Here is a 55,908-nt window from a genome sequence, read left to right on the forward strand (position 1 = left end):
ACTACGGGCTCGAGGCCGACCTGTTCACCGCGGTGCCCGAGCTGGTCGAAAAGCTCTGAGCGGCTCCCGGGGCAGGCCGCGCGCTTCGCTCAGCGCAGGCGGGCGCGCAGGTGCTCGAGCCACTCGCGCCCCTCTTCGCCGAGGTGGGTCTCGAGGTCGTCGCGCGTGATGCGAAACGGCCCGCGCTGGCCGTGGTAGTCGATCACGTCGCCGACCTGCGTGAAGCGGATGCCGCAGGTCGCGAGCAGCCGTGCCAGCCGGGGCTCGGTCATCATGAACGCCTGCTCGAGGCCTTCTTCGATTGCCAGCGCGGTCGCGGTGAGGAACAGCCCCATCGCGACCAGCGGGTAGCGCGCGCCGGCCAGCACCGCGCCCTCGGGCAGGCGCGACTCGTGGCCGCGGCGGCGGAAGTCGTGGTGCACGGCCAGCCGCGAGATCTCGCCGGCGCGCGCGCGGTCGAGGCGTTCGAGGTCGAGCAGCGTGGGGTCGAGCCGGCCGGCGCACACCGACTCGAACGGGAAGCGCGCGCCGGGCCGGCCGCGCGCGAGGATCAGGCGCACGCAGGCGGCGACGCGCCCGGTGGGCAGGTGGCGCATCAGCGCGAACACGGCGTGCTCGTCGTGCGCGTCGCGCTCGAGACGCTCGGGGAACGCGCGCGGGTCCTCGTAGCCGAGCTCGTCGCAATACACCGCGTAGCGCAGCGCGAACACCTCGCGACGCGAGGCTTCGTCGTCGGCGCGCCGCACGTCGAAGTAGCGTTCGAAGTGCGCGGCCAGCGGCAGGGGGGTCATGGCGGCGGGCGGTGCTGGGCAGGCGCGCAGTATGCGCCCGCGCGCGCCGGACGGTGGCGCGGGCGTGGACAATCGCCGGCATGCCCGCCGCCGCCGCCCCCCTGCTCGCCGTCGAACGGCTCGGCGTGCGCTTCGGTGACGCGACGGTCGTCGACGACGTGTCGTTCACGATCGGCGCCGGCGAGAAGTTCGCGCTGGTCGGCGAGTCCGGCTCGGGCAAGTCGATCACCGCGCTGTCGATCCTGCGCCTGGTCGACGTGGCGACCACCACCGGCAGCATCCGCTTCGACGGCCAGGAGCTGACGGCCAAGACCGAGCGCGAGATGCGCGGCCTGCGCGGCGCCGAGGTCTCGATGATCTTCCAGGAGCCGATGACCGCGCTGAACCCGCTGTACACGGTGGGCAACCAGATCGGCGAGGTGCTCGAGCTGCACGAAGGGCTGCGCGCGAACGCGGCGCGCGCGCGCGCCGTCGAGCTGCTGGCGCGCACCGGCATCCCCGAGCCCGGGCGGCGCGTCGACGCCTACCCGCACGAGCTGTCGGGCGGCCAGCGACAGCGTGCGATGATCGCGATGGCGCTGGCGTGCCGCCCGAAGCTGCTGATCGCCGATGAGCCGACCACCGCCCTGGACGTGACGATCCAGGCGCAGATCCTCGCGCTGCTCGACGAACTGCAGCGCGAGCTGGGCATGGCGCTGCTGTTCATCACGCACGACCTGAACCTGGTGCGCCGCTTCAGCCACCGCGTCGGCGTGATGGAGCGCGGCCGGCTCGTCGAGAGCGGCCCGACCGCCGAGGTGTTCGCCGCGCCGCGCCACGCGTACACGCAGCGGCTGCTCGCCAGCCGGCCGCGGCGCGTCGTGCAGCCGGTGGCCGACGACGCGCCGACGCTGCTCGAGGCGCGCGGCGTCGAGGTGACCTTCCCGGTGCCGCTGGGGTGGTTTCGCCGGCGCGACTTCGTCGCGGTGCGACGCGCGACGCTGGCGCTGCGGCGCGGCGAGACGCTGGGCATCGTCGGCGAGTCGGGGTCGGGCAAGACCACGCTGGGCATGGCGCTGCTCGCGCTGCAGCCGGTGGCCGCCGGCGAGGTGCGGCTCGGCGGCGAGCGCATCGACGACGCGCCGCGCGCCGCGCTGCGGCGCATGCGCCGGCGCATGCAGGTGGTGTTCCAGGACCCGTTCGCCAGCCTGAGCCCGCGCATGACGGTGGGCCAGATCGTCGGCGAGGGGCTGGCGCTGCACCGCCCCGGGCTGGACGCGGCCGCGCGCGAGCGCACGGTGCTGGCGATGCTCGACGAGGTGGGCCTGAGCGAGCGCCACGGCGTGCCGATGGTGCTGCAGCGCTACCCGCACGAGTTCAGCGGCGGGCAGCGCCAGCGCATCGCGATCGCACGCGCGGTGGTGCTGCAGCCCGAGCTGCTGGTGCTCGACGAGCCCACGTCGGCGCTCGACGTGTCGGTGCAGCAGCAGGTGCTGCGACTGCTCGTCGAGCTGCAGCGGCGCTACGGCATGAGCTACGTGTTCATCAGCCACGACCTGGCGGTGGTGCGCGCGATGGCGCACCGCGTGCTGGTGATGAAGGACGGCGCCGTGGTCGAGGAAGGCGAGGCGCAGGCGCTGTTCGACGCGCCGCGCGAGCCGTACACGCGCGAGCTGCTTGCCGCGGCGCACCTCGCGGGCTGATCGGGGCCCGATGCTGGACATCGCCGACATCCGCGACGCCGCGCAGCGGCTGCGCGGGGTCGCGCACCGCACGCCGGTGCTGACCTCGCGCACGCTCGACGCGATGCTCGGCGCCCGGGTGTTCATGAAGGCCGAGCACCTGCAGCGCATGGGCGCGTTCAAGTTCCGCGGCGCCTACCACGCGCTGTCGGTGCTGACGCCCGACGAGCGCGCCCGCGGCGTGGTCGCGTTCTCGTCGGGCAACCACGCGCAGGCGGTGGCGCTGGCGGCGCGGCTGTTCGCTTGTCCGGCGAAGATCGTGATGCCGGCCGACGCGCCGGCGCCGAAGGTCGAGGCCACGCGCGGCTACGGCGCCGACGTGGTGCTGTACGACCGCTACCGCGACGACCGCGCGGCGATCGCGCGGCGCATCGCCGGCGAGCGCGGCGCCGCGCTGATCCCGCCGTACGACCACCTGCCGGTGATGGCCGGACAGGGCACCTGCGCGCTCGAGCTGATCGAAGACGTCGGGCCGCTCGACGCGCTGATCGTGTGCGCCGGCGGCGGCGGGCTGCTGTCGGGCTGCGCGGTGGCGGCCAGGGCGCTGGCGCCGGCGATCGAGGTGTTCGGCGCCGAGCCCGAGGCCGGCGACGACATGCGCCGCTCGCTGCACGCCGGGCACATCGTGACCATCGAGGTGCCGCGCACGATCTGCGACGGGCAGCAGACCACGGCGGTCGGCGTGCAGCCGTTCGAGGTGATCCGCACCCACGTGAGCGACGTGCTGACGGTGTCCGACGCGGGGGTCGTCGAGGCGATGCGCTTCGCGTTCGAGCGCATGAAGCAGGTGCTCGAGCCGTCGGGCGCCTGTGCGCTGGCGGCGCTGATGCACCACGCCGGGCGCTTCCGCGGCCGGCGCGTCGGCGTGACGCTGTCGGGCGGCAACATCGGCGTCGAGCGCTTCGTGGCGCTGGTCACCGGCGCCGAGCGCGCCGCCTGAGGCGCGCTCGGCGACGGCAGCAGTGCGAAGATCGCGCCTCGACGCCGCCCACCCCAGGCCCGACCGATGCCCCGAACGATCCTCGACGAAGCGCAGCTGCACCCGGCGATCCGCGGGCGCGTCGCGCGGCTGAACGCCGACCTGGTGCAGCAGGTGCGCGACGCCGCCGCGACGCACGCCGTGGTCGTCGTCGGCATGGGCGGCAACCCGTTCGTGCGCAAGGCGCGGCGCGCACTCGACGCCGCGGGCATCGCCCACCACGACATCGACATCGGCAACTACTTCGGGCGGTGGCGGCGCCGCAACGCGCTGAAGATGTGGACCGGCTGGCCGACCTTCCCGATGGTGTTCGTCAAGGGCATGCTGATCGGCGGCGCCGCCGAGACCGAGACCTTGATAGCCCGCGGCGAGATGGCCCGCCTGCTCGCGTGAGGCGGCTCGGCGCGCTGGCGCTGCTCGCCGCGGCGGCGCCGGTCGCCGCGGCATCGCTGGCGCTCGAGCCCTGCCGGCTGGCCGGCGTCGAGCACGAGGTGCGCTGCGGGCGCATCGAGCGGCCGCTCGACCCGGCGCGCCCGCAGGGCCCGAAGATCGACGTGCACGTCGCCGTGCTGCCGGCACTGGCGCGCCGGCCGCGCGACGACGCGGTGTTCTTCTTCGCCGGCGGGCCGGGGCAGAGCGCGATCGACCTCGCCGGTCATGTCGCCGCGCTGCTCGCGCGCTTCGGCAACCGGCGCGACATCGTGCTCGTCGACCAGCGCGGCACCGGTCGCAGCGCCCCGCTGGCCTGCGACCGGCCGCCCGACGAGTGGGCGCCGACCGACGTGCAGGTCGCGCAGCTGCTGGCGTGCCGCGACGCGCTGGCGCGCCGGCCGCACCTGCGCGCGGTCGACGATCTGCGCCACTTCACGACGTCGGTCGCCGCGGCCGACGTCGACGCGGTGCGCCGCGCTCTGGGGCTGCAGCGCGTCAATCTGGTCGGCGTGTCGTACGGCACGCGGCTCGCGCTCGAGGTGCTGCGCCAGTTCCCGCAGACGGTGCGCCGCGCCGTGCTCGACGGCGTCGCGCCGCCCGACATGGCGCTGCCGCGGTCGTTCGCCGTCGACGCGCAGGCCGCGCTCGACGCGATGTTCGCCTGGTGCGACGCCGACGCCACCTGCCGCGGCCGCCACCCGCAGCTGCGCGTGCGCTGGCGGGCAGCCCTGGCGCAGCTGCCGGTGTCGACCACCGTGCCCGGTGCGCTCGACGGCGCGCCGCGGGCGTTGACGCTGACGCGCGAGTCGCTGGCCGGCGCGCTGCGCCTGGCGCTGTACTCGCCGCTGCTCGCCTCGGCGCTGCCCCACGCGATCGACGAGGCCGCGGCCGGGCGCTGGGTGCCGCTGGTCGGACTGGCGCAGGCGATGGCCGGGGGTGGGCGCACGCCGGCGGTGGCCGCGGGCGCGCACTTCGCGGTGATCTGCGCCGAGGACCTGCCCCGCGACGACGCGACGGGCGACACCGGCGCGACGTTCGGCGCGTCGTTCGCCGACCTGTACCGCCGCGTGTGTGCCGGCTGGCCGCGCGGCGAGGTGCCGGCGGCGTTCTACGCTGTGCCGCCGAGCCCGGTGCCGGTGCTGCTGCTGTCGGGCGGCGTCGACCCGGTGACCCCGCCGCGTCACGGTGAACGCGTGCGCGCGGCGATCGGCGCGACGGCGCGTCACGTCGTGGTGCCGAACGCGGGCCACGGCGTGCTGGCGCTGGCCTGCGTGCGCGACGCGGCGTTGCGCTTCGTCGACGCCGACGCGGCGAACGACGCACTGCGGGTCGACGCCGACTGCGCGCGCGAGCTGCCGCGCCCCCCGGTGTGGGCGCCGATCGCCGCCAGCGCGCCGTGATCGAGGTGCACGACCTGGCCAAGCGCTTCGTGCGGGGGCGCGGGCGAGGCGCGTGCGCGGTGACGGCGGTCGACGGCGTCAGCTGGCAGGCGGCGGACGCGCGCATCACCGGGCTGCTCGGCCCCAACGGCGCCGGCAAGACGACGACGCTGCGCCTCATCGCCGGGCTGCTCGCGCCCGAGCGCGGCGGCGTGCGCGTCGACGGCATCGACGTCGCGGCGCACGCGGCGGCGGCACGCGCGCGGCTGGGCGTGCTCAGCGATGCGCGCGGGCTGTACCCGCGGCTGACCGCGCGCGAGAACATCGTCTACTACGCGCGGCTGCACGGCCTGGCCGACGCGGCGGCGCACGCGCGCGTCGAGCTGCTGGCGGCCACGCTGGAGATGCGCGACCTGCTCGACCGGCGCACCGACGGCTTCAGCCAGGGCGAACGCATGAAGACCGCGCTGGCGCGCGCGCTGGTGCACGACCCGCCGAACATCGTGCTCGACGAGCCGACCAACGGGCTCGACGTGCTCGCCACGCGCGCGCTGCGCGCCGCGCTGCTGCGGCTGCGCGACGAGGCGGGCAAGTGCATCGTCGTGTCGACGCACATCATGCAGGAGGTCGAGCGCCTGGCCGACCATGTGGTCGTGATGTCGCAGGGGCGCACGGTGGCCGAAGGCACGGTGGCCGGGCTGCGCGAACGTGCCGGCGAAGGCGACTTCGAGGCTGCGTTCGTGCGCCTGGCCTACCCCGGCGCGGCGCCGGGCGGGGGGCGGGGGCGGTGAGGGGCGCATGGCTGCGCGCCGCGGTCGTCGTGCTGCGCAAGGAGCTGACCGACGCGCTGCGCGACCGCCGCACGCTGCTGACCGTGCTGCTGAGCGCGGTGGCCGTCGGTCCGCTGGCGCTGGTGCTGATCTCGACGCTGGTGTCGGACCTGGAGCGCCACGCCGAGGCCCGCGAGGTGTGGGTCAGCGGCGTCGAGCACGCGCCGACGCTGGTCAACTTCTTCGCGCGCCAGACCTGGGTGCTGCGCGAGGCGCCGGCCGACCACGAGCAGGCGTTGCGCGACAACCGGCTCGGCGACGCGGTGCTGGTGGTCGCGCCGGGGTTCGAGGCGGCGCTCGCACGCGGCGAGGCGCCGGCGGTCGAGGTGGTCGCCAGCAGCGGCAACCCGCGCGCCGAAGCCGGCGCGGCCCGGCTCGCGCGGCTGATCGCCGCCTTCAACCAGGAACAGGCGACGCTGCGGCTGGCGGTGCGTGGCGTGTCGCCGGCGGTCCTCGAGGCGGTGCACGTCGAGCGGCGCGACGTCGCCGACGCGGCGCGCCGCGCCGCGCAGTTCACCGCGATGCTGCCGTTCTTCGTGCTGATGGCCGTGTTGTACGGCACGCTCAGCGCGGCGCTCGACACCGCGGCCGGCGAGCGCGAGCGCGGCTCGCTCGAACCCCTGCTGATGAACCCGGTGCCGCCGCTGGCACTGGTGCTGGGCAAGTGGGCGGCGGTGACCGCGGTGGGCGCCGGCGTCGCGGTCGCCAGTGCGGCGAGCTTCCTGCCCGCGCAGTGGCTGCTGGCCAGCGACACGCTGGCGGCACTGTTCCACTACGGCGCGGCGGAGGCGGCGGCGTTCGTCGCGCTGCTGCTGCCGCTGGCCGGTGCCGCGGCGGCGCTGCTGATGGCGGTGGCGATCCGAAGCCGCAGCGTCAAGGAGGCTCAGGCCGGCGCTACGGTGCTGGTGCTGGCGCTTTCGCTGCTGCCGCTGCTGACGATGTTCGGCCAGCGCGGCGAGCAGCCGTGGCACCTGTGGCTGCCGGGGCTGGCGCACAGCGTGCTGATGGCCCGCGTGTTGCGCGGCGACGCGATCGGCGTGGCCGACCTGCTGCCGTCGCTGGCGGTGTGCGCGACGCTGGCGGCGCTCGCGCTGGCCGCCGTGGCGCGCACACTGCGCGGCGGCGCCGCGCTGCGCTGACGGCGGTGCGGCGCTACTGCAGCCGGTCGGGCAGCACCCAGGTGCGCGCCGCCGGGCGAGGCGGTACGCGCATCGGTGCGTCGCCGGCGCGCGGCAGCGCGCGCGAGCGCTGGCCGATCACGCGGGCGACCTCGCGCTGCCACGGCAGCGTGAACACGATCTCGTTGAGGTGCCGCGCCGCCTGCCACGCCGTGAGCACCTCGCCCGAGCGGCCGAGCAGCTTCATGTTGGTCAGCACGCCCATCGGGTCGAGCATGGAGACGACGCCGTGCGAGACCTGCACCCAGTCCCAGGCGACGCCGACCTCGCCGTCGCTGGACGGGCAGACCCACATCGTCTGCCCGCTCGACACGCCGCCGCGCGGGTCGTCGTCGAACAGGTGGGTGGCGGCATGCTCGAAGCGGCCGGGCGGCGGCTGGGCGGTGCGGTAGACCGGCGGCCAGGCGCGAAGGGTCCAGGCGGGAGGCATAGGGAGGGTCCTGCGTAAGGCGGCCCACGAGGGCCGAGGCTGTATAGTCTTGCCAAGGGTCTTCCAGGAGGCAACCTGTAAAGGCTTGCAGGTCGCTGCGCCGCGCGCAGGGCCGCGCCGGCGCGTCGCGACGATGCTGCAAAGCGACTTCCATTCGGTGCTCGCCGCGAACGATCGCGAGTCGTTCCGCGCGTCGGTCGTGAAGGTCGCCGAGCGGCTGGGCTTCAGCACGGTGTCCGCGGTGGCGGTGGTCGACAAGGGCAAGGACTCCGAGTTCGTCCACGTCAGCAACGTGCCGGCGGCCTACGCGGCGACACACACCAACGCCGACCACTCGCGGCGCGACCCGATCCTCAGGCACCTGAAGAGCCACTCGGTGCCGATCCTGTGGAACCAGCAGACCTTCGTGCGCAGCGGCGCCGCCGACCTGTGGGAGGAGCAGGCGCCGTACGGCTTCCACACCGGCATCGCGATGGCGCTGCACCTGCCCGACGGCAACCACTTCCTGCTCGGCGTCGACCGCGACCAGCCGCTGCCCGCCGACGCCGACGAGCTGACGCGCATCGTCGCGCACCTGCAGCTGTTCGCGGTGCACGCGCAGGACGCGGCGTTTCGCGTGCTGGTGTCGGCCGACAGCCGTCCCGAGACGCCGAACCTGACGCCGCGCGAGCTCGAGGTGCTGCGCTGGACGATGGAAGGCAAGACCGCGTGGGAGGTCGGCACCATCCTCGGCATCAGCGAGCGCACCGCGGTGATGCACCTGAGCAACGCGACGCGCAAGCTCGGCTGCACGACCAAGCACCAGGCGGTGGTCAAGGCGCTGCGCCTCGGGCTGATCGACTGACACCGCCCGCGGCCGACGGGCCGCGCCCGGCGTGACCCTGTAAGAGTTGACAGTTCCGGCGCGGCGCGCCGCCTGCTTCAATGCGCCGGCAACCCTTGCCGGACCCGCAACGAAGGAGGCGTCATGTTCAAGAACCGTCAGCCCGCCGAGCAGCCCCGCCGCGACACCCCGCCGAAGGCCTCCGACGCCGACAAGCGCCAGGCGCAGCCGCGGCCGCTCGAGCTGGCCGAACTGACCAAGGTCGTCGGCGGCACCGGGAGCACGACGCAGCTGCCCCGCGTCGGCGGCTGGTGATCGGCGCGTCGATCTTCCGACCCGAAGCGGTCGAGCACCGCCGTCAGGCGTGGCTCGGCAGCATCCAGCTCGTCCGTCCGCTGTCGCTGTCGCTGCTGACCGGGGCGGTGGTCGTCGCGCTGGGCCTGACGCTGGCCACGCTGAGCTGGGGCGAGTACACGCGCAAGGCGCGCGTGGGCGGCGTGCTGGTGCCCGAGGGCGGCGTCGTGCGGCTGCTGCCGCCGCAGGCGGCGGTGGTGCTCGAGCGGCTGGCCGACGAAGGGCAGCGCGTGCGCGCCGGCGACGTGCTGTTCGTGTTGTCGCTCGACCGAGCGACCGCCGGCGGCGACGCGCAGGCGCAGGTGCAGCGCACGCTGGCCGCGCGCGAGCGCAGCCTGGCCGACACCGCGCGCCAGCAGCACGAGCTGCTCGACGCGCAGCGCGCGGCGCTCGAACGTCGGCTGGCCGACATGCGCAACGAGGCGCGGCAGATCGGCGCCGAGATCGACCTGCACCGCCAGCGGCTGGCGCTGGCGCAGCAGTCGCTGCTGCGGCTGCAGGACCTGCAGCGCGAGCAGTTCATCTCGTCGGCACAGGTGCAGGCGCGCTCCGAGGAGGTGCTCGGCCTGCAGGCGCAGGGTCAAGCGCTGGCCCGCCAGCGCGCCGCGCACGAGCGCGAGATGGCCACCGTCGAGGCCGAGCTGCGCGAACTGCCGCTGCGCGCGCGCGCGCGCGAGGCCGAGATCGCACGCGAGGTGGCCGAGGTGCAGCGCCTGGCCGCCGAGAGCGAGGCGCAGCGGCGCGTGGTGGTGCGCGCGCCGCACGACGGCGTGCTCACCGCGGTGGTCGCCGAGCCAGGCCAGGCGGTGTCGCCCGCCACGGCACTGGCCAGCGTCGTGCCCGGCGACAGCGCGCTGCTGGCGCACCTGTACGCGCCGTCGAGCGCGATCGGCTTCGTGCGCCCCGACCAACCGGTGCTGTTGCGCTACCAGGCGTTCCCGTACCAGAAGTTCGGGCACCACCATGGACGCGTGCTGCAGGTATCGCGCACGCCGCTGCACGCCGGCGAGATGGCCGGTGGCGCCAGCGCCGACGGCGAGCCGATGTACCGCATCACCGTCGCGCTCGACCGCCAGACCGTGCCGGCGTACGGCAGCGAGCAGCCGCTGGCTGCCGGAATGCAGCTCGACGCCGACGTGCTGCTCGATCGCCGGCGGCTGATCGAGTGGATCTTCGAGCCGGTGCTGTCGGTCACCGGCCGCATCTGAACGGGTCGTCCGGGCGTCGCTGGGGCTTCGCTTGAGTGACGGCCGGTCGCATCTGCACCTGACGCTGGGCCTGGGGCTGCGCCGGGTGCCGATGGTGCTGCAGACCGAGGCCGCCGAGTGCGGCCTGGCCTGCCTGGCGATGGTCGTCGCGGCGCACGGCCACGACACCGACCTGGCGACGCTGCGTCGGCGCTTCTCGCTGTCGCTCAAGGGCGCGACGATGGCCGACTTGGTGCGCTTCGCCGACCAGCTGCGCTTCAACGCGCGTGCGCTGCGCGCCGAGATCGAGCACCTGTCGGGGCTGGCGACGCCGTGCATCCTGCACTGGGACCTGAATCACTTCGTGGTGCTGGTCGAGGTGCGGCGCGGCATTGCGGTGATCCACGACCCGGCGCGCGGCATCCGCCGGCTGAAGCTCGACGAGGTGTCGCGCCACTTCACCGGGATCGCGCTCGAGCTGGCGCCGATGGCCGACTTCGCGCCCAGGCGCGAGCGCCAGCAGGTGCGCCTGTCGCAGCTGCTGGGCCACGTCACCGGGCTGAAGCGGTCGCTGGCGCAGGTGTTCGTGCTGGCGATGGCGCTCGAGGTGTTCATGCTGCTCAGCCCGTTCTACCTGCAGTGGGTGGTCGACGGCGTGCTGGTCAGCGCCGACCGCGACCTGCTGGTGACGCTGGGCGTGGGCTTCGCGCTGCTGGTGCTGATCCAGGTCGGCACCGCGGCGATCCGCTCGTGGGCGGTGCTGGTGCTGTCGGCGACGCTGAACCTGCAGTGGCTGGGCAACGTGTTCGCGCACCTGATGCGTCTGCCGGTGGCCTGGTTCGAGCGCCGCCACACCGGCGACATCTGGTCTCGCTTCGGCGCCGTGCAGCAGATCCAGAGGACGCTGACCACCAGCTTCATCGAGGCGCTGCTCGACGGCCTGCTGGTGGTGCTGACGCTGGTGATGATGGCGATCTACAGCGTCAAGCTGACGCTGGTCGCGCTCGGCGCGGTGGCGCTGTACGCGCTGTTGCGCTGGGCGTTCTTCCGCCCGTTGCGCGACGCCACCGAGGAGGCGCTGGTGCACGAGGCCAAGCAGTCGAGCCACTTCCTCGAGTCGCTGCGCGGCGTGCAGGCGATCAAGCTGTTCAACCGCCAGGCCGACCGGCAGGCGCGCTTCATGAACCAGGTCGTCGACGCGATGAACGCCGACCTGGCCACGCGCAAGCTCGACCTCGGGTTCCACGTCTCGCACCGGCTGCTGTTCGGGCTGGAGCGCGTCGCGGTGATCTGGCTCGGCGCGCTGCTGGTGCTCGACCAGCACCTCTCGGTGGGCATGCTGTTCGCGTTCCTCGCCTACAAGGAGCAGTTCGCGCAGCGTTTCTCGGGGCTGATCGACAAGGCCGTCGAGCTGCGCATGCTGCGGCTGCAGGGCGAGCGGCTGGCCGACATCGTGCTCGCCGAGCCCGAGCGCGAGCCCGAACCGGTGACCTCGCCGGCGCGCGAGGCGCTGGCGCGCATCGAGCTGCAGGGCGTGCGCTTCCGCTACTCCGACACCGAACCCGAGGTGCTTCGCGGCGTGAACCTGACGATCGAGCCGGGCGAGTCGCTGGCCATCGTCGGGCCGTCGGGCGGCGGCAAGACCACGCTGCTCAAGCTGATGGTGGGCATCCACGCGCCGACCGCCGGCGACATCCGCGTCGGCGGCAGGCCGCTGGCGCAGCTGGGTCTGGCGCGCTGGCGCACGATGATCGGCACGGTGATGCAGGACGACCAGCTGTTCGCCGGCTCGATCGCCGACAACATTTGCTTCTTCGACGCCGAGCCCGACTTCGCGTGGATCGAGGAGTGCGCGCGGCTGGCTGCCGTCGACGACGAAATCGAGTCGATGCCGATGGGGTACCACACGCTGGTCGGCGACATGGGTGCGAGCATCTCGGGCGGGCAGAAGCAGCGCATCCTGCTCGCGCGTGCGCTGTACAAGCGCCCGCAGGTGCTGCTGCTCGACGAGGCGACCAGCGCGCTCGACGTCGAGCACGAACGCCGCGTCAACCAGGCGATCCGCCAGCTCGAGCTGACGCGCATCGTCGTCGCGCACCGGCCGGAGACGATCGCCAGTGCGGCGCGCGTGATCGTGCTCAGCGACGGCCGGGTGTCGCAGGACCTGCGCTCGGTGCCCACGGGCCGCAGCCTGTAGGCGGCGCGGCCGGGCGGGTCAGCCGCTCGAGCCGCGCGAGGGTGCGCATCGCTTCGTCGGCATCGCGCCCGCACATCGACGGCGCCGGGCGCAGCGAGACGCACACGGCGGGCCGGCGCGGGTCGCCGAACAGCGCGCAGCGCAGGTCGGGGTGCAACTGCACGCAGCGCACGCCGGCGGGCTTGCCGCCGGGCATGCCGGGGATCGGCGTCGAGATCGACGGCGCGATGCAGCAGGCGGCACAGGCGGGGCGGCAGTCCATGACGCGATTGTCGCCACACCGAAGGGCGGTCGATGCCGGGCCAAGGATCAGATAGTCTTTGTCTATTGATTTTCATGAGCTAAGTTGCATAATAACGAGAGGCATTCGCATTGGAGATCACCCGTGATCAAATCGGCAAGCTTCGGCGTCGTCCATCTCGGCATTGCTTTCGGCGTCAGCTATGCGCTGACCGGCGACATCGCGGTCGCCGGCGCGATCACGCTGGTCGAGCCGCTGGTCAACACCGTCGCGCACTACCTGTTCGACCGCTGGTGGGGGCATCCGGCGTGGCGGCGGCTGCTGCAGCGGCTGCGCGGCGTCGCCCCGGCGCCTTGCGGGGCCGCCGCCTAGAATTGCGGCCCTGACATCCGGCGCGCGGCCGAGGCGCGCGACGCACCGTGCTGCATCCGAAGGAGTTCGACGTCATCGTCGTCGGCGGTGGCCATGCCGGCACCGAAGCCGCGCTCGCCGCGGCGCGCATGGGTTGCGCGACGCTGCTGCTGACGCACAACATCGAGACGCTGGGGCAGATGAGCTGCAACCCCAGCATCGGCGGCATCGGCAAGGGCCACCTGGTCAAGGAAGTCGACGCGCTCGGCGGCGCGATGGCGCTGGCCACCGACGAGGCGGGCATCCAGTTCCGCATCCTCAATTCGAGCAAGGGCCCGGCGGTGCGCGCGACGCGCGCGCAGGCCGACCGGGTGCTGTACCGGGCGGCGATCCGTCGCCGCCTCGAAAACCAGCCGAACCTGTGGCTGTTCCAGCAGGCGGTCGACGACCTGATGCTCGAAGGCGATCGCGTCGTCGGCGCGGTGACGCAGATCGGCCTGCGCTTCCGCGCCCGCGCCGTGGTGTTGACGGCCGGCACCTTCCTCGACGGGCGCATTCACGTCGGGCTGCAGAACTACGCCGCCGGGCGCGCCGGCGATCCGCCGGCGGTGAGCCTGTCGGCGCGGCTGAAGGAGTTGAACCTGCCTCAGGGCCGCCTGAAGACCGGGACGCCGCCACGCATCGACGGCCGCAGTATCGACTTCGCCCGGCTGACCGAGCAGCCGGGCGACGCGGGGCCGGTGGTGTTCAGCTTCGTCGGCGACGTGGCGATGCACCCGCGACAGGTGCCGTGCTGGATCACACACACGAACGAGCGCACCCACGAGGTCATCCGCAGCGGCTTCGACCGCAGCCCGATGTTCACCGGTCGCATCGAAGGCGTCGGTCCACGCTACTGCCCAAGCATCGAGGACAAGATCCACCGCTTCGCCGACAAGGACAGCCACCAGATCTTCCTCGAGCCCGAGGGGCTGACGACGAACGAGTTCTACCCGAACGGCATCTCGACCTCGCTGCCGTTCGACGTGCAGCTGGCCGCGGTGCAGTCGATGCCCGGGCTCGAGCAGGCGCACATCCTGCGACCGGGGTACGCGATCGAGTACGACTACTTCGACCCGCGCGCGCTGCGGTCGAACTTCGAGACGCGGGCGATCGGCGGCCTGTTCTTCGCCGGTCAGATCAACGGCACCACCGGCTACGAGGAGGCGGCCGCGCAGGGGCTGTTCGCCGGCGCGAACGCGGCGCTGCAGGTGCTCGGGAGCGATCCCTGGGTGCCCGGGCGTGACGAAGCCTACCTCGGTGTGCTCGTCGACGACCTGATCACGCGCGGCGTCAGCGAGCCGTACCGCATGTTCACGAGCCGCGCCGAGTACCGGCTGCAGCTGCGCGAGGACAACGCCGACCTGCGCCTGACCGAAACCGGACGCCGGCTCGGGCTGGTCGACGACGCGCGCTGGGAGCGCTTCGCACGCAAACGCGACGCGATCGCGCGCGAGTCCGAGCGACTGAAATCGACCTGGGTGCATCCCGGCGTCGTCGACGCCGCCGCCGCGGCGCGGCTGCTGGGCAAGGCGATCGAGCGCGAGTACGCGCTGGCCGACCTGCTGCGCCGCCCGGGGGTCGGCTACGACGCGGTGTGTGCGCTGCACGCCCATGCACTGGCGACGCGTGGCGACACCGGCGGCGCGGTTTCACGTGAAACACTGCGCGCCGAGCTGGGCGACGCGCTGGCCGACGCGGTCATCGAGCAGGTCGAGATCGCAACCAGGTACGCCGGCTACATCGACAAGCAGCACGACGAGGTCGCGCGCGCGGCCCACTACGAGCACCTCAAGTTGCCGCCGGACCTGGACTACGACGACGTGGGTGCGCTGTCGCACGAGGTGCGACAGAAGCTGAACCGCCACCGACCAGAGACCCTGGGCCAGGCGTCGCGCATCTCCGGCGTCACGCCGGCGGCGCTGTCGCTGCTGCTGGTGCACCTGCGCAAAGGGCGCTGGAAGGGCGGGGCCGTGCACGAGGACGCCGGCGGGGCGTCGCACGACGCCGCTGCGTGACATGACCGGCCTCGTGACGCCTCCGGTGCCAGTGTCCCGTGCCGGCGCCGCAGGCACGGCGGGGAAGTCGCAGCGGCAGCCCGCGCCGAAGCGTGCACCGTCCGCCGGCTGCGGATGGCGCGTCGCCACCGTGGACCCCTGAAGTGCACGCCACGCTCGATGCGGCCGGCGTGAGCGCGGTGGCCGATGCGATCGGCATCGGCGCGACGTCGCGTCAGGTCGATGCGCTGGTGGCGTTCGGCCAGTTGCTGCTGCGTTGGAACCGGACCTACAACCTGACGGCGCATCGCGATCCGGACCAGGTGCTGACGCACCACCTCGCCGACTGCCTGGCTGCGGTGCCACCGCTGCAGCGCCACCTCGCGGCCGCCGGAGTCCCCGAGCCGACGCTGCTCGACGTCGGCAGCGGCGGCGGCTTGCCGGGGTTGGTGTGGGCGCTGATGCTGCCGGCGCTGCGCGTGCACTGCGTCGACGCCGTCGGCAAGAAGGCGGCCTTCGTCCGCCAAGCGGCCGGCGAACTGGGGCTGCCGAACCTGGTGGCATCGCACGCACGTGTCGAGCACGTCGACGGGCGCTATGACCTCGTCGCCAGCCGCGCCTTTGCGACGCTCGCCGACTTCGTGACGCTGACGCGCGACCGGCTTGCGCCGGCCGGCGTGTGGATCGCGATGAAGGGGCGCGAGCCGTCCGACGAGATCGCCGCACTGCCCGAGGACGTCGAGGTGTTTCACGTGGAACCGCTGTCGGTGCCGGGCCTGGGCGCCGATCGCTGCCTCGTCTGGCTGCGCCGGCGCTAGAAACGTCCGACGTCCCGCGGTCGACACGGGGAACTGCGATACCCTCGCGCCTGTCGCCGGCGCCGACCGGCGCGGCGGCCTCGCGCGGCGCGCGGCCCGGCACCGAACAGAACTCAGCGAGAGGGTGCGCCACGCGATGGCCAAGATCTTCTGCATCGCCAACCAGAAGGGCGGCGTCGGCAAGACCACGACCACGGTCAACCTCGCCGCCGGGCTTGCCCGCATCGGCCAGCGCGTGCTGGTGGTCGACCTCGACCCGCAGGGCAACGCGACGATGGGCTCGGGCGTCGACAAGCGCACGCTCGAAGCCAGCGTCTACGACGTGCTGCTGGAGTCGGCGACCGTCGCCGACGTGCGCCGGCGCGCCGACAAGGGAGGCTACGACCTGCTGCCGGCCAACCGCGAGCTCGCCGGCGCCGAGGTCGAGCTCGTCGGGCTCGAACGGCGCAACGAGCGCCTGCGCGGCGCGCTGGCCGCCGTCGCCGACGACTACGACTTCGTCCTGATCGACTGCCCGCCCAGCCTGAACCTGCTGACGCTCAACGGCCTGGTCAGCGCGCACGGCGTCATCGTGCCGATGCAGTGCGAGTACTTCGCGCTCGAGGGCCTGTCGGACCTGGTCAACACGATCCGTCAGGTGCACGCCAACCTGAACCGCGACCTGCAGATCATCGGCCTGCTGCGCGTGATGTTCGACCCGCGCATCACGCTGCAGCAGCAGGTCAGCGAGCAACTCAAGGGCCACTTCGGCGCCAAGGTGTTCGACACCGTGATCCCGCGCAACGTGCGGCTGGCCGAGGCGCCCAGCTACGGCCAGCCCGGCGTGGTGTTCGACCCGGCCGCCAAGGGCGCGCAGGCCTACCTCGAGTTCGCGCGCGAGATGGTGCAGCGCATCGCGACGATGCGCTGAGCCGCGGTCGGCGCGTCGGGGGGCTACGCCAGGCCGAGGCCCTCGTCGATGCCCAGGTGCACGTTCATGCACTGCACCGCGGCGCCGCTCGCACCCTTGCCGAGGTTGTCCAGCCGCGCCACGAGCAGCGCCTGGTCGGCCGCGGCGAAGACGAACAGGTCGACGCGATTGCTGTCGTTGCAGCCCTGCACGTCGAAGAACCCGTCCTCGAGCGTGGCCGGGTCGGACAGCGGCATCACGCGCACGAAGCGTTCGCCGGCGTACCGCGCGCGCAGGGCGGCGTGCAGCGCGACGCCGTCGACGCCACCCGCCAGCTGCGTGTAATGCAAGGGCACACTTACCGCCAGACCCTTGTAGAACGGGCCGACGATCGGCAGGAACAGCGGGCGCGCGTGCAGCCCGGTGTGCGCGACCATCTCGGGGATGTGCTTGTGCGCCAACGACAGCGCGTACGGCCGCGGCGCCTGCAGGCGCGCGTCGCCGCCGGCGGCGTACTGCTCGATCATCTTCTTGCCGCCACCCGAGAAGCCGGTGATCGACGTGGCCGACACCGGCAACGACGCCGGAACCAGCCCAGCGTCGACCAACGGGCGCAGCAGCAGGATGAACGCGCTGGCGTGGCAGCCCGGGTTGGCGATGCGCTTGCCGGCGCGCAGCCGCTCGCGCTGGCCCGGGGCCAGTTCGGGCAGGCCGAACACCCAGTCGGCGGCGGTGCGGTGCGCGGTGCTGGCGTCGATCAGGCAGGTACGCGGGTTGGTCACCAGCGCGGCGGCTTCGCGCGCAGCGGCATCGGGCAGGCACAGGAACGCGACGTCGCAGGCGTTGAGCAGGCGCGCGCGTTCGGCGCTGTCCTTGCGCCGGTCGGGATCGATCTTCAGCACCTCGACGTCGCCGCGCGCCGCGAGCAGTTCGTGGATGCGCAGCCCGGTCGTGCCCTCCTGGCCGTCGACGAACACGACATGGGTCATCACGGGCTCCCGCGCGGCACCGCTGCCGCCGATGGGATCGAGCATAAGCGAAGCATGTATCCGGCGTGCGTCGGCGGCCGGCGCGCCGGCATCCCCGACAATCGGCGCATGGCGACGAAAAAACCCAAGGGGCTCGGGCTGGGGCTCGAGGCGCTGCTCGGCCCGAAGGTCGGCGACAACGTCGCGGCCGCCGACGCGCCGACGACGCTGCGGGTCTCGCAGCTGCAGCCGGGCAGGTACCAGCCGCGCACCCGCATGGACGAGGGCGCGCTGTACGAGCTGGCCGAGAGCATCCGCAGCCAGGGCGTGATGCAGCCGATCCTCGTGCGTCCGGTGGGCGCGAAGGGCTACGAGATCATCGCCGGCGAACGGCGTTTCCGCGCCGCGCAGCTCGCCGGGCTCGACGAGGTGCCCGTGCTCGTGAAGGACGTGGGCGACGAGTCGGCCGCGGTGATGGCGCTGATCGAGAACATGCAGCGCGAGGACCTGAATCCGCTCGAGCAGGCGCAGGGGCTGCAGCGCCTGGTCGGCGAGTTCGGTCTGACGCACGAGCAGGCGGCGCAGGCCGTGGGGCGCTCGCGCAGCGCGGCGACCAACCTGCTGCGCCTGCTCAACCTGAGCGCGCCGGTGCAGCAGATGCTGCTCGCCGGCGACCTCGAGATGGGGCACGCCCGCGCGCTGCTCGCGCTCGACGGCGCGCAGCAAATCCTCGCGGCGAACCAGGTGACGGCGAAGAAGCTGTCGGTGCGCGAGGCCGAGAGGCTGGTCGCGCGCGCGCAGTCCGGCGGCGCCACCGCGCGCCGCGCCGCGCGCGCCGCGGCCGACAAGCCGCGCGACATCGTGCGCCTCGAGGAGCAACTCGCCGACGCGCTCACCGCGCCGGTCGAGATCCGCCTGCAGCGCAAGGGCAAGGGCGGCCAGGCCGGCGAGCTGGCGATCCGCTTCGGCTCGCTCGACGAACTGGGCGCGCTGCTCGAGCGGCTCGGCGTGCGCGAGACCTGACCACGCCGCGCCAGGCTGCCGTGAACCCGCGCCACCTGACGCTGCGCCAATTCCGCTACTTCATCGCGGTGGCCGAGAGCGGGTCGGTGGCCGCCGCGTCGCGCATGCTCGCGATCGCGCAGAGCGCGGTCACCAAGGCGATGCAGGAACTCGAGGACGCGCTGGGCACCCGCCTGTTCGAGCGCACGTCGAAGGGCATCGTGCTGACGCCTCAGGGGCACCGCTTCCTGGTCGGCGCGCGGCGCGTGATCGGTGCGGTGGCCGACGCGACGCGGCTGCAGGGCGACGAGGCCGCCGAGACGCTCAGCGGCGTGCTGTCGATCGGCGTGACCTCGCTGGTCGCCGGCTACTACCTCAGCGAGCTGCTGCGCCGTTTCCGCCGCAACTGCCCGGCCGTCGAGGTGTTCATCACCGAGGAGTCACCGCGTTTCCTCGAGCACCTGCTGATCAACGGTGAGCTCGACTGCGCGATCATGGTCAGCAACGTGCTCGGCGAGCCGCAGGCGCTGGTCACCGAGACGCTGACGCGCAGCCCCAATCGCGTCTGGCTGGCGTCGAACCACGCGCTGGCCGGGCGCGACGAGCTGACGCTGGCCGAGTGCGCGCAGCACGACCAGATCGTGCTCGAGGCCGACCGCGTCGACGACCTGATGCGCGCGGTGTGGGCGCGCCACCAGCTGAAGACGCGCACCATCCTGCGCACCTCGTCGCTGGAGGCGGTGCGATCGCTGGTCGGCGCCGGGATCGGGCTGGCGGTGCTGCCCGACTTCCTGTACCGGCCGTGGACGCTCGACGCCGAACACGTCGACGTGCGGCGGCTGCGCGACGACGTGCCGACCGTCGACGTCGGGCTGGTCTGGCGTCGCGGCTCGGGGCTGACGCCGGTGGCCGCCGAATTCATCGACGTCGCGCGCGAACCCGTGGCCGGGCGCGCGCGACGCGGCCCGGCCTGACCGCGGCGATCAGCGTGCCGCGGCGACCGGCTCGCCGATGTCTTGCCCCGCGGCGGGCGCGTCGGTGGCGACGACGGCGGCGTCGGTGCGCTCGAGCCACTGCTGCAGCGCCGGCGGGAACGCCTCGCCGGACGCGGCGCGCCAGCGCCGGCGCGCGAGTCGGCCGACCATGCGCAGCTGCCAGGCGGCTTCGTCGGCGAGCAGCGCCAGTTCGAGCGCGTCGCCCCCGTCGCCGCCGACCGCCTCGAGCATCTCGAGCTGGGGCGGGGCCACACCGGCATCGGCCATGCTGCGCAGCACCTCGCCGCAGCGATCGCTCACTTCGGCAATGGTGCGGCGACGTTCGGCGGTGAACAGCGCCGCGTCGGCGAGCTCGGCCGGCCACTCGCCGAGCGCCGCCTGCAGCGCGCACAGGCGCTCGATCGACGCGGCACGCGGCGGCGCGCCGCCGTCGGCGCCGCGGCCGCCGAGCAGCCGGTGCAGACGCTGCACCAGCGCCGTGTCGTAGCGTCCGCGGTTCAGGCGCAGCTGCAGCGACAGTCGCGCCTCGAAGCGCGCCGACGGCAGGGCATGACGCGCCGACACCAGTTCGGCGAGCGCGACGATGCGCCCCCACGGGCCAATCGCGTCGCCGGCCAGGTGGCGCGGGTAGCCCGACCCATCGAGCGCCTCGTGGTGCTCGAGCACGGCGCGCACCACGTCGTGCGGGAACTCGTGGTGGCGCTCGAGCAGCATCGCCGACACCAGCGGGTGCGCGTACAGCTGCCGCCGCTGTTCGCGCTGCAGCGGCACCGCGGGCTGCAGCAGCACCGGGTCGACGTGCAGCATGCCCAGGTCGTGCAGCAGTCCGGCCGCAGCCAGTTGCGCCAGCTCGTGCCGCGTGACCAGTGCCTCGTCGCCGAGCCAGGCCGCCGTCAGCGCGCAGGCCAGCGCGTGCTCGAACTGCGCCGGATGCAGCTCGAGCAGCAGGGTCAGCTGCAGTGCGATCGGCGGCGGCAGCGGCACCGAGTCGAGCGCCGCCAGCAGGCGGTCGCGGCGGATCGCCGGCGCGAGCATGCGCGCGAACAGCGGCTGGCGTTCGGCCAGCGCCAGCGCGCGCTCGCGCAGCAGCGCCGCGTTGACGCCAGGCTCGGCGCGCACCGAATCCTCGATCGGCGCGGCCAGCGGGTGCTGCATCAGCCGCTCGTACAGCCGCTCGTCGACGGTGACACCGGCGTCGATGACCTTGACGCCCCGCGTGTTGTAGATGGCGCTCGCGACGACCACCGGCCGGCGCCGGCCGAGCTCGGTGACGGCGCGGGTCAGGTGCTGCCGGTCGGCGCGGGCATCGGCCATGCGACGGCTTGTAACACCGCCGACGGTCGCCGCGAGCGGCCGCCGCACCGCGCGCCGGTGCGGCGCGTCAGCTCTGCACGTTCGGCGTCGCGTGCGCGGCACGCGGCGCTCGCTGCAGCTGCAACGGCAGCGCCGGCGCGAGGCCGTCCTTGGGTTGACCGGCGTAGAAGCGCACATGCGGCAGGGGAATCTCGATGCCTGCATGGTCGAAGGCGTGTTTCAGCCGGCGCAGGTACTCGCGCCTGACGCCCCACTGGTCGGCCGGCTGGCACTTGATTCGGCAGCGGATCACGACCGCCGAGTCGGCCCACTGGTCGACGCCGGCGATCTCCAGGTCGTCGAGGATGCGCGGCGCGAACGCAGCGTCGGCGCGCAGTTCGGTGGCGACCTCGCGCATCACCGCCATCACCTGGTCGGTGTTCTCGCGGTACGCGACGCGCACGTCGAGCACGGCGTTGGCATAGCCGCGTGTGAGGTTGATGACCGTCGTGATCTGGCCGTTGGGCACGAAGTGCACGCGGCCGTCGTAGTCGCGCAGCTGCACGTAGCGCAGCGTGACCACCTCGACGGAGCCGGCGTGGCCACCACCGAGGTCGACGATGTCCCCCTGGCGGATCTGGTCCTCGACGAGGATCGAGAAGCCGGTGAAGTAGTCGCGCACCAGGCTCTGCGCGCCGAAGCCCACTGCCACGCCGACGACGCCGGCGGCGCCGAGGATCGGGGCCACCGACACGCCGAGTTCGCCGAGCACCAGCATGCCGGCGATCAGCGAGACGACCACGGTCACCAGGTAGCGGAACACGCGGGCGATCGTCTCGGCACGCTTCAACGCCTCGCGGTCGTCGAGGCGGCTGGCCACGCGGTCGCGGAACGCGCGGATTGTGCGGCGCAGCAGCGCGACGACGATCCACGCGGCGACCAGGATCACCGTGATGCGCAGTGCCGCGGCGGTCGCGCTGCCCATGCCGGTCCACAGGCGCTCGAGGGCTTGCAGCAGGTTCTCGTTGTTCATGCGGGAGGGTCCTCCGTGAGGGTTTGCAGGAATTCGCGCTGCCATCGGTGCACGTCGTGCGTGCGGATCTGCGCCAGCAGCCGGGCGTGGCGCGCGCGGCGCTCGTCGATCGGCATGCGCAGCGCGTGCTGGATCGCGTCGGCCGTGCCCTGCGTGTCGTACGGGTTGACGAGCAGTGCGTGCTCGCCCAGCCGCTCGGCGGCGCCGGCGAAACGCGACAGCACGAGCACGCCGGGGTCGGCCGGGTCCTGCGCCGCGACGAACTCCTTGGCCACCAGGTTCATGCCGTCGCGCAGCGGCGTGACCAGCCCGACGCGCGCGGCGCGGTACAGCCCGGGCAGGCGACGCCGCGCGACGGTGCGGTGGATGTAGCGCACCGGCATCCAGTCGAGTTCTCCGTACTCGCCGTTGATCGCGCCGCACAACCCCTCGAGCTCGCGACGGATGTCGGCGTAGGCGTGCACGTCCTCGCGCGACGGCGAAGCGACCTGGATCAGCGTCGCGCTGTTGCGGTTCTCGGGGTAACGCTCGAGCAGGCGCTGGAACGCGCGCACGCGCTGCGGCAGGCCCTTCGAGTAGTCGAGCCGGTCGACGCCCACCAGCAGCTGGCGTTTGGCGTACTGCTCGCGCATCGTCGCCAGTGTGTCCTGCGCGTCGCGGCCGGCGAGCAGCGACTCGAACTCGTCGACGTCGATGCCGATGGGGAACGCGCGCGCGCGCACGCTGCGCCCGAACGCGTGGAACAGGTCGTCGCGCCGCTGCTCGGCACGGCCCTCGTTGCGCACGTAGCGTGCGAAGTGCTCGACGTCGGCCTGCGCCTGGAAGCCGAGCAGGTCGTGGGCGAACAGCGAGCGCATCAGCCACTCGTGCTGCGGAATCGCCGCGAGGATCAGCGGCGGCGGCAGCGGGATGTGCAGGAAGAACCCGATGCGGTGCGTGCTGCCCATCGCGCGCAACTCGGCGGCCAGCGGGATCAGGTGGTAGTCGTGCACCCAGACCACGTCGTCGGGGCGCAGCAGCGGCATCAGCTTGCGCGCGAACATGCGGTTCACGCGGCGGTAGCCCTCGATGCTGCCGGCGTCGAAGTCGGCCAGGTCGAGGCGGTAGTGGAACACCGGCCACAGCACGCCGTTGCTGTAGCCGAGGTAGTACGCGTCGTGGTCGTCCCGGCTGAGGTCGACGGTGGCCAGCGTCACGTCGCCGGCGCGCTGCACCTGCAGCGCGGCCTCGCCCGGCGTGCCGCCGGCGTCGCGCTCGGTGACCGCGCCGCTGGTGCCGAACCACAGCCCGCCGGACTGGTTCAGCGCCTCGGCCAGCGCGACGGCCAGCCCGCCGGCCGCGGTCCTGCGCGGGTCGGCGACGCGGTTGGAAACGACGACGAGTCGGGGCATGGTCTCACTCCTTCGCGGGGCGGGGTCGGCCGCGTTCGACGCGCGGCACGGGGGTCACGGCGCCAGCGCGGCGACCGCGGCGCGCAGCCAGCCGTGCAGCGCCGCCGGGTCGGCCAAGCGGTGCGGGGCGAGCGTGTCGCCGTCGCCGACCTTGACTGCAACGCCGCCGAGCGCGAGCACCGCCTCGAAGGCCGACTCGTCGGTGACGTCGTCGCCGAAGAACCAGGGGCGCCGGTGGCGAAACGGCCGCTCGCCGAGGAACGCGCGCACCGCGTGTCCCTTGCCGGCGTGCCGGGGCTTGAGTTCGACGACCATCTTGCCGCGCTGCAGCGCCATGCCTTCGACCCGGCCCATGGCCACGCCCATCGCCGTCAGGCATTCGTCCTCGAGTTGCGGCGCCTGGCGGTAGTGCAGAGCGAGCGCGCCGGGTTTGCGCTCGAGGCGCAGTGCAGGCTGGCGTTCGCACAGCACCTGCAGCACCGCGAGGGCCGGCGCGAGGTCGGGCACCGCGAGCCGGCGCCACTGTCCGTCGGCGCCACGACGCTCGGCGCCGTGCACCCCGGCGGCCGGCAGCCTCAGCGGTTGCAGGTGGGCATCGAGTTCGCCGATCGGGCGGCCGGAGACGATCGCGACGGCACCCGCCAAGGGGGCGGCAAGGCGCGCGAGCAGATCCGGCAAACCGTCGGCCACGCGCACGCTGTCGGGGGTCGGGGCGAGGTCGGCGAGGGTGCCGTCGAAGTCGAAGAACAGGGCGCAGCCGGCGTGCGGCAGCGGAAGGGGCCGCATGGCCGCACCTTAACGGCTGCGAGCTCGCGCGGCCCGATCGGCGCGCAAAGTCTCACCCGTCGGGTGAGACTTTGCGCTGGCGGCGCCGGCCCGGGCGACGCGATGCTCATCACGCGAAAGCCGCTGAAGGCGCAAGTATGCGCCCACATCACCACCGAAGGGCGGTGACCTCCAGGGCCGCGACTCGAGTCAACCGAACGGGCGCCGGAGATCGTTCGCCGGCACCCACCTCGAGGGTGCGAACGGGTCTACAGCTTGACCATCACGTGCCGCGCCACGGTGTAGTCCTCGAGCGCGTACATGCTCATGTCCTTGCCGTACCCGCTGCTCTTCAGGCCGCCGTGCGGCATCTCGTTGACGAGCATGAAGTGCGTGTTGATCCAGGTACAGCCGTACTGCAACTTCTTCGCGACGCGCATCGCGCGGCCCACGTCCTGCGTCCACACCGACGACGCCAGCCCGTAATCGCTGTCATTGGCCCAGGCGATGGCCTGCTCGGCGTCGGTGAAGCGCGTCACGCTGACCACCGGCCCGAACACCTCGCGCTTGACGATCTCGTCGTCCTGCCTCGCGCCGGCGATCACCGTGGGCTCGTAGAAGAAGCCGGCGCCGGCGCGCACCTTTCCGCCGGTCGTCACCTCCATGTGACCGGCCATCATCGCGCGCTCGACGAAGCTGGCGACGCGGTTGCGCTGGCGATCGCTGATCAGCGGGCCGATCTCGGCGTCGGCGTCGTCCTGCAGGCCCATGCGGATGCCCTTGACCGCGCTCGACAGGTCGGCCACCAGTCTGTCGTGGATCTTCGCTCCGGCGTAGACACGGCACGCGGCGGTGCAGTCCTGGCCGGCGTTGTAGTAGCCGAACGTGCGCAGGCCCTCGACGACGGCGTCGAGGTCGGCGTCGTCGAACACGATCACCGGCGCCTTGCCGCCGAGTTCGAGGTGCGTGCGCTTGAGCGTGCCGCTGGCGGCCTGCAGGATCTTGCGGCCGGTGGCGACGTCACCGGTCAGGCTGACCATCGCGACCTTCGGGTGCTCGACCAGCGGCTGGCCCACCGTCGCGCCGCGGCCGGCGATCACGTTGAGCACGCCCTTCGGGAGGATCTCGGCGGCGACCTGCGCGAGCAGCAGCGTCGTCAGCGGCGTCTGCTCGCTCGGCTTGATGACCACCGTGTTGCCGGCGGCCAGTGCCGGTGCCGTCTTCCACGCCGCCATCATCAGCGGGTAGTTCCACGGCGCGATCGAGCCGACGACGCCGACCGGATCGCGCCGGATCATGCTGGTGTGGCCGGCCAGGTACTCGTTGGCCACCGTGCCGCTGACGCAGCGCGCGGCGCCGGCGAAGTAGCGCAGGCAGTCGGCGATGGCCGGGATCTCGTCGCCGAGCGCGCGCGCGTAAGGCTTGCCGCAGTTCAGGCTCTCGAGCCGCGCGAACTCCTCGGCGCGCGCCTCGATCGCGTCGGCGAGCCTGAGCAGCAGCCGCGAACGCTCCATCGGCGTCGTCTCGCTCCAGGCGTCGAACGCGCGGTGCGCAGCCGACACCGCCTTGTGCACCTGCTCGGTCGACGCTTCGGGCACGGCGACCAGCACCTCGCCGGTCGAGGGGTTGAGCACCTTCTCGGCTTCGCCTTCGCCGGCGACGAAGGCGCCGTCGATGAACAGGTCGGTGGGCAGGGCAACGGCGGGCATGGTGCTCTCCTAGCGGTGGGACGGCTCGTCGGAACGGGTCAGCGTGTAGGCGGCGACGATGGGGATGAACGTCAGCGCGATGATCACCACGGCCACCACGTTGGTCACCGGGCGCTGGCGCGGGCGGATCAGCTCCTGCAGCATCCAGATCGGCAGCGTGGTCTGCTGGCCGGCGGTGAAGGTGGTCACGATGACCTCGTCGAAGCTCAGTGCGAACGCGAGCAGCCCGCCGGCGAGCAACGCCGAACCGAGCTGCGGCGCGATCACGTAACGCAGCGTCTGGAACGCGTCGGCGCCGAGGTCCATCGATGCCTCGATCAGGTTCGGGTTCAGCCGCCGCAGCCGCGCCACCGCGTTGTTGAACACGACCACCACGCAGAACGTCGCGTGACCGATCACGATGGTCCAGAAGCTGAACGGGATCTCGAGCGTGTGGTAGGCGCTGCGCAGCGCGATGCCGGTGATGATGCCGGGCAGCGCGATCGGCAGGATGAACAGCAGCGAGATCGCGTCGCGGCCGAAGAAGCGCGTGCGCGCGAGCGCCCCCGCGGCGAGGGACCCCAGCACCAGCGCGACCAGCGTCGACACCGCGGCGACCTGCATCGACAGCGTGATGGCCGCCCACACGTCCTCGCGCTGCCAGGCCACCGCAAACCACTGCGTCGTCAGCGCCGGCGGCGGGAACACGTAGCTCTTGTCCTCGGCGCTGAACGCGTACAGCACGATCAGCGCCAGCGGCACGTGCAGGAACGCGAGCACCGCCCCCGCGGCGATCTTCAGGCCCCAGGGCGCCTTGTCGCCCCTCATCGCGAAGCTCCGACGCAGTCAAGCGGCCGCCGCGGATGCGGCTGCGCCGGTCCGCCGGCGGCGCCCCCCTGGGGGGGAAGCGCCGCAGGCGCCACGGGGGGGTGCCTAGAGCGCATCGAAGGCTCCCAGCCGCTTCGCGACCCAGAGGTAGACGCCGATGACGAAGATCGGCACCAGCGAAAACGCCGCCGCGAACGGGATGTTCCCGGCCACACCCTGCTGGCGATAGACGACCTGGCCGATGTACAGCGTGCTGTCGCCGATGACCTGCGGGATGATGTAGTCGCCCAGCGTCAGCGAGAACGTGAAGATCGATCCCGCCGCGACGCCCGGCATCGACAGCGGCGCGATGACCTTCCAGAACGTCGTCGACGGCGGCGCGCCGAGGTCGCCCGACGCCTCGATCAGCGACGCCGGGATGCGCTCGACCGAGGCCATGATCGGCAGCACCATGAAGGGCAGCCACATGTAGACGAAGACGACGAAGGTGCCCAGCGTCGAGAAGCTCAGGCTCGGTCCGCCGATGGCCGGCAGTGAGAGCAACGCGTCGATGACCCAGGTCGTGCCGGTCGCCTCGGCGACCCAGCTGATCGCGCCTTCCTTTGCCAGCAGCAGCTTCCACGCGTACAGCCGCACGAGGTAGCTCGACCACAGCGGCAGCATCACCAGGATGTAACACGCCGCCTTCCACGGGCCGGTCGCGTGGCGCGCCATCAGGTACGCCAGCGGGAAGCCGAGCGCGACGCAGGCGAGCGTGACGGCGACGGCCATCGCCACGGTGCGACGCATCACGTCGAGGTTCGCGGGGCTGGCGAGCTCGACGAAGTTCTTCAGCGTGAACTCGCGCACCACCTGCCCGGTGAAGTCGTCGAGACCGAAAAACGCGTTGGCCAGCAGCGCGAACAGGCTGCCCAGGTAGATCACGCCGAACCACAGCAGCGGCGGGGCCAGCAACGCGAGCAGCAGCAGCCCGCGGCGCGAGTACAGCAGGTCCGACAGACGGCGGCGCGCGCCGGCCGGCGGCGTCGACGCGATCGCCGCGCCCATGTTCACGCGCGCGAGCCCTGCAGCGGATGCACCGCGTGCGCGTCCCAGTGCAGGTGCACGGTGGCGCCGGCCTCGGGCGCACGCCGTCCGGGCGCCTCGGGAAGGTCGGCCTGCAGCGTGCAGCCGTCGAGTGCGACGCGCAAGCGGGTGAAGGCGCCGAAGTACTGGACCTCGGTGACGGTGCCACCCGCGCGTGCACCGGCGGCGTCGCCGACGCGGATGCGTTCCGGGCGCAGCATCGCCGCCGCGTGCCCCGTCAGACGCTGCGCGGCGTCACCGTCGAGCACGTTGGCCGCACCGACGAACTGCGCGACGAAGCGCGTCGCCGGCGCGTCGTAGACCTGTTGCGGCGTGCCGACCTGCTCGAGGCGGCCGGCATGGAACACGCCGATGCGGTCGCTCATCGACAGCGCCTCGTGCTGGTCGTGCGTGATGAACAGGAACGTGATGCCCAGCCGGCGCTGCAACGCCTTGAGCTCGCTTTGCATCTGTTCGCGCAGCTTCAGGTCGAGCGCGCCCAGCGGTTCGTCGAGCAGCAGCACCTGCGGCTGGTTGATCAGCGCGCGCGCCAGCGCCACGCGCTGGCGCTGCCCGCCGGACAGCTGACCGGGGCGCCGGTCGCCGACGCCGGCGAGCTCGACCAGCGCGAGCAGCTCTTCGGCGCGCCGCTCACGCTCGGCCTTCGGCACCTTGCGCACCATCAACGAGTACGCGACGTTGTCGCGGATGTTCATATGCGGGAACAGCGCATAGTCCTGGAACACGGTGTTCACCGGCCGCGCGTACGGTGGGCGCTGCGTGACGTCCTCGCCGCCGATCAGGATGCGCCCCGCGGTCGGCAGCGTGAAGCCGCCGATCATGCGCAGGCACGTGGTCTTGCCCGAGCCCGATGGCCCGAGCAGCGTGAAGAACTCGCCGGCCTCGATCGTCAGGTCGACACCGTCGACGGCGCGCACGGCCGCCGCGCCGTGGCCGAAGACGCACGACACGCGCTCGAGCGTGACAGCGGTGGTCATGGGGATGCCGTCGGGATGTGGTGTGCACGCCGACGCCGCGGAACCGGCCGGGCCGGTCCGCTGGCGTCACCCCCACGAGGGGGGGCGGCGTCAGCCGCTGCGGGGGTGGGCCGTCACCTGCCGCCGAGGATGGCGATGTAGTCGGTGACCCAGCGGTGGTAGGGCACGCAGCCGGCGCTGTGCGACTTGCACTGACTCACCGGGGTGCGCCAGAAGCTGATCTTGTCGAACGCGTCGTAGCCCTGCCTCGAGCAGCCGTCGTCACCGAGCAGCTTGTTGCCCTTGCACGCCGCCGGCACCGCGGGCACCGAGCCGAACCAGGCCGCCAGGTCGCCCTGCAGCTTCGGGTTCAGCGAGTGCTCGAGCCACAGGTAGGCGCAGTTCGGGTTCTTCGCGTCGACGTGCATCATCGTGCTGTCGGCCCAGCCGGTGGCGCCCTCGACCGGCACCACGGTGGCCACCGGGCGATTCTTCGACTTCAGGATGTTGGCCATGAACTGCCAGCTGCTCGACGCCACGACGCCCTCGTTGGTGAAGTCGTCGATCTGCACGAAGGCGTCGTGCCAGTACTTGCCCACGAGTTTGCGCTGGCCGCGCAGCAGCTCGAGGGCCGCCTTGTACTGGTCCTCGGTCAGTTCGTACGGGTCCTTGATGCCGAGCTCGGGGCGCTTCTTCATCAGGTACAGCGCCGCGTCGGCGATGTAGATCGGCCCGTCGAAGGCCTGCACGCGCCCCTTGTTGCTCTTGCCGTCGGGCAGCGTCTGCTCCTCGAAGACCACGCCCCAGCTGGTCGGCGGCTTGTCCTTGAAGACGTTGGTGTTGTACATCAGCACGTTCCAGCCCCACTGGTACGGCACGCCGTAGTGCGTGTTGCCCTCGTAGTGCCAGGGGGCCTTCTGCAGCCGCGGGTCGATGTGCTTGTAGCTCGGGATCAGGCCGACGTTGATCGGCTGCACCTTCTTGCCGCGGATCAGCCGCGTACTCGCGTCGCCCGACGCCGTGACGAGGTCGAAGCCGCCCTCGTTCATCAGCGCGACCATCTCGTCCGACGTGCCGGCGGTCTTCACGTTGACCTTGCAGCCGGTCTTCTTCTCGAAGTCGGTGACCCAGTCGAAGTTCTTGTCGGTCGCGCCGCGCTCGATGTAGCCGGGCCAGGCGACGATGTCGACGCGGCCCTCGCCCTTGCCGAGCTTCTGCAGCGCGCCTTTCTGTGCCAGCGCCGGGGTGGCCAGCGCCACGGCAGCGGTCAGGGCCAGCCAGCGGATTGCACAAGGTCGATTCATGGATGCCTCCAAGGTTGTCGTCGCGGACGCTCGCAACGGTCGATCGTCGTCGGTCGGCGCACATCGCCACCGCTGCGCGACGTTAGCTGTCACCCCCGCCCATGTGAAATTCATTAATGCCGCGCCAAGCTATCGCATGACGAGATAGCTAGGGTTTGTGCCCACTATTTCGCGAGCGCGGTGCGCCAAGTCGGTGCGCGAATCGCCCCGATCAGGGCGAAGTGGCCGTGCTGGTGCTGTCAGCCCAACGCCGGGGCGCCGCGTTGAGGCTTCAGGGCGGCCCCGACTTGACGGCGGTGGGGCCGGCAGGGCATGGTCCTTGCTGGGAGTCGGGCAGGAACAGGCGCACAAAGTGCACGTTGCTCGCCCGATGCGGCGACGGCCGATCGACGAAGCTGGAGACGAGCGCACGCTGGACCGCACACGCTGAAGGCCGGAAAGCTCTGATGGCGCCTGGGCCCGTACAGCCGGGACTTCATCAGAACTTCCCAGACACGCGGGGCCGGGGATCGCCCGTGTGTCTTCCGAATCAGGAGGTCCGCATGGACGTGATCAGCCGGCTCAAGGATCGATACGAACGCTTGCGCGAGGAAGAACTCTCGCTCGAGGACTACCTCGCCGAGTGCAAGCGCAACCCGCTGGCCTACGCCACCGCCGCCGAGCGCATGCTGCAGGCGATCGGCGAGCCGCAGATGGTCGACACGCGCAACGACCCGCGCCTGTCTCGCATCTTCGCCAACAAGATCATCAAGATCTACCCGGCCTTCGCCGAGTTCTACGGCATGGAGGACTCGATCGAGCAGGTCGTGTCCTACTTCCGCCACGCGGCGCAGGGGCTGGAGGAGAAGAAGCAGATCCTCTACCTGCTCGGGCCGGTGGGTGGCGGCAAGAGCTCGATCGCCGAGCGCCTGAAGCAGCTGATGGAGCAGGTGCCGTTCTACGCGATCAAGGGGTCGCCGGTGAACGAGTCGCCGCTGGGCCTGTTCGACCCGGTCGAGGACGGGCCGATCCTGGACAAGGAGTACGGCATCCCGCCGCGCTACCTGAACCGCATCCTGTCGCCGTGGGCGGTCAAGCGGCTCGAGGAGTTCGGCGGCGACATCCGCAGGTTCCGCGTCGTCAAGCGGCACCCGTCGATCCTCAAGCAGATCGCGATCAGCAAGACCGAGCCGGGCGACGAGAACAACCAGGACATCAGCTCGCTGGTCGGCAAGGTCGACATCCGCAAGCTCGAGACCTACGCGCAGGACGACCCCGACGCCTACAGCTACTCGGGCGGGCTGTGCCTAGCCAACCAAGGCCTGCTCGAGTTCGTCGAGATGTTCAAGGCGCCGATCAAAGTGCTGCACCCGCTGCTGACCGCCACGCAGGAGGGCAACTTCAAGGGCACCGAGGGGTTCGGCGCGATCCCCTTCGACGGCGTGATCCTCGCGCACAGCAACGAAAGCGAGTGGAAGGCGTTCCGCAACAACAAGAACAACGAGGCCTTCCTCGACCGCATCTACATCGTCAAGGTGCCGTACTGCCTGCGTGTGTCGGAAGAGGTGAAGATCTACGACAAGCTGATCCGCCACTCGTCGCTGGCCGACGCCACCTGCGCGCCGGGCACGCTGAAGATGATGGCGCAGTTCTCGGTGCTCACGCGGCTGAAGGAGCCCGAGAACAGCTCGATCTTCAGCAAGATGCTGGTCTACGACGGCGACAACCTCAAGGACACCGACCCGCGCGCGAAGAGCATCCAGGAGTACCGCGACTACGCCGGCGTCGATGAAGGCATGAGCGGCGTGTCGACGCGTTTCGCGTTCAAGATCCTGTCGAAGGTGTTCAACTTCGACAGCCAGGAAGTCGCGGCCAACCCGGTGCACCTGATGTACGTGCTCGAGCAGCAGATCGAGCGCGAGCAGTTCCCGCCCGAGCTCGAGCAGAAGTACATCGGATTCATCAAGGAGCAGCTCGCGCCGCGCTACGCCGAGTTCATCGGCAAGGAGATCCAGACCGCCTACCTCGAGAGCTACTCCGAATACGGGCAGAACATCTTCGACCGCTACGTGACCTACGCCGACTACTGGATCCAGGACCACGAGTACCGCGACACCGACACCGGCGAGGTGTTCGACCGCGCGGCGCTGAACGCCGAGCTCGAGAAGATCGAGAAGCCCGCCGGCATCGCCAACCCGAAGGACTTCCGCAACGAGATCGTCAACTTCGTGCTGCGCGCGCGCGCCAGCAACCAGGGCAAGAACCCGAACTGGACCAGCTACGAGAAGCTGCGCACCGTGATCGAGAAGAAGATGTTCTCGAACACCGAGGAGCTGCTGCCGGTGATCAGCTTCAACGCCAAGGCCAGCGCCGACGAGGCCAAGAAGCACGAGGACTTCGTGACCCGCATGGTCGCCAAGGGCTACACGCCCAAGCAGGTGCGCCTGCTGTGCGAGTGGTACCTGCGTGTGAGGAAGAGTTCATGAACCCCCCCCGAAGGGGCCTTCGGCCGCCTCCCCCCCAGGGGGGCGCCGCCAGCGGCCCGGCGAAGCCGGTTCCGCGGCGGCGGCTCGGCTAGATCGCAGGACTGCAACCCATGGCGCTTCAATCAATCATCGACCGGCGGCTGGCGGGCAAGAACAAGTCGATCGGCAACCGCGAACGCTTCCTGCGCCGCTACAAGGACAAGATCCGCGAGGCGGTCAAGCGCGCGGTCGACGGGCGCGGCATCCGCGACATGGAGCGCGCCGAGGACATCTCGATCCCGAAGAAGGACCTCTCCGAACCGGTGTTCCACCACGGCCAGGGCGGCGTGCGCGAGACCGTGCACCCCGGCAACAAGGAGTACCTGAAGGGCGACCGCATCGAGCGCCCGAAGGGCGGCGGGGGCGGCGGCAGCGGCAAGGGGCAGGCCAGCGACTCGGGCGAGGGCGAGGACGACTTCGTCTTCACGCTGAGCAAGGAAGAGTTCATGCAGGTCTTCTTCGAGGACCTGGCGCTGCCGCACCTGGTGCGCACGCAGCTCGCCGAGACGCCGGAGTGGAAGTACCACCGCGCCGGCTTCACCAGCGACGGCACGCCGAACAACCTGCACGTGGTGCGCTCGATGCGCGGCGCGATCGGCCGGCGCATCGCGATCGGCTCGGGCGGCCGGCGCGAGTTGCGCGAGATGGAAGAGCGGCTCGCCGAGCTGCAGCGCTTCCCCGACGGCCGCGACGACGAGATCGCCGCGCTGAAGGCCGAGGTCGAGGCGCTGCGCAGCCGCCTGGCGCGCATTCCCTACCTCGACCCGATCGACCTGCGTTTCCGCAACCGCGTGCGCGTGCCGGTGCCGACCTCGAAGGCGGTGATGTTCTGCCTGATGGACGTCTCGGGGTCGATGGACGAGGCGCGCAAGGACCTGGCCAAGCGCTTCTTCATCCTGCTGTACCTGTTCCTGACCAAGCACTACGAGCGCATCGACATCGTCTTCATCCGCCACCACACGCAGGCGCAGGAAGTCGACGAGCAGAACTTCTTCCACGCCACCGAGACCGGGGGCACCGTGGTGTCGTCGGCGCTCGTGCTGATGGAGGAGATCATCCGCGCGCGCTACAGCCCGAGCGAGTGGAACATCTACGGGGCGCAGGCCAGCGACGGCGACAACTGGCACCACGACAGCGGCCGCTGCCGCGAGCTGCTGGCGCAGAAGATCCTGCCGCGCACCCGTTACTACGCCTACGTGCAGGTCGCCGAGGAAGAGCAGAACCTGTGGGAGGAGTACACCCAGCTGCTCGGCACGCACCCTCACTTCGCGATGCGCAAGGCCACCGAGGCGTCGCAGATCTACCCGGTCTTCCGCGACCTGTTCAAGAAGGAAGGAGCCGCCGCGGCATGAAGTACGCGCCCCGCCTGTCGCTCGATGCCCCGCTGCCGGCGCCGGCGCGGCCCGACGAGCCGCTGCCCGGCCCCAGCGACTGGTCCTTCGAGCTGATCGAGCGCTACCACGACGTCATCCGTCGCACCGCCGAGCGCTTCGGGCTGGACACCTACCCGAACCAGCTCGAGATCATCACCGCCGAGCAGATGATGGACGCCTATGCCAGCGTGGGCATGCCGGTCAACTACAGGCACTGGAGCTACGGCAAGGAGTTCATCGCCACCGAGAAGCAGTACCGCCGTGGCCACATGGGGCTGGCCTACGAGATCGTCATCAACTCGAATCCCTGCATCGCCTACCTGATGGAGGAGAACACGATGGCGATGCAGGCGCTGGTGATCGCGCACGCCGCCTACGGGCACAACAGCTTCTTCAAGGGCAACTACCTGTTCCGCATGTGGACCGACGCGTCGGCGATCATCGATTACCTGGTCTACGCGAAGAACTACGTCACGGAGTGCGAGGAGCGCCACGGGCTCGACGCCGTCGAGGAGTTCCTCGACTCGTGCCACGCACTGGCCAACCACGGCGTCGACCGCTACCGTCGCCCGCAGCGCAAGACGCTGGCGCAGGAGCTCGCCGAGCGCAAGGACCGCGAGGCCTACGCGCAGCAGCAGGTCAACGACCTGTGGCGCACGCTGCCGCGGCGCAGCGAGAAGGACGACGGCGCGCCCGAGACGCGGCGCTTCCCCGAGGAACCGCAGGAGAACCTGCTGTACTTCATCGAGAAGAACGCGCCACTGCTCGAACCCTGGCAGCGCGAGATCGTGCGCATCGTGCGCAAGATCTCGCAGTACTTCTATCCGCAGCGCCAGACGCAGGTCATGAACGAGGGGTGGGCCACGTTCTGGCACTACAGGCTGCTGAACACGATGTACGACGACGGCTTCCTGACCGACGGCGTGATGATCGAGTGGCTCAAGTCGCACACCAACGTGATCTACCAGCCGCCCGTGGGTCACCGCGCGTACTCGGGTCTGAACCCGTATGCGCTGGGCTTTGCGATGTACACCGACCTCAAGCGCATCTGCGAGGCGCCCACCGACGAGGACCGCCACTGGTTCCCCGACGTCGCCGGCAAGCCCTGGCTGCCGACGCTCGACCACGCGATGCGCAACTTCAAGGACGAGAGCTTCGTCGGCCAGTACCTCAGCCCCAAGCTGATGCGCGACTTCCGCCTGTTCGCGATCACCGACGACGAGGACGAGCCCGAGCTCGAGGTCAGCGCGATCCACGACGAGACGGGCTACCGCCGCGTGCGCGAGATGCTGTCGCGCCAGTACGACCTCGGCTCGCGCGAGCCGAACATCCAGGTGTGGAACGTCAACCTGCGCGGCGACCGCGCGCTGACGCTACGCCACCAGCAGCACAACGACCGTCCGCTGGCCGAGAGCGCGCACGAGGTGCTCAGGCACGTCGCGCGGTTGTGGGGCTTCCCGGTGCTGCTCGAGAGCGTCGACGGCCGCGGTGACGTGACCAAGCGCTGGTCGGTGACGCCGGCGGCCTGAGCGCGCCGCGGCGCGGCGGGGGCGCTGCGGTTCAACGCCCGGCGGCGTCGGCGCGGCACAGCTCCCAGACCCACGCCGGCGGCAGGTTGTGCCAGATCGTGCGCCGGCACCGCCACACCAGCGGCGCCGAGGCCTCGGGCTCGAACGGCGCGCGCGGCTGGTAGGTGTATTGGACCAGGCGTCGGCGCGGGTCGGCGAGCAGGAACCGTTCGATCGCCGCGCGCGTGCGCGCGTGCCAGTACGGCGGCAGCGACCGGAACGGCAGCGACGACACCAGCACCACCGCCTCGTCGGTCGCCGCCAGCTGTTGCAGCACCTCGTCGGCCGGGGCGCAGTGCACGTCGACACCGGGGAAGCGCCGCGACAGCGCGGCGGCCCAGTGCGGGTCGATCTCGACCGCGGTGAGCGTCGCGGCGGCGTGCCGTTCGAGCAGCGCGGCGGTCACCGCGCCGGTGCCCGCGCCGAGCTCGACGACACGCCCGGCCCCCTCGGCGGCCACCGCCATTGCGCGCGCCAGCCGCGTCGACGACGGCGCCACCGCGCCGACCATGCCGCGGCGCGCCACCGCGTGCCAGACGAAGGCACCGGCCGCCGCCTGCAGGCGGCGCCGCACCTTGCGGCTGCGCGGGTCCGACCACAAGCGCGCCAGCATGCGACGCGTCATGCGCGATCGCGCGTCGAACGGTGCACCCTGCGTCGTCTTGGCATCCACTCGCGGCTTCCCCTTCGCTGACACGCCGGGCCCGACGGTACCACCGCGGCGTCACGATGGCGCCGCGGCAGGTGCGGGTCACAGGGCAAAGATCTTCCCCGGATTCATGATGTTCTTCGGGTCGAGCGCGCGCTTGACCTGGCGCATCATCTCGACCGCGCCAGCGCCTGCCTCGTCGACGAGGAAGCCCATCTTGTGCAGCCCCACGCCGTGCTCGCCGCTGCAGGTGCCCTCCAGCCGCAGCGCGCGCTGCACCATCTGCAGGCTCAGGCGCTCGGCGGTGGCGCGCTGCTCGGGGCGGTCGGGGTCGATCAGGTAACCGAGGTGGAAGTTGCCGTCGCCGACGTGGCCGACGATGAAGTACGGCAGCCCGGCCTCGTCGGCTTCGCGACGGCTGTCGTTGATGCTCTCGGCCAGGCGCGAGATCGGAACGCAGGTGTCGGTGGTCACGCAGCGGCACCCGGGCCGGGTCTGCAGCGCGGCGAAGTAGGCGTGGTGGCGCGCGGTCCACAGCCGCGTGCGCTCCTCAGGGGTGGTGGCCCACTGGAATTCCTCGCCGCCGTGCTCGCGGGCGATCGCCTGCACGATCTCGGCCTGCTCCTTCACGCCGGCCTCGCTGCCGTGGAACTCCATCAGCAGCATCGGCTGCTCGCGCAGGTTCAGGCGGTCGTGGCGGTTGACGGCGCGCACCGAGTTCGCGTCGAGCAACTCGCAGCGCGCGATCGGCACACCCATCTGGATCACCTGGATCGTCGCGTCGACCGCCTCGGCGATGCCGGGGAAGTGGCAGACCGCCGCGCTCACCGCCTCGGGCAGGGGGTACAGCCTCAGCGTCACCTCGGTCATCACGCCCAGCGTGCCCTCGCTGCCGACGAACAGGCGCGTGAGGTCGTAGCCGGCACTCGACTTCTTCGCCCGCGTGCCGGTGCGGATCACCTCGCCCGACGCGGTGACCACCGTGAGCGCCAGCACGTTCTCGCGCATCGTGCCGTAGCGCACCGCGTTCGTGCCGCTGGCGCGCGTGGCGGCCATGCCGCCGATCGTCGCGTTGGCGCCGGGGTCGATGGGAAAGAACAGACCGGTGTCGCGGATCTCGCGGTTGAGCTGCTCGCGCGAGACGCCGGCCTCGACCGTCACCGTCAGGTCCTCGGGGTTCAGGCGCACGATGCGGTTCATGCGCGACAGGTCGATGCTGACCCCGCCCTGCACCGCGAGCAGGTGCCCTTCGAGCGACGAGCCGACGCCGAACGGGATCACCGGCACGCCGTGCGCGGCCGCCTGCGCGACGACGAAGGCCGCCTCGTCGGTCGACTCGCAGAACACCACCACGTCGGGCGGCGTCACCGGAAACGGACTCTCGTCGCGGCCATGCTGCTCGCGCACCGCGGCGGCGGTCGAGCAGCGGTCGCCGAAGCGCGCGCGCAGCGCGTCGAGCATCGGCGCCGGCGGCGGCCGGCGCCTGGCGGACCGCAGCACGTCGTGGGCCGGGGCATCCATCGCAGCACTCCTGGCGTGTCCGCGCGGGTTGCGCGGGTCGTCGGCCCATTCTAGGCAGGCGTCACGCCGGCGCCGCGGTGCGCTGCTAGCATCGCCGCATGGCCAACCGACTGACGCAGATCGCGACGCGAACCGGCGACGACGGCAGCACCGGCTTGGGCGACGGCACGCGCACGCGCAAGGACGCGCTGCGCGTGCAGGCGATGGGCGAGGTCGACGAGCTCAATTCGTCGATCGGCGTGCTGCTGTGCGAGCCGCTGCCCGCCGACGTGCGCGAGCTGCTGGTTGCGGTGCAGCACGAGCTGTTCAACCTCGGCGGCGAACTGTCGATCCCCGGCTACGCGCTGCTCAAGCCCGAGGCCGTCGCGCAGCTCGACGAGGCGCTGGCGCAGCACAACGCGCAGCTGCCGCGGCTCAAGGAATTCATCCTGCCCGGCGGCACGCGCAGCGCGGCGCTGGCGCACGTCGCGCGCACGGTGGCGCGGCGCGCCGAGCGCGGCGTCGTTGCGCTGTCGGCGCACGAGCCGGTCAACGACGCGCCGCGCCAGTACCTCAACCGGCTCAGCGATCTGCTGTTCGTGCTCGCGCGCGTGCTCAACCGCGCCAACCTCGACGGGCTCGGCGGCGACGACGTCTACTGGCACAGCGAGAAGCTGGCGCGCTCCGGCGGCTGAGCCGCCCGCGGCTCGGTCGTCACGATGGAGGGGGTCGATGCGCTGGTCGTCGGCGCCGGCCTCGTCGGCCTGGCGGTGGCGCGCGCCCTGGCGCGCGGCGGCCTGGCGGTGTGGATCGTCGAGCGCGAAGCCGGCATCGGCACCGGCGTGTCGTCGCGCAGCAGCGAGGTCATCCACGCGGGGCTGTACCACCCGCCCGGCAGCTGGAAGGCGCGGCTGTGCGTGCGGGGCAGGCAGATGCTCTACGCCTACTGCGTCGAACGCGGCATCGCGCACCGCCGCTGCGGCAAGCTGGTCGTCGCGCACGACGAGTCCGAGTGCGGCAAGCTGCCGGCCCTGCAGGCGCAGTCGCGGTCAGCAGGGGTCGACGACCTGCGGCTGCTCGACGGCGACGCCGCGCGGCGGCTCGAGCCGGCGCTGGCGTGCCGTGCCGCGCTGTGGTCGCCGTCGAGCGGCATCGTCGACAGCCATGCGCTGATGCTGTCGCTGCTCGGCGACGCCGAAGCGGCCGGCGCGATGCTGGCGTTGCGCAGCCGCTTCGTCGCGGCGCGACGCGCCGACGCGCACTGGCGCGTGCGCGTCGCCGCCGCCGACGGGACCGGCGAGGAAGCGGTGTTCGACGCGCGCTGGCTCGTCAACGCCGGTGGCCTCGGGGCGCAGGCGGTGGCAGCGGCGATCGAGGGTTTCCCCGCCGCGGCGATCCCGCCGCGCCGTCTGGCCAAGGGGCACTACTTCGCGTCGACGGTGCGCACCCCGTTCACGCGCCTGATCTACCCGCTGCCCGCCGACGGCGGGCTCGGCGTGCACCTGACGCTGGACCTCGGCGGCCAGGCGCGATTCGGCCCCGACGTCGAGTGGCTGGATGTCGACGGCAGCGTCGACGACCTCACGCTCGACTACCGCGTCGACGCGTCGCGCGCCGCCGCCTTCGCCGCCGCCGTGCGGCGCTACTGGCCGGCGTTGCCCGACGCCGCGCTGGTGCCGGCGTACAGCGGCTTCCGGCCGAAGATCGCGGGCCCCGGCCAGCCGGCGGCCGACTTCCGCATCGACGGCCCGGCGCAGCACGGCTGCGGCGGCGTCGTGCAGCTGTTCGGCATCGAGTCGCCGGGGCTGACCGCGTCGCTGGCCCTCGGCGAGGCGGTGGCCGCACTGGTTGCCGGGACCGATCCCGAGTCGCCGCCGGACCGCTGGCGGCCGGCTTGATCCCGACGATCCCCGTCCGCAGACGCACGACTGCGCGCGCGTCCGCAGGCCGCTGCGGATCCGGCTCGGCCGGTCCCCCGGGGGACCTCAGTACCCGGTGGTCATCGCCGGGACGTCGACGACGATCGTCGCGCGGTCGAGCGCGCCGGCTGCGGCACGCGCGTAGTCGCGCGCGTACGCCGCGTCGGCGAAGCCGCGCGGCCCGACCGCCGCGGCGACGGCAAGCAGCTTGTCGGCGCTGAGCACCTTGCCGCTGGCCTGCTGCAGCGTGCAGCCGTTGCGTTCGAACTGCTCGTCGAGCCAGGCGCGCGCGGCCTGCGGCGCCATCGGCTCGGCGCCGTCGAGGGCGACGTCGAACTCCTCGCGTTCGGAAAAGCGGACGAGCACGCGGCTGCGCATCGGGGACTCCGTGGACGTCGGATCGGCAGGGGTGGATCGTAGCGCGGCGTCAGCCGCGGCGTGCCTTCACCGCGCCGGCCAGCACCTCGAGCACCTCGACCGACTGCTCCCAGCCCAGGCAGGCGTCGGTGATGCTCCTGCCGTACTCGAGTTGCGCCGGGTCGTCCTTGCCGGCGGTGAACTTCTGGCTGCCCTCGTGCAGGTGGCTCTCGACCATCGCGCCGAAGATGCACTGGCTGCCGCCGGCCACCTGCTGCGCGATGTCGCGCGCCACGTCGACCTGCCGGCGGTGCTGCTTGGCGCTGTTCGCGTGGCTGCAGTCGACCATCAGCCGGCACGGCAGCTTGGCGGCCTCGATCTCGCGGCACGCCGCGGCGACATGCTCGGCGTCGTGGTTCGGCGTCTTGCCGCCGCGCAGGATCACGTGGCAGTCCTTGTTGCCCTTGGTCTGCACGATCGCCACCTGGCCGTTCTTGTGCACCGACAGGAAGTGGTGCGCGCGCATCGCGGCCTGGATCGCGTCGGTGGCGATCTTGATGTTGCCGTCGGTGCCGTTCTTGAAGCCGATCGGCGCCGACAGCCCGCTGGCCAGCTCGCGGTGCACCTGGCTCTCGGTGGTGCGCGCGCCGATCGCCCCCCAGCTGATCAGGTCGCCGATGTACTGCGGGCTGATCACGTCGAGGAACTCGCTGCCCGCCGGCAGCCCGAGGCGGTTGATGTCGAGCAGCAACTGGCGCGCGATGCGCAGCCCCTCGTCGATGCGGAAGCTCTCGTCGAGGTACGGGTCGTTGATCAGCCCTTTCCAGCCCACGGTGGTGCGCGGTTTCTCGAAGTACACGCGCATCACCACCTCGAGCGTGTCGGCATGGCGGTCGCGCAGCGGCTTGAGCCGGCGCGCGTAGTCCATCGCCGCGGCGGGGTCGTGGATCGAGCACGGGCCGATCACCACCAGCAGCCGGTCGTCCTTGCCGTGCAGGATCTGGCGGATGCGCCGGCGCGTGTCGACCACCAGCGACTCCATCGGGGTGCCGCGGATCGGGAAGAAGCGGATCAGGTGCTCCGGCGGCGGCAACGGGATGATGTCCTTGATGCGCTCGTCGTCGGTCTGGCTGGTGCGGTCCGGCGGCGGCGCTTGCCGGGTCTCGGCGGCGTGGGCGGCTTTGGCGGTCATCTCGGCTCCTGCGGGGTGCGAAGGTGGGTATCGGAGAGGCGGGGAGGGCGAAAAAAAACCGCCGGGGTTCACCCGGCGGTCTTCAGGATTCGGTCGGCTCGTTCGTCTACGCGCTGTCCTCTCCTGCGCCGGGGCGCCGCGAGAACCAAAAGTACGCAAAGAAGAACGTGAAGCGCGACATGCGGTGGCGAATGTAGCACGCCGGTGTTGCAGTGCGTCAAGCGCAGCGGCAGCCGGCGTGGTCGGCAGGCGACGCCCCTCCGGCGACGGGTACAGTGCCGCGTCCGCACGCCGCACGCACCGATGGCCGTCCTGTCGCTCGCCAACGCCCACCTCGCCTACGGCCATGTGCCGCTGCTCGACGGTGCGGGCTTCTCGCTCGACGCCGGCGAGCGGCTCGGGCTGATCGGGCGCAACGGCGCAGGCAAGTCGTCGTTGCTGAAGGTCGTCGCCGGGCTGGAGAAGCCCGACGACGGGCTGCTGCAGCTCACGCAGGGGCTGCGCATCCGCTACGTGCCGCAGGAGCCGGTGTTCGACGAGGCCGTGACCGTGTTCGACGCCGTGGCCGACGGCGTCGCCGATGCGCGTGCACTGCGCGCGCAGTACGAGGCGCATGCGCCGGGGGTCGACCTCGACGCGCTGCAGACGCGCATCGAGGCGCTCGGCGCGTGGAACTGGGAGACGCGCGTGCACACCACGCTGCAGCGGCTGGGCCTCGACGGTGCGCGGCGCCTCGGCGAGCTCTCGGGCGGGCTGCGCAAGCGCGTCGCGCTGGCGCAGGCGCTGGTGGCGCTGCCCGACGTGCTGCTGCTCGACGAGCCGACGAACCACCTCGACCTCGACGCGATCGCCTGGCTCGAGGCGCTGCTGCGCGACTTCGCGGGCAGCGTCATCGTCGTCACGCACGACCGCGCGTTCCTCGACGCGGTGTGCACGCGCATCCTCGAGCTCGACCGCGGGCAGATCCGCAGCTACCCGGGCAACTTCGCCGCCTACGAGCGCGCGAAGGAGCACGAGCTCGCCGCCGAGGCGCTGGCGAATGCGCGCGCCGACAAGCTGCTCGCGCAGGAGGAGGTGTGGATCCGCCAGGGCGTCGAGGCGCGACGCACGCGCAGCGTCGCCCGGGTGCAGCGGCTGCAGGCGCTGCGCGCGCAACGCGCGGCGCGGCGCGAGGCGCTGGGCCAGGTGCGGCTCGAGGTCGACGCCGGCGCGCGCAGCGGGCGCATCGTCGCCGAGCTGCGCGACGTGACGATGAGGTTCGGCGACCACGCCGTCGTCGAGCGCTTCAGCGCGACGATCCTGCGCGGCGACAAGGTCGGCCTGATCGGCCCGAACGGCGCCGGCAAGACGACGCTGCTCAAGCTGATCCTCGGCGACCTGCAGCCGACCGCGGGCACCGTGCGCCTGGGCACGAAGCTGCAGGTGGCCTACTTCGACCAGCTGCGCAGTGCGCTGGACCTGGACGCGACGCTGGCCGACACGATCAGCCCCGGCAGCGAGTGGATCGACACCGCCGGCGGTCGCAAGCACGTGATGAGCTACCTCGGCGACTTCCTGTTCGCGCCCGAGCGCGCGAACTCGCCGGTGCGCACGCTGTCGGGGGGCGAGCGCAACCGCCTGCTGCTCGCACGCCTGTTCGCGCTGCCGGCCAACGTGCTGGTGCTCGACGAGCCGACCAACGACCTCGACATCGACACGCTCGAGCTGCTCGAACAGCTGCTGCAGGACTACCGCGGCACGGTGTTCCTCGTCAGCCACGACCGGCGCTTCCTCGACAACGTCGTCACCAGCACGATCGCGTACGAAGGCGACGCGCGCTGGCGCGAGTACGAAGGCGGCTACGAGGACTGGAAGCTGCAGCGCGAACGCCGTGCCGCGGTCGCCGTGCCGCCGCCGGCGGCCGCGACCCCCCCGGCCGCGGCAAGGGCCACGCCGGCGGCGAAACCCGCGCGCAAGCTCGGCTTCAAGGAGCGGCGCGAACTCGACGAGCTGCCCGCGCGCATCGAGGCGCTCGAGGCCGAACAGAAGGCGCTGACCGAGCGCCTGGCCAGCGCCGACCTGTACACGCGCGAGCCGCAGACCGTGGCTGCGCTGCAGGCGCGTTACGCGCAGATCGAGGACGAGTTGATGGCGGCGCTGGAGCGCTGGGAGGCGCTCGGGTCGCGCTGAACGTCACGATGCCCGAGCGCCCGGGCCATGCAGGTCGTTCACCGACAACGCATTGGTCATGAGTGTGCACTTACATTTGACGTTCGCTGTGTCGAATGCCACAGCGTTCGTTTACCTTTCGCTATCGACGGTATTTCCGCAATCAATCCCGTAGATGCTGCATCGCACCTAAAATCCTTTCTGTCGATTCTTCAGTTTCCATCAACCCTTTCTATCGACAGGAGTCCGCGATGTCCATCATCAACACCCAAGTCCAGCCGTTCAAGACCACCGCGTTCCACAACGGCAAGTTCGTCGACCTGACGAACGAGTCGCTGAAGGGCAAGTGGTCGGTGCTGATCTTCATGCCGGCGGCGTTCACCTTCAACTGCCCGACCGAGGTCGAGGATGCGGCCGACAACTACGCCCAGTTCAAGGACCTGGGCGCCGAGGTCTACATCGTGACCACCGACACGCACTTCTCGCACAAGGTGTGGCACGAGACCAGCCCGGCCGTGGGCAAGGCGCGCTTCCCGCTGGTCGGCGACCCGACGCACACGCTCACGCGCATGTTCGGCGTGCACATCGAGGAAGAGGGCCTGGCGCTGCGCGGCACCTTCATCGTCAACCCCGACGGCGTGGTCAAGACCGCCGAGGTGCACGACAACGCGATCGCGCGTGACGTCAAGGAGACGCTGCGCAAGCTCAAGGCCGCGCAGTACGTCGCGAAGAACCCCGGCCAGGTCTGCCCGGCCAAGTGGAACGAAGGTGCGGCGACGCTGACCCCGTCGCTGGACCTGGTGGGCAAGATCTGATCGGCCCCACCGGCTGCGCCCGTCGCGCCTTCTCTCGAGGGGCCGAGCCCGGGCACGGAAGGTCCAGTGGACCTTCCGTGCCAGGCGAGGAGCACCTGGCCGTGAGACCCGGCGCGGCCTGCAAGGCCCGCCAGCGGACCGGCAGCCCCGGATCCCCGGCGGCCGCCCGACCCGCGGCGCGTTCGCTGCCCCTGCTCGACTGAACCTCCGGGCCCAGTCGCGAGAGCCCGGCCGGGCTTTCGCGACCGGGCCGGGACCCACCCGCCCGTCACTTTCAGGAGATCGCCATGCTCGACGCCAACCTCAAGGCCCAGCTCGCCGCCTACCTCGGTCGCATCACGCAGCCGGTGGAGCTCGTCGCGTCGCTCGACGGTCGCGCCGAATCGGCACAGATGCGCGAGCTGCTCGAAGTCATCGCCGGCCTCAGCGACAAGGTGAGCGCCCGCTTCGACGGTAGCGACACGCGCCGGCCCTCGTTCCAGATCACGCGCGCCGGCGCCGACATGGGCGTGCGCTTCGCCGCGGTGCCGATGGGCCACGAGTTCACGTCGCTGGTGCTCGCGCTGCTGCAGGCCGGCGGCCACCCGCCGAAGGTCGACGCCGAGGTGATCGAGCAGATCCAGGCGCTGCGCCCCGAAGGCGAACTGGTGTTCGAGACCTGGATGAGCCTGACCTGCCACAACTGCCCCGACGTCGTGCAGGCGCTGAACCTGATGGCGGTGCTCAACCCGCGCATCCGCCACGTCGCGATCGACGGCGGGCTGTTCCAGGACGAGGTCGAGCAGCGCCAGATCATGGCCGTGCCCAGTGTGTTCCTCAATGGGCAGCCGTTCGCGTCGGGCCGCATGGAGCTCGCCGAGGTCCTGGCCAAGGTCGACACCGGCGCGGCGGCGCGCGACGCCGCCAAGCTCGGCGCGAAGGCGCCGTTCGACGTGCTGATCGTCGGCGGCGGGCCGGCCGGCGCCGCCGCGGCGGTGTACGCCGCGCGCAAGGGCATCCGCACCGGCGTCGTCGCCGAGCGCTTCGGCGGCCAGACGCTCGACACGCTGGGCATCGAGAACTTCGTCTCCGTGCCGTATACCGAGGGGCCGAAGTTCGCCGCCGCGCTCGAGGCGCACGTGCGCACCTACGAAGTCGACGTGATCAACGGCCAGCGCGTGGCGGCGCTCGAGCCGGCCGCCCGGCCGGGCGGACTCGCGACCGTGACGCTGGCCAACGGCGCCGAGCTCAAGGGCCGCACCGTCGTCCTGGCCACCGGCGCACGCTGGAGGAACATCGGCGTGCCGGGCGAGGAGCAGTACAAGACCAAGGGGGTCGCGTACTGCCCGCACTGCGACGGGCCGCTGTTCAAGGGCAAGAAGGTCGCGGTGATCGGCGGCGGCAACTCGGGCGTCGAGGCGGCGATCGACCTCGCCGGCGTCGTCGAGCACGTCACGCTGATCGAATTCGCCGACCAGCTCAAGGCCGACGCGGTGCTGGTGGACAAGCTGAAAAGCCTGCCCAACGTGACGATCCACGTCAACGCGCAGACCACCGAGATCACCGGCGACGGACAGAAGGTCGACGGCCTGGTCTACAAGGACCGCGCCAGCGGCGCCGAGCACCGTGTGGACCTTGCCGGCGTGTTCGTGCAGATCGGCCTGGTGCCCAACACCGAGTGGCTCAAGGGCACGGTCGAGCTCAGCCGCTACGGCGAGATCATCGTCGACGCACGCGGCGCCACCAGCGCGCCGGGGGTGTTCGCCGCCGGCGACGCGACGACGGTGCCGTACAAGCAGATCGTCATCGCCGCCGGCGACGGGGCGAAGGCGGCGCTGTCGGCGTTCGACCACCTGATCCGCACCCCGGCCGCGGCCTGACCGCCGGCCCGCGGCCGGTCAGGCCGCGCCGAACCAGCCGACACCGCTGGCCGCCGGGTGGCTGCGGCTGACGATCAGCCCGCCCTGCAGGTACAGCGCGTTGAGCAGCCGCATCGCGCGGCCGCGGTCGAAGCCGGGGAAGTCGGCGAGGCGGCGCAGGTTGACGGTCTCGGCCTGCAGCCGGCGCACCGCCACCTGCACGACCGCCGGCAGTTCGAGGCCGCGCAGGTCCAGCCCGGGTGCGACGCGGTAGGCCAGCGGGCCGGCGATCTCGGGCAGCAAGGCCTCGCGCGCGCCGCGCAGCGCCAGCGCCCAGGTCAGCGGCAGCAGCGGGTGGAAGTGCTCGCGCCGGCCGGCCAGCGGGTGGCTGCGGTCGCCGCGCGCGCCCAGCGCCGCCGGCTCGACGTGCATCACCTGCAGCGCGCCCAGGCGCAGCGCGAGCAGCTCGGCCAGCGGCAGCGGGCAGTGGAACTGGCGCTCGCGCGGGTACGGCGTCAGCGGCAGCACGCGCGCGTCGGCTTGCAGGTGGATCGTCAGCGCGTGCCCGTGGCGAAGCGCGGCGGCGACCACCTCGAGCAGTTCGGCACCGCGGCCGGCCTCCTCGAATCGCCGCAGGTCCTGCCACAGCGACGGACTCAGCGTCGACAGCGGGCTCGACGCGGGGGCGGCTTCGCCGGCCACCGCGACCTCGTCGAGGTAGCGCTGGAACGCGCTGACGCGCACCAGATCGGGCCGACCCAGCGGCAGGGTCGATTCGAAGTCCAAACGATGCTCCCGCGGCCACGACGCGGTGGCCTTCCCTGGGCGCGCATCGTACGCCAGCTCGCCGCGGTGCCGGCCACCCCGCGGGGCGCCGTCCGTCAGACGGTGCGCGCGGCACGCCACCCGGCGACCGCGCGCCAGAACTTCGGGTCCTGGCTGGTGGCGAAGTTCACGCGCATCAGCGAGCTCGCCCGCGGGGCCGCGTGGAACAGCGTGCCCGGCGCGGTCAGCCAGCCGTGGTCGAGCATCGCCTGCGCCATCGCCTGCGTGTCGGCGCCGACGTCGACCCAGCCGAACAGCCCCTGGGGCGGCGCGGCGAAGCGGCAACCTGCGGCCTGCGCCAGCGCGACCGTGCGCGAGCGCGCCGCGTCGAGCTGCACGACCACGCGTTCGGCGTGGCGGCGCAGCCAGCCGCGCTCCAGGCACAGCGCCACCGCGCGCTCGGGCAGCGTCGGCGTGGCCAGCGTGGTCAGCAGCTTCAGGTCGATCACGCGTTCGACCAGTGCCGCAGGTAGCGCGGCGAAGCCGACGCGCCAGTTCGGCGCGAGGATCTTCGAGAAGCCCGAGATGTGCACGGTGCGCTGCAGGTCGTCGAGGGCGGCCAGCCGCGGTGCGTGTGGCGGCGCGAGCCAGGCGTAGGTGTCGTCCTCGACCACCACCAGGTCGTGCGCCTCGGCGAGCTTGAGCAGCTGGTGCGCGACCGCCAGCGACAACGACCCGCCGGTCGGGTTGTGCAGCACCGACACCGTCACGTACAGCCGCGGGCGGTGGTCGGCGATCAGCCGGCGCATCACGTCCAGGTCGGGGCCCTGCGGCGTGCGCGGCACCGGCAGCAGCCGCATGCCCAGCTGCGTCAGGCGTGCGAACTCGACCGCCCAGCCGGGTTCGTCGACGAGCACCGCGTCGCCCGGCTGGAGCAGCGCGCGCGACACCAGGTCGAGCGCCTGCGTCGCGCCGGCGGCGGTGACGATCTGCCCGGGATCGGCGCGCACGCCGAGGTCGGCCAGCCGCGCCGCCAGCGCCCGGCGCAACCGCTCGTCGCCGGCGGGCTCGCCGTACTCGCGCGCCAGCGTGTCGTCGGCCGCCGCGCGGCGCAGCGCCGTGTGCAGCAGCGGCGCGTCGAGCCAGTCCGCAGGCAGCGTGCCCATGCCCGGATCGCTGCGGCCATGGCCGCGCTGGAACATGCTGCGGATGAGCGCGGTCGCGTCCACCGGCGACGGCCGCGGTGCCGGGCCCGACGGGGCACGCGCCGTGGTGTCGCGGCGTTCGCGCACGAAGAACCCGCGCTGGCGCCGCGCCTCGACCAACCCCTGCGCGAGCAGCCGGTCGTAGGCGGCGACCACCGTTGTCGGGCTGACGCGGTGGCGCCGGGCACCTTCGCGCACCGAGGGCAGCCGCGCGCCCGGCGGCAGCAGCCGCGCGCGGATGCGCTCGGCGTAGCGCTGCGCGAGCTGCTCGGCGAGCGTGGCGTCGCCGTCGCGCAGCAGCGGGGTCGGGTTCGGTTCGTGCATCGTTCGCCGGGGCGGGCACCGTCGCTTGTACTGCCGGGAAGATCGGCACAGAACAGCGATGCGTGCCACGAAGTGTACTGCCCGTGTACTGACACCGAACCTAGACTGCCGCAATGACGAACCGTCGCACCCCCCGTCGCGCCATGCCTGCGACCGGCCTGCCGCGCGGTTTCGCGCCGGGCCTGCTGGGCGTGACGATCTTCGCGTTGACGCTGCCGATGACCCGGCTCGCGGTGGGCGACGCCGGCGCGCCCCAGCTGCCCCCGGCGTTCGTCACGGTCGGGCGCGCGGCGCTGGCGGGGCTGCTGAGCCTCGGCTACCTGCTCGCCGTCGGGGCGCGGCCGCCGACGCGCGCGCAGCTGCTGCCGCTGACGCTGTGTGCGCTGGGCACGGTGGCCGGGTTTCCGCTCGGGCTGGCGCTGGCGCTGCGCGAGGTCGACGCGGTGCACGCCGCGGTGGTCACCGGCGTGCTGCCGCTGGCCACCGCGGCCACCGGCGCGGTCGCGCTGCGCCAGCGCCCGCCGGCGGCGTTCTGGGCCTGTGCACTGCTCGGCGCGGCACTGGTGGTCGGATTCGCCGTCGTGCTCGGCGGTGGCGCGCCGGTCGCCGCCGACGGCTGGCTGCTGTTCGCCGTGCTCAGCGCCGCGGTGGGTTACGTCGCCGGCGCGCGCGTGGCGGCGCAGCGCCCGGCCGCCGAGGTGATCTGCTGGGTGCTGGTCGGATCGCTGCCGCTGAGCGCGCCGCTGACGCTGGCGCTGTGGCCGGCGCAGCCGGCCAGCGTCGCCGCCTGGCTCGGATTCGGCTACGTCGGCCTGTTCTCGATGTGGCTCGGCTTCTTCGCCTGGTACCGCGCGCTGGCCGTCGGCGGCGTCGTCGGCGTCAGCCAGGTGCAGCTGCTGCAGCCGTTCATCGCGCTGCTCGGTGCCTGGTGGCTGCTCGGCGAGGCGCTGCAACCGGCGACGCTGGGTTTCGCGCTGGCGGTCGCCGGCGTGGTGTGGGTCGGGCGGCACCTGCCGGTGCGCGCGGCATCGCGCTGAGCGTGGTTCCCGACACGACGAGGAGTGACCTGACATGGACTGGACCCTGGCACGACGCGCAAAGCGGCTGAACCCCTCGGTGATCCGCGAGATCCTCAAGCTCACCGAACGACCGGGCATCGTCTCGCTGGCCGGCGGTCTGCCGGCGGCCGAGGGCTTTCCGGTCGAGGCGCTGCGCGAGGCCACCGCGCGCGTGCTCGCCGGCCAGCCGCGCGAGGCGCTGCAATACGCGGCCAGCGAAGGCCACGGCCCGCTGCGCGAGCAGGTGGCCGCCGACCTCGCGGCGCGCGGACTGCGCATCGCGGCGTCGCAGGTGCTGATCACCACCGGGTCGCAGCAGGGGCTGGACCTGGTGGGCAAGGTGCTGCTCGACCCGGGCAGCGAGGTGGCCGTCGAGCAACCGACCTACCTCGGCGCGCTGCAGGCCTTCGCGTCGTCCGAGCCGCGTGTCGTCGCGCTGGCCGGCGACGACGACGGGCCGCGCCCGGACGCGATCGCGGCGGCGCGCGGCGCGCGTTTCGCGTACCTGCTGCCGAACTTCCAGAACCCCAGTGGCCGCTGCCTCGGCGCGGCGCGCCGCGACGCCATCGTCGACGCCGCGCTCGCCGCCGGCGTGCCGATCGTCGAGGACGACCCCTACGCCGACCTCTGGCTCGACGCGCCGCCGCCGGCGCCGCTGGCCGCGCGCGCCGGCGACGCCGCGATCTACCTCGGCTCGTTCTCGAAGGTGCTCGCGCCGGGCCTGCGCGTGGGCTACCTCGTCGCGCCGAAGTCGCTGTACCCGAAGCTGCTGCAGGCCAAGCAGGCGGCCGACCTGCACACGCCGGGCTTCAACCAGCGCATCGTGCACGAGGTGCTCGCCAGCGGCATGCTGCCGGCGCACCTCGACGCGCTGCGCACGCGTTACCGCATCCATCGCGACGCGATGCAGGCCGCGCTCGAGCGCCACCTCGGTGTCTTCGGCACCGCCTGCCGGTGGCAGCGCCCGGCCGGTGGCATGTTCTTCTGGGTCGAGCTGCCTGAGGGCATCGACGCCGCCGCGCTGCTGCCGCGCGCGGTCGACGCCGGCGTGGCCTACGTGCCCGGTGCCGCGTTCTACGCCGCCGCGCCGCGCGCGAACACGCTGCGGCTGAGCTTCGCCACGGTCGCGCCGTCGCGCATCGACGCCGGCATCGAAGCACTCGCGCGGGTGCTGCGCGAGGCCTGGGCACCGGCGCAGCTGCCGCTGCGGCGCGGCGCTGTTGCTTCGGCGCTTCATTAGGGGTCTCACTCTGCGCTCGCTGCGGGTGCATCCGGGGGTGGTGGCGCTACATTGAGATCGGCCGCGAAGGCGGCCGCATTCCACCCACACACGCAACGAAAGACACGTATGGCGACGACCAAGGCAAAGAAGTCCGAACTGGCCCAGGCGGCCGACAGCCTCGCGCAGGCGGCGCACCACGTGGGTGAAGCCGTCAGCCAGAAGCTCGACGAGGTCGGCAGCGCGGCGTCGGCCGAGCTCGGCAAGGCCAAGCAGACCGCGCTGAAGAAGCGCGACCAGGCCAAGCGCAAGCTAGACGCCGTGCTGAAGAAGGCCGAGACCAAGCTGAAGAAGGCGAGCACCGAGGCGAAGAAGTCGGTGCGCAGCGCGGTGCGCAAGGCCGAACAGAAGCTCGAGTCGACGAAGAAGACCGCGCAGAAGAAGCTCGCCAGCCTGCAGAGCACCGCCGAGCGCAAGGGCAAGGCCGCGGCCAAGGCGGTGGAGAAGGAAGCGCAGGTGCTGAAGAAGGCGGCGACGAAGAAGGTCGGCGCGGCGAAGAAGGCGGTCACCCAGCAGGTGGCGAGCGCGAAGAAGGCCGTGGCGAAGCAGGCCGCGCCGGTGAAGAAGGCCGCTGCGAAGAAGGCCGCCGCGGTGAAGAAGACTGCTGCGAAGAAGGCGCCGGCGAAGAAGGCCGCGGCCAAGAAGGCCGCGGCGTGAGGACGGCGGGGTGACGGCGGTGGCCGGTTCGCCGCGCGTGCGCGCCGGCCGGTCGGCCGCGCGCGGGCGCCGGTGAGCCGTCACCGCTTCACGCAGGTCGACGTCTTCGCCGACGTCGCGCTGGCCGGCAACGCGCTGGCGGTGGTGCACGACGCGCAGCCGCTCGACGACGCGCGCATGGCCGCCTTCGCGCGCTGGACCCAGCTGTCCGAGACGACCTATCTGCTGCCGCCCGACGACGTGCGCGCCGACTACCGCGTGCGCATCTTCACGCCGTCGGCCGAACTGCCGTTCGCCGGCCACCCGACGCTGGGCAGCTGTGCCGCGTGGCTGGCTGCTGGCGGCGTGCCGCGCGGCGGCGGCGAGATCGTGCAGCAGTGCGGCGTCGGCCTCGTGCGCGTGCGCCGCGACGGTGCCGGGCTGGCTTTCGCGGCACCGCCGCTGCGCGCCGCCGGGCCGCTCGACGAGGCGCTGCTGGCGCGCATCGCCGGCTGGCTGGGCGTGCCGCGCGCCGACCTGGTGGCGCACCAGCGCGTCGACAACGGCCCCGGCTGGGTCGCGGTGATGCTGCCGTCGGCCGCCGCGGTGCGCGCGCTGCGCCCGGACTTCGGCGGCCAGCGCGATGTGTTCCTCGGCGTGGTCGGCGCCGAGCCCGCCGGGCACTCGACCGCGTTCGAGGTGCGAGCGTTCTTCCCGTCGGCCGGCGGCATGGCCGAGGACCCGGTCACCGGCAGCCTGCAGGCTGGCCTCGCGCAGTGGCTGATCGGCGCCGGCATCGCGCCGGCGCGCTACGTCGCGGCGCAGGGCGCAGCGCTGCGGCGCGCCGGGCGCGTGTCCGTGGCGCGCGAGGACGGCGAGGTGTGGGTCGGCGGCCACGTCAGCGCCTGCATCGAAGGCGTGGTGACGCTGTGAGCGCCGCCGCGCGACCGCCGGCACTCGATCACCTGGTGGTCGCGGCGCACTCGCTGGCGCAGGGGGCCGCTTGGTGCGAGTCGACGTTCGGCGTCGCGCCCGAGGCGGGCGGGCGCCACCCGCTGATGGGCACGCACAACCGGCTGCTGGCGATCGGCGGCGACGCCTTCCCCGGCTGCTACCTGGAGCTGATCGCGATCGATCCCGACGCGAGCGCGCCGCCGCACCCGCGCTGGTTCGGCCTCGATGCGCCGGCGCTGCAGGCGTCGCTGCAACGCCACGGGCCGCGGCTGGTGACCTGGGTCGCGCGCTGCGACGACATCGACGCGCGCTGCGCGACGCTCGCGGCGCTCGGCGCCGACCCCGGCAGCGTCGTCGCCGCCGAGCGCGACACGCCCGCGGGCACGCTGCGCTGGCGCATCAGCGTGCGCGGCGACGGCCGGCCGCTCGCCGGAGGCGCGCTGCCGACCTGGATCCAGTGGCGCGGGCCGCACCCCTGCGAGCGCCTGCCCGACCGTGGCGTGCGGTTGCGCAGTTTCGCGCTGCACGGCGTCGCCGCCGACGCGTTCGCGGCGATCGCGGTGCCCGGCGTGGTGCGAGCCGATGCGCCGGCGGCGGCGCTGGCGGCGAACTTCGACACCCCGCGCGGCGTCGTCACGCTGCGCAGCGGGTGAGGTGAACCACGCCCGTCGCCCGTGGCGCGATGCGCGGTGGGCATCGGCAGCGCGGCCGGCGGCGCCGTTGCGCGGCTATGCTCGCGCATGACCGACGAACTGTTCCGCGAAGACGCCACGCTGCACGCCTGCGACGCCGTCGTCACCGCCGTCGACGCGCGCGGCGTGCAACTCGACCGCACGGTGTTCTACCCGCTCGGCGGCGGGCAGGCCGGCGACCGCGGCGTGCTGCGCCTGTGCGACGGGCGCGAACTGGCGATCGCCGACACGCGCAAGGGCGACGCGCCCGGCGCGGTGCTGCACGTTCCTGCACCGGGGCAGGAGGCGCTGCTCGCCGCGCTGGCGGCGGGCGCACCGGTGCTTGCGCGCATCGACGCCGAGCGGCGGCGGCGCCACATGCGCTTGCACACCGCGACGCACCTGCTGTGTGCGCTGGTGCCGCATCCGGTCAACGGCTGCTCGATCACCGCCGACCACGCGCGGCTGGACTTCCACATGACCGAGCCGCTCGACAAGCAGGCCCTCAACGACGGGCTCGCGCGCCTGGTCGCGCTCGCCCGGCCGGTGCGTCACCGCTGGATCGGCGAGGACGAGCTCGACGCCAACCCGCAGCTGGTGCGCAGCATGAGCGTGCAGCCGCCGCGCGGCCTCGGGCGCGTGCGGGTGCTCGAGATCGAGGGCGTCGACCTGCAGCCTTGCGGCGGCACGCACGTGGCCGACACGGCCGACGTCGGCGACGTCGTGGTCACGAAGGTCGAGAAGAAGTCGGCGACGACGCGGCGCGTCGTGCTCGGCTTCGCCGGCGCCGCCTGACGCCGCCGCGGGCAGCGCCGTGAGGCGCGCCCGCAGCCGCAGGGCTCAGTCCTTGCGGAAGTTGTCGTGGCAGGCCTTGCAGCTCTGCGCCGCGGGGCCGAACGCCGCCTTGAGCTGATCGAGGTTGTTCGACTTCGCCGCGGCGGCGAGCTTGGCCACCTCCTCCTGCATCTTGCCCGCGGCGGCGTCGAACTTCGCGCGCTCGGTCCAGATTGCCGGCAGTGCGCGCGTGTCGCCCTTGTCGGTGCCATCGACGAAGCCGGCGAACGGCAGTTTCGACAGCGTCGCGACGATGTCCGCGTTGTCGGCTGCCATCTTGGCATCGAACGGCACCCGGCCCTGAGCCATCGCACCGATACGGCCGAAGTGCTGCCCCATCGCGAACAGCACGCCCTTGCGGTACTTGACCGCATCGTCAGGGCGCTGGAACTGCGCCGAGGCGCTCAGGCTGGTGGCGACGGCGGTGGCCGCGACGGCCGTGCTGACAAGCAGACGCTTCATCCGGGATGCTCCTTCGACGAATGGGTGGGCAGTGCGCGCGCCACCCGCGGGGCTGGCAGCGCCGGCCGCAGTGTAGCCACGCATCGCGCGGCGCGCAGAGGCCGCGGTGGCCCGTCGCGGCGTGGCAGGTTATCGTTGCGCCCTGGCCCACCATCAACGCCTACTGCATGACCCCTGCCGCCGAACCCGCGACCACCGCCGTGCGCGTGTGGGACCTGCCGACGCGCCTGTTCCACTGGGTGCTCGCGGCGTCGGTGATCGGCTCGGTGGTCAGCGCGAAGATCGGCGGCAACGCCATGTCGTGGCACTTCCGCTTCGGCTACGTGGTGCTCACGCTGCTGGCGTTTCGCGTGCTGTGGGGGTTTGCCGGCGGGCACTGGTCGCGCTTCGCGACGTTTGCCTACACGCCGGCGGCGCTCGTGCGCTACCTGCGCGGCGTGCCGCGCCCCGGCGAGCGATTCGACGTCGGCCACAGCCCGCTGGGCGCGCTGTCGGTGTTCGCGATGCTCGCGGCGCTGGCGGTGCAGCTGGGCACCGGGCTGATCGCCGACGACGAGATCGCCAACGTCGGCCCGCTGAACCGCCACGTCGCGGTCGCTACCGGGCTGGCCGCGACCGCGTACCACAAGAGCGTCGGACAGGCGCTGGTGATCGTGCTGGTGGCGCTGCACGTGGTCGCGATCGTCGTGTACCTGCTGCGGCGGCGCAACCTGATCGCGCCGATGGTCCACGGCGACAAGCGGCTGCCGGCGTCGGTGCCGGCGTCGGCCGACACGCTGGCCACGCGGCTGTTCGCCGCGGTGCTGCTGGCCGGCTGCGCGGCGGTCGTCGACTGGCTGGTCTCGCAGGGCTGAAGTGAACCTCGCCCTACGCGCTTCGCGCCCCCCCTCCCGGGGAGGGGGCGCCGCCAGCGGACCGGCAAGGCCGGATCCGCGGCGATCGCTCGATGGCGTCGGGTTCGTGCGTCGCGGGTCGCGCGAAGCGCGGTGGGGCAACTGACATGAGCCTGCCTGCCGGCGCGCACGGTTCGGTGCCGACCCCTGCGATGCCAGGGACCACCGACGACGACTCCGCGGCGCGCGTGCCGCGCATCGAACTGCTGCACGCCGACGGCGACGAGCACCTCGCGCTGGCGCGGGCGATCTTCCGCGAGTACGCCGAGCAGCTCGATGTCGACCTGTGCTTCCAGGGCTTCGACGACGAACTCGCCGCGTTGCCCGGCGAGTACGCGCCGCCGGCGGGTGCGCTGCTGCTGGCCTTCGTCGACGGTGAGCTCGCCGGCTGCGGCGCGCTGCGCGCGCTGTTCGACGTCGACTACGCCAACGCCTGCGAGATGAAGCGCCTGTACGTGCGCCGCGCGTTCCGCGGCTTCGGCATCGGGCGGCTGCTGGCACAGGCGCTGATGGACCACGCCACCGGTGCCGGCTACTCGGTGATGCTGCTCGACACGCTCGACGACATGGAGGCCGCGCGCGGCCTGTACGCGTCGCTGGGCTTCGAGGAGGTGCCGCCCTATTACTACAACCCGCTGCCGGGCGCACACTACCTGAAGGCCGAGCTCGACTGAAGGCCTGCGCGGCCGGGCGTCGCCCTGCCCGTCCCGCAGCGGGCCGCAAGACTCGGGGCGGCCCGGCGTTTCGTCGAGAGGAGCACGCCATGAACCCGTTTCGCCAACTGCTCAAGGCCAGCGGCTCGCACCCGCCGGTGGGCACCTGGATCGTCTCGGCGAGCCCGCTGGTGGCCGAGGCCATCGGTCACGCCGGTTTCGACTGGGGCGTCATCGACATGGAGCACGCGCCGCTGGACGTCTCGGGCGTCGTCGGCATGCTGCAGGCGGTGGGCAACACGAAGATGGTGCCGGTGGTGCGCGTGCCGTGGAACGACGCGGTGGTCGTCAAGCGGGTGCTCGACG

At 72.2% G+C, this 55,908-nt stretch carries 53 protein-coding genes (1 of these 53 only partly in view); 33 read left to right on the forward strand and 20 right to left on the reverse strand.

Features of this window, described 5'->3' with window-relative positions:
• Positions 1–89: 89 nt before the first annotated feature.
• On the reverse strand, positions 90–791 hold the full coding sequence (locus PKC53_RS08330; RefSeq protein WP_324428006.1) for a PEP-CTERM/exosortase system-associated acyltransferase: 702 nt from the start codon (positions 789–791) through the stop codon (positions 90–92).
• An 80-nt stretch (positions 792–871) separates the two neighbouring features.
• Between PKC53_RS08330 and PKC53_RS08335 the strand changes: the two genes are divergently transcribed.
• The 6 genes from PKC53_RS08335 (at position 872) to PKC53_RS08360 (ending at position 7,271) form a co-directional block, all read left to right on the forward strand.
• A complete protein-coding gene (locus PKC53_RS08335; RefSeq protein WP_324428007.1) occupies positions 872–2,473 on the forward strand; it encodes a dipeptide ABC transporter ATP-binding protein in 1,602 nt (533 codons plus the stop codon).
• A gap of 10 nt (positions 2,474–2,483) precedes the next feature.
• Positions 2,484–3,452, forward strand: coding sequence for a threo-3-hydroxy-L-aspartate ammonia-lyase (locus tag PKC53_RS08340; protein ID WP_324428008.1), 969 nt, complete (start codon positions 2,484–2,486; stop codon positions 3,450–3,452).
• 66 nt (positions 3,453–3,518) lie between these two features.
• Positions 3,519–3,884 (forward strand): glutaredoxin, encoded by a 366-nt coding sequence (locus tag PKC53_RS08345; protein ID WP_324428009.1) that lies wholly within the window; start codon positions 3,519–3,521, stop codon positions 3,882–3,884.
• Positions 3,881–5,323 carry an alpha/beta hydrolase gene (locus PKC53_RS08350; protein WP_324428010.1) on the forward strand — a complete coding sequence of 481 codons (1,443 nt, stop codon included), beginning with the start codon at positions 3,881–3,883 and terminating at the stop codon, positions 5,321–5,323. The genes PKC53_RS08345 and PKC53_RS08350 overlap by 4 nt, the downstream gene beginning before the upstream one ends.
• Positions 5,293–6,093: an ATP-binding cassette domain-containing protein gene (locus tag PKC53_RS08355; protein WP_324428011.1), complete on the forward strand. Its 801-nt coding sequence runs from the start codon at positions 5,293–5,295 to the stop codon at positions 6,091–6,093. Before PKC53_RS08350 ends, PKC53_RS08355 begins: the two co-directional genes overlap by 31 nt.
• On the forward strand, positions 6,090–7,271 hold the full coding sequence (locus tag PKC53_RS08360) for an ABC transporter permease subunit (protein WP_324428012.1): 1,182 nt from the start codon (positions 6,090–6,092) through the stop codon (positions 7,269–7,271). Before PKC53_RS08355 ends, PKC53_RS08360 begins: the two co-directional genes overlap by 4 nt.
• A 13-nt stretch (positions 7,272–7,284) precedes the next feature.
• Here PKC53_RS08360 and PKC53_RS08365 read toward each other — a convergent pair whose 3' ends face one another.
• Positions 7,285–7,740: a hypothetical protein gene (locus tag PKC53_RS08365; protein ID WP_324428013.1), complete on the reverse strand. Its 456-nt coding sequence runs from the start codon at positions 7,738–7,740 to the stop codon at positions 7,285–7,287.
• Positions 7,741–7,873: 133 nt separating this feature from the next.
• Between PKC53_RS08365 and PKC53_RS08370 the strand changes: the two genes are divergently transcribed.
• The 4 genes from PKC53_RS08370 to PKC53_RS08385 all read left to right on the forward strand — a co-directional run bounded on the left by PKC53_RS08370 (position 7,874) and on the right by PKC53_RS08385 (position 12,301).
• Positions 7,874–8,584, forward strand: a complete 711-nt coding sequence (locus PKC53_RS08370) for an autoinducer binding domain-containing protein (RefSeq protein ID WP_324428014.1) — start codon at positions 7,874–7,876, stop codon at positions 8,582–8,584.
• Positions 8,585–8,707: 123 nt separating this feature from the next.
• Positions 8,708–8,878 (forward strand): hypothetical protein, encoded by a 171-nt coding sequence (locus PKC53_RS08375; protein WP_324428015.1) that lies wholly within the window; start codon positions 8,708–8,710, stop codon positions 8,876–8,878.
• Positions 8,875–10,125 (forward strand): HlyD family efflux transporter periplasmic adaptor subunit, encoded by a 1,251-nt coding sequence (locus PKC53_RS08380; RefSeq protein ID WP_324428016.1) that lies wholly within the window; start codon positions 8,875–8,877, stop codon positions 10,123–10,125. Before PKC53_RS08375 ends, PKC53_RS08380 begins: the two co-directional genes overlap by 4 nt.
• A 91-nt stretch (positions 10,126–10,216) precedes the next feature.
• Positions 10,217–12,301, forward strand: a complete 2,085-nt coding sequence (locus PKC53_RS08385) for a peptidase domain-containing ABC transporter (RefSeq protein WP_349255493.1) — start codon at positions 10,217–10,219, stop codon at positions 12,299–12,301.
• Here the strand turns inward: PKC53_RS08385 and PKC53_RS08390 are convergent.
• Entirely contained in the window at positions 12,243–12,563 is a 321-nt protein-coding gene (locus tag PKC53_RS08390) for a YkgJ family cysteine cluster protein (RefSeq protein WP_324428018.1), read from the reverse strand. The genes PKC53_RS08385 and PKC53_RS08390 overlap by 59 nt on opposite strands.
• Positions 12,564–12,686: 123 nt before the next feature.
• On the opposite strand from PKC53_RS08390, the gene PKC53_RS08395 reads away from it, so the two are divergent.
• The 4 genes from PKC53_RS08395 to PKC53_RS08410 all read left to right on the forward strand — a co-directional run bounded on the left by PKC53_RS08395 (position 12,687) and on the right by PKC53_RS08410 (position 16,657).
• Positions 12,687–12,914, forward strand: coding sequence for a DUF2061 domain-containing protein (locus tag PKC53_RS08395; protein ID WP_324428019.1), 228 nt, complete (start codon positions 12,687–12,689; stop codon positions 12,912–12,914).
• 47 nt (positions 12,915–12,961) lie between these two features.
• On the forward strand, positions 12,962–14,950 hold the full coding sequence (mnmG, locus tag PKC53_RS08400) for a tRNA uridine-5-carboxymethylaminomethyl(34) synthesis enzyme MnmG (RefSeq protein WP_324428020.1): 1,989 nt from the start codon (positions 12,962–12,964) through the stop codon (positions 14,948–14,950).
• A gap of 143 nt (positions 14,951–15,093) precedes the next feature.
• A complete protein-coding gene (gene rsmG / locus PKC53_RS08405) occupies positions 15,094–15,747 on the forward strand; it encodes a 16S rRNA (guanine(527)-N(7))-methyltransferase RsmG (protein ID WP_324428021.1) in 654 nt (217 codons plus the stop codon).
• Positions 15,748–15,883: 136 nt separating this feature from the next.
• Positions 15,884–16,657: an AAA family ATPase gene (locus PKC53_RS08410; protein WP_324428022.1), complete on the forward strand. Its 774-nt coding sequence runs from the start codon at positions 15,884–15,886 to the stop codon at positions 16,655–16,657.
• A 23-nt stretch (positions 16,658–16,680) separates the two neighbouring features.
• Here the strand turns inward: PKC53_RS08410 and argC are convergent, their stop codons facing one another.
• Positions 16,681–17,625 (reverse strand): N-acetyl-gamma-glutamyl-phosphate reductase, encoded by a 945-nt coding sequence (gene argC / locus PKC53_RS08415; RefSeq protein ID WP_324428023.1) that lies wholly within the window; start codon positions 17,623–17,625, stop codon positions 16,681–16,683.
• 108 nt (positions 17,626–17,733) lie between these two features.
• Between argC and PKC53_RS08420 the strand changes: the two genes are divergently transcribed.
• A complete protein-coding gene (locus tag PKC53_RS08420) occupies positions 17,734–18,627 on the forward strand; it encodes a ParB/RepB/Spo0J family partition protein (protein WP_324428024.1) in 894 nt (297 codons plus the stop codon).
• Between the two features lie 20 nt (positions 18,628–18,647).
• A complete protein-coding gene (locus PKC53_RS08425; protein ID WP_324428025.1) occupies positions 18,648–19,580 on the forward strand; it encodes a LysR family transcriptional regulator in 933 nt (310 codons plus the stop codon).
• A gap of 9 nt (positions 19,581–19,589) precedes the next feature.
• Here PKC53_RS08425 and PKC53_RS08430 read toward each other — a convergent pair whose 3' ends face one another.
• From PKC53_RS08430 to PKC53_RS08470, 9 genes are all read right to left on the reverse strand, one after another.
• Positions 19,590–20,915: an HD domain-containing phosphohydrolase gene (locus tag PKC53_RS08430; RefSeq protein ID WP_324428026.1), complete on the reverse strand. Its 1,326-nt coding sequence runs from the start codon at positions 20,913–20,915 to the stop codon at positions 19,590–19,592.
• 67 nt (positions 20,916–20,982) lie between these two features.
• Positions 20,983–21,927, reverse strand: a complete 945-nt coding sequence (locus PKC53_RS08435) for a mechanosensitive ion channel family protein (protein ID WP_324428027.1) — start codon at positions 21,925–21,927, stop codon at positions 20,983–20,985.
• Entirely contained in the window at positions 21,924–23,318 is a 1,395-nt protein-coding gene (gene otsA, locus PKC53_RS08440) for an alpha,alpha-trehalose-phosphate synthase (UDP-forming) (RefSeq protein ID WP_324428028.1), read from the reverse strand. Before otsA ends, PKC53_RS08435 begins: the two co-directional genes overlap by 4 nt.
• Before the next feature lie 54 nt (positions 23,319–23,372).
• Positions 23,373–24,104: a trehalose-phosphatase gene (otsB, locus tag PKC53_RS08445; protein ID WP_324428029.1), complete on the reverse strand. Its 732-nt coding sequence runs from the start codon at positions 24,102–24,104 to the stop codon at positions 23,373–23,375.
• Positions 24,105–24,352: 248 nt separating this feature from the next.
• Positions 24,353–25,765 carry a gamma-aminobutyraldehyde dehydrogenase gene (locus tag PKC53_RS08450; protein ID WP_324428072.1) on the reverse strand — a complete coding sequence of 471 codons (1,413 nt, stop codon included), beginning with the start codon at positions 25,763–25,765 and terminating at the stop codon, positions 24,353–24,355.
• Positions 25,766–25,801: 36 nt separating this feature from the next.
• Positions 25,802–26,599: an ABC transporter permease gene (locus PKC53_RS08455; RefSeq protein ID WP_324428030.1), complete on the reverse strand. Its 798-nt coding sequence runs from the start codon at positions 26,597–26,599 to the stop codon at positions 25,802–25,804.
• Between the two features lie 105 nt (positions 26,600–26,704).
• Positions 26,705–27,646 (reverse strand): ABC transporter permease, encoded by a 942-nt coding sequence (locus PKC53_RS08460; protein WP_324428073.1) that lies wholly within the window; start codon positions 27,644–27,646, stop codon positions 26,705–26,707.
• Between the two features lie 2 nt (positions 27,647–27,648).
• Positions 27,649–28,662, reverse strand: a complete 1,014-nt coding sequence (locus tag PKC53_RS08465) for an ABC transporter ATP-binding protein (protein WP_324428031.1) — start codon at positions 28,660–28,662, stop codon at positions 27,649–27,651.
• 113 nt (positions 28,663–28,775) lie between these two features.
• The gene (locus tag PKC53_RS08470) at positions 28,776–29,945 is read right to left on the reverse strand and encodes an ABC transporter substrate-binding protein (RefSeq protein WP_324428032.1); all 1,170 of its coding nucleotides are present in this window, start codon (positions 29,943–29,945) and stop codon (positions 28,776–28,778) included.
• 542 nt (positions 29,946–30,487) lie between these two features.
• On the opposite strand from PKC53_RS08470, the gene PKC53_RS08475 reads away from it, so the two are divergent.
• The 3 genes from PKC53_RS08475 (at position 30,488) to PKC53_RS08485 (ending at position 35,351) form a co-directional block, all read left to right on the forward strand.
• The gene (locus PKC53_RS08475; protein ID WP_324428033.1) at positions 30,488–32,410 is read left to right on the forward strand and encodes a PrkA family serine protein kinase; all 1,923 of its coding nucleotides are present in this window, start codon (positions 30,488–30,490) and stop codon (positions 32,408–32,410) included.
• 110 nt (positions 32,411–32,520) lie between these two features.
• Positions 32,521–33,801, forward strand: coding sequence for a YeaH/YhbH family protein (locus PKC53_RS08480; protein WP_324428034.1), 1,281 nt, complete (start codon positions 32,521–32,523; stop codon positions 33,799–33,801).
• On the forward strand, positions 33,798–35,351 hold the full coding sequence (locus PKC53_RS08485) for a SpoVR family protein (RefSeq protein ID WP_324428035.1): 1,554 nt from the start codon (positions 33,798–33,800) through the stop codon (positions 35,349–35,351). Before PKC53_RS08480 ends, PKC53_RS08485 begins: the two co-directional genes overlap by 4 nt.
• Before the next feature lie 31 nt (positions 35,352–35,382).
• Here PKC53_RS08485 and PKC53_RS08490 read toward each other — a convergent pair whose 3' ends face one another.
• The gene (locus PKC53_RS08490) at positions 35,383–36,015 is read right to left on the reverse strand and encodes a hypothetical protein (protein ID WP_324428036.1); all 633 of its coding nucleotides are present in this window, start codon (positions 36,013–36,015) and stop codon (positions 35,383–35,385) included.
• A gap of 126 nt (positions 36,016–36,141) precedes the next feature.
• On the reverse strand, positions 36,142–37,560 hold the full coding sequence (locus tag PKC53_RS08495; RefSeq protein ID WP_324428037.1) for an FAD-linked oxidase C-terminal domain-containing protein: 1,419 nt from the start codon (positions 37,558–37,560) through the stop codon (positions 36,142–36,144).
• A gap of 98 nt (positions 37,561–37,658) precedes the next feature.
• Between PKC53_RS08495 and PKC53_RS08500 the strand changes: the two genes are divergently transcribed.
• Both PKC53_RS08500 and PKC53_RS08505 read left to right on the forward strand, forming a co-directional pair.
• A complete protein-coding gene (locus tag PKC53_RS08500; RefSeq protein WP_324428038.1) occupies positions 37,659–38,234 on the forward strand; it encodes a cob(I)yrinic acid a,c-diamide adenosyltransferase in 576 nt (191 codons plus the stop codon).
• Positions 38,235–38,258: 24 nt separating this feature from the next.
• Positions 38,259–39,437 (forward strand): NAD(P)/FAD-dependent oxidoreductase, encoded by a 1,179-nt coding sequence (locus PKC53_RS08505; protein ID WP_324428039.1) that lies wholly within the window; start codon positions 38,259–38,261, stop codon positions 39,435–39,437.
• A gap of 87 nt (positions 39,438–39,524) precedes the next feature.
• Here the strand turns inward: PKC53_RS08505 and PKC53_RS08510 are convergent, their stop codons facing one another.
• On the reverse strand, positions 39,525–39,836 hold the full coding sequence (locus tag PKC53_RS08510) for a hypothetical protein (protein WP_324428040.1): 312 nt from the start codon (positions 39,834–39,836) through the stop codon (positions 39,525–39,527).
• Between the two features lie 49 nt (positions 39,837–39,885).
• The gene (locus PKC53_RS08515) at positions 39,886–41,007 is read right to left on the reverse strand and encodes a 3-deoxy-7-phosphoheptulonate synthase (protein WP_324428041.1); all 1,122 of its coding nucleotides are present in this window, start codon (positions 41,005–41,007) and stop codon (positions 39,886–39,888) included.
• Positions 41,008–41,310: 303 nt separating this feature from the next.
• On the opposite strand from PKC53_RS08515, the gene PKC53_RS08520 reads away from it, so the two are divergent.
• The 3 genes from PKC53_RS08520 (at position 41,311) to ahpF (ending at position 45,829) form a co-directional block, all read left to right on the forward strand.
• Entirely contained in the window at positions 41,311–43,176 is a 1,866-nt protein-coding gene (locus PKC53_RS08520; protein ID WP_324428042.1) for an ATP-binding cassette domain-containing protein, read from the forward strand.
• A 230-nt stretch (positions 43,177–43,406) separates the two neighbouring features.
• The gene (ahpC, locus tag PKC53_RS08525; protein WP_324428043.1) at positions 43,407–43,970 is read left to right on the forward strand and encodes an alkyl hydroperoxide reductase subunit C; all 564 of its coding nucleotides are present in this window, start codon (positions 43,407–43,409) and stop codon (positions 43,968–43,970) included.
• 287 nt (positions 43,971–44,257) lie between these two features.
• A complete protein-coding gene (gene ahpF / locus PKC53_RS08530; protein WP_324428044.1) occupies positions 44,258–45,829 on the forward strand; it encodes an alkyl hydroperoxide reductase subunit F in 1,572 nt (523 codons plus the stop codon).
• An 18-nt stretch (positions 45,830–45,847) separates the two neighbouring features.
• Here ahpF and PKC53_RS08535 read toward each other — a convergent pair whose 3' ends face one another.
• Together PKC53_RS08535 and PKC53_RS08540 are read right to left on the reverse strand one after the other, a co-directional pair.
• Positions 45,848–46,594 (reverse strand): hypothetical protein, encoded by a 747-nt coding sequence (locus tag PKC53_RS08535; RefSeq protein WP_324428045.1) that lies wholly within the window; start codon positions 46,592–46,594, stop codon positions 45,848–45,850.
• Positions 46,595–46,689: 95 nt separating this feature from the next.
• On the reverse strand, positions 46,690–48,102 hold the full coding sequence (locus PKC53_RS08540) for a PLP-dependent aminotransferase family protein (RefSeq protein ID WP_324428046.1): 1,413 nt from the start codon (positions 48,100–48,102) through the stop codon (positions 46,690–46,692).
• A 143-nt stretch (positions 48,103–48,245) separates the two neighbouring features.
• Between PKC53_RS08540 and PKC53_RS08545 the strand changes: the two genes are divergently transcribed.
• From PKC53_RS08545 to PKC53_RS08570, 6 genes are all read left to right on the forward strand, one after another.
• Positions 48,246–49,139, forward strand: a complete 894-nt coding sequence (locus PKC53_RS08545) for a DMT family transporter (protein WP_324428047.1) — start codon at positions 48,246–48,248, stop codon at positions 49,137–49,139.
• Between the two features lie 34 nt (positions 49,140–49,173).
• On the forward strand, positions 49,174–50,400 hold the full coding sequence (locus PKC53_RS08550) for a PLP-dependent aminotransferase family protein (RefSeq protein WP_324428048.1): 1,227 nt from the start codon (positions 49,174–49,176) through the stop codon (positions 50,398–50,400).
• A gap of 108 nt (positions 50,401–50,508) precedes the next feature.
• Positions 50,509–51,096: a hypothetical protein gene (locus tag PKC53_RS08555; protein ID WP_324428049.1), complete on the forward strand. Its 588-nt coding sequence runs from the start codon at positions 50,509–50,511 to the stop codon at positions 51,094–51,096.
• A 72-nt stretch (positions 51,097–51,168) separates the two neighbouring features.
• Positions 51,169–52,008, forward strand: a complete 840-nt coding sequence (locus PKC53_RS08560) for a PhzF family phenazine biosynthesis protein (RefSeq protein ID WP_324428050.1) — start codon at positions 51,169–51,171, stop codon at positions 52,006–52,008.
• Positions 52,005–52,682, forward strand: a complete 678-nt coding sequence (locus PKC53_RS08565; RefSeq protein WP_324428051.1) for a VOC family protein — start codon at positions 52,005–52,007, stop codon at positions 52,680–52,682. Before PKC53_RS08560 ends, PKC53_RS08565 begins: the two co-directional genes overlap by 4 nt.
• An 87-nt stretch (positions 52,683–52,769) precedes the next feature.
• The gene (locus PKC53_RS08570) at positions 52,770–53,495 is read left to right on the forward strand and encodes an alanyl-tRNA editing protein (protein WP_324428052.1); all 726 of its coding nucleotides are present in this window, start codon (positions 52,770–52,772) and stop codon (positions 53,493–53,495) included.
• A 45-nt stretch (positions 53,496–53,540) separates the two neighbouring features.
• Here the strand turns inward: PKC53_RS08570 and PKC53_RS08575 are convergent, their stop codons facing one another.
• Positions 53,541–53,996 (reverse strand): cytochrome c, encoded by a 456-nt coding sequence (locus PKC53_RS08575; protein ID WP_324428053.1) that lies wholly within the window; start codon positions 53,994–53,996, stop codon positions 53,541–53,543.
• A 167-nt stretch (positions 53,997–54,163) separates the two neighbouring features.
• On the opposite strand from PKC53_RS08575, the gene PKC53_RS08580 reads away from it, so the two are divergent.
• From PKC53_RS08580 to PKC53_RS08590, 3 genes are all read left to right on the forward strand, one after another.
• Entirely contained in the window at positions 54,164–54,850 is a 687-nt protein-coding gene (locus tag PKC53_RS08580) for a cytochrome b/b6 domain-containing protein (RefSeq protein ID WP_324428054.1), read from the forward strand.
• Positions 54,851–54,996: 146 nt separating this feature from the next.
• Complete coding sequence (locus tag PKC53_RS08585) at positions 54,997–55,563, forward strand: GNAT family N-acetyltransferase (protein ID WP_324428055.1); 567 nt, start codon at positions 54,997–54,999, stop codon at positions 55,561–55,563.
• Positions 55,564–55,652: 89 nt separating this feature from the next.
• A protein-coding gene (locus tag PKC53_RS08590; protein ID WP_324428056.1) for an aldolase/citrate lyase family protein crosses the window boundary here: on the forward strand, positions 55,653–55,908 show its 5' end (the start). It continues 566 nt past the right edge of the window; only the first 256 of its 822 coding nucleotides appear in the window; its start codon is at positions 55,653–55,655; the stop codon falls past the right edge of the window.

Source organism: Azohydromonas sp. (assembly GCF_035325925.1).
Taxonomy (GTDB): domain Bacteria; phylum Pseudomonadota; class Gammaproteobacteria; order Burkholderiales; family Burkholderiaceae_C; genus Calidifontimicrobium.

Coding starts and splice junctions, on each gene's coding strand:
- PKC53_RS08475 (WP_324428033.1), top strand. CDS start 30,488: ATGGACGTGATCAGCCGGCTCAAGGATCGATACGAACGCTTGCGCGAG.
- PKC53_RS08485 (WP_324428035.1), top strand. CDS start 33,798: ATGAAGTACGCGCCCCGCCTGTCGCTCGATGCCCCGCTGCCGGCGCCG.
- PKC53_RS08505 (WP_324428039.1), top strand. CDS start 38,259: ATGGAGGGGGTCGATGCGCTGGTCGTCGGCGCCGGCCTCGTCGGCCTG.
- PKC53_RS08330 (WP_324428006.1), bottom strand. CDS start 791: ATGACCCCCCTGCCGCTGGCCGCGCACTTCGAACGCTACTTCGACGTG.
- otsB (WP_324428029.1), bottom strand. CDS start 24,104: ATGCGGCCCCTTCCGCTGCCGCACGCCGGCTGCGCCCTGTTCTTCGAC.
- PKC53_RS08585 (WP_324428055.1), top strand. CDS start 54,997: ATGAGCCTGCCTGCCGGCGCGCACGGTTCGGTGCCGACCCCTGCGATG.
- PKC53_RS08495 (WP_324428037.1), bottom strand. CDS start 37,560: ATGGATGCCCCGGCCCACGACGTGCTGCGGTCCGCCAGGCGCCGGCCG.
- PKC53_RS08465 (WP_324428031.1), bottom strand. CDS start 28,662: ATGACCACCGCTGTCACGCTCGAGCGCGTGTCGTGCGTCTTCGGCCAC.
- PKC53_RS08580 (WP_324428054.1), top strand. CDS start 54,164: ATGACCCCTGCCGCCGAACCCGCGACCACCGCCGTGCGCGTGTGGGAC.
- PKC53_RS08550 (WP_324428048.1), top strand. CDS start 49,174: ATGGACTGGACCCTGGCACGACGCGCAAAGCGGCTGAACCCCTCGGTG.
- PKC53_RS08365 (WP_324428013.1), bottom strand. CDS start 7,740: ATGCCTCCCGCCTGGACCCTTCGCGCCTGGCCGCCGGTCTACCGCACC.
- PKC53_RS08340 (WP_324428008.1), top strand. CDS start 2,484: ATGCTGGACATCGCCGACATCCGCGACGCCGCGCAGCGGCTGCGCGGG.
- ahpC (WP_324428043.1), top strand. CDS start 43,407: ATGTCCATCATCAACACCCAAGTCCAGCCGTTCAAGACCACCGCGTTC.
- PKC53_RS08545 (WP_324428047.1), top strand. CDS start 48,246: ATGCCTGCGACCGGCCTGCCGCGCGGTTTCGCGCCGGGCCTGCTGGGC.
- PKC53_RS08390 (WP_324428018.1), bottom strand. CDS start 12,563: ATGGACTGCCGCCCCGCCTGTGCCGCCTGCTGCATCGCGCCGTCGATC.
- PKC53_RS08575 (WP_324428053.1), bottom strand. CDS start 53,996: ATGAAGCGTCTGCTTGTCAGCACGGCCGTCGCGGCCACCGCCGTCGCC.
- PKC53_RS08490 (WP_324428036.1), bottom strand. CDS start 36,015: ATGACGCGTCGCATGCTGGCGCGCTTGTGGTCGGACCCGCGCAGCCGC.
- PKC53_RS08515 (WP_324428041.1), bottom strand. CDS start 41,007: ATGACCGCCAAAGCCGCCCACGCCGCCGAGACCCGGCAAGCGCCGCCG.
- PKC53_RS08410 (WP_324428022.1), top strand. CDS start 15,884: ATGGCCAAGATCTTCTGCATCGCCAACCAGAAGGGCGGCGTCGGCAAG.
- PKC53_RS08570 (WP_324428052.1), top strand. CDS start 52,770: ATGACCGACGAACTGTTCCGCGAAGACGCCACGCTGCACGCCTGCGAC.
- PKC53_RS08510 (WP_324428040.1), bottom strand. CDS start 39,836: ATGCGCAGCCGCGTGCTCGTCCGCTTTTCCGAACGCGAGGAGTTCGAC.
- PKC53_RS08335 (WP_324428007.1), top strand. CDS start 872: ATGCCCGCCGCCGCCGCCCCCCTGCTCGCCGTCGAACGGCTCGGCGTG.
- otsA (WP_324428028.1), bottom strand. CDS start 23,318: ATGCCCCGACTCGTCGTCGTTTCCAACCGCGTCGCCGACCCGCGCAGG.
- PKC53_RS08345 (WP_324428009.1), top strand. CDS start 3,519: ATGCCCCGAACGATCCTCGACGAAGCGCAGCTGCACCCGGCGATCCGC.
- ahpF (WP_324428044.1), top strand. CDS start 44,258: ATGCTCGACGCCAACCTCAAGGCCCAGCTCGCCGCCTACCTCGGTCGC.
- PKC53_RS08500 (WP_324428038.1), top strand. CDS start 37,659: ATGGCCAACCGACTGACGCAGATCGCGACGCGAACCGGCGACGACGGC.
- PKC53_RS08430 (WP_324428026.1), bottom strand. CDS start 20,915: ATGGCCGATGCCCGCGCCGACCGGCAGCACCTGACCCGCGCCGTCACC.
- PKC53_RS08460 (WP_324428073.1), bottom strand. CDS start 27,646: ATGGGCGCGGCGATCGCGTCGACGCCGCCGGCCGGCGCGCGCCGCCGT.
- PKC53_RS08540 (WP_324428046.1), bottom strand. CDS start 48,102: ATGCACGAACCGAACCCGACCCCGCTGCTGCGCGACGGCGACGCCACG.
- PKC53_RS08555 (WP_324428049.1), top strand. CDS start 50,509: ATGGCGACGACCAAGGCAAAGAAGTCCGAACTGGCCCAGGCGGCCGAC.
- PKC53_RS08455 (WP_324428030.1), bottom strand. CDS start 26,599: ATGAGGGGCGACAAGGCGCCCTGGGGCCTGAAGATCGCCGCGGGGGCG.
- PKC53_RS08520 (WP_324428042.1), top strand. CDS start 41,311: ATGGCCGTCCTGTCGCTCGCCAACGCCCACCTCGCCTACGGCCATGTG.
- PKC53_RS08470 (WP_324428032.1), bottom strand. CDS start 29,945: ATGAATCGACCTTGTGCAATCCGCTGGCTGGCCCTGACCGCTGCCGTG.
- PKC53_RS08375 (WP_324428015.1), top strand. CDS start 8,708: ATGTTCAAGAACCGTCAGCCCGCCGAGCAGCCCCGCCGCGACACCCCG.
- argC (WP_324428023.1), bottom strand. CDS start 17,625: ATGACCCATGTCGTGTTCGTCGACGGCCAGGAGGGCACGACCGGGCTG.
- PKC53_RS08370 (WP_324428014.1), top strand. CDS start 7,874: ATGCTGCAAAGCGACTTCCATTCGGTGCTCGCCGCGAACGATCGCGAG.
- PKC53_RS08435 (WP_324428027.1), bottom strand. CDS start 21,927: ATGAACAACGAGAACCTGCTGCAAGCCCTCGAGCGCCTGTGGACCGGC.
- PKC53_RS08420 (WP_324428024.1), top strand. CDS start 17,734: ATGGCGACGAAAAAACCCAAGGGGCTCGGGCTGGGGCTCGAGGCGCTG.
- PKC53_RS08385 (WP_349255493.1), top strand. CDS start 10,217: ATGGTGCTGCAGACCGAGGCCGCCGAGTGCGGCCTGGCCTGCCTGGCG.
- PKC53_RS08480 (WP_324428034.1), top strand. CDS start 32,521: ATGGCGCTTCAATCAATCATCGACCGGCGGCTGGCGGGCAAGAACAAG.